The organism is Azospirillum sp. B510 (assembly GCF_000010725.1).
Classification (GTDB): Bacteria; Pseudomonadota; Alphaproteobacteria; order Azospirillales; family Azospirillaceae; genus Azospirillum; species Azospirillum lipoferum_B.
In genome coordinates, this window is record NC_013854.1 from 3,015,423 (window position 1) to 3,072,659 (window position 57,237).

46 protein-coding genes, 3 tRNA genes and 1 CRISPR repeat array (1 of these 50 cut by a window edge) are annotated in these 57,237 nt (G+C 69.3%); of the genes, 18 read left to right on the forward strand and 31 right to left on the reverse strand.

Annotation, left to right across the window (positions count from 1 at the left end; genetic code table 11):
• Positions 1–62: 62 nt before the first annotated feature.
• Genes AZL_RS14090 through AZL_RS14100 form a run of 3 tightly spaced genes read right to left on the reverse strand, consistent with a single transcriptional unit; the run spans position 63 to position 3,170 of the window.
• Positions 63–884, reverse strand: a complete 822-nt coding sequence (locus AZL_RS14090; RefSeq protein ID WP_042443863.1) for an ABC transporter ATP-binding protein — start codon at positions 882–884, stop codon at positions 63–65.
• Positions 885–889: 5 nt separating this feature from the next.
• Positions 890–2,005, reverse strand: a complete 1,116-nt coding sequence (locus AZL_RS14095; RefSeq protein ID WP_042443207.1) for a FecCD family ABC transporter permease — start codon at positions 2,003–2,005, stop codon at positions 890–892.
• A gap of 16 nt (positions 2,006–2,021) precedes the next feature.
• Positions 2,022–3,170 carry an ABC transporter substrate-binding protein gene (locus tag AZL_RS14100; RefSeq protein ID WP_042443209.1) on the reverse strand — a complete coding sequence of 383 codons (1,149 nt, stop codon included), beginning with the start codon at positions 3,168–3,170 and terminating at the stop codon, positions 2,022–2,024.
• 200 nt (positions 3,171–3,370) lie between these two features.
• Between AZL_RS14100 and AZL_RS14105 the strand changes: the two genes are divergently transcribed.
• The gene (locus AZL_RS14105) at positions 3,371–4,300 is read left to right on the forward strand and encodes a LysR family transcriptional regulator (RefSeq protein WP_012975201.1); all 930 of its coding nucleotides are present in this window, start codon (positions 3,371–3,373) and stop codon (positions 4,298–4,300) included.
• 88 nt (positions 4,301–4,388) lie between these two features.
• On the opposite strand, the gene AZL_RS14110 is transcribed toward AZL_RS14105, so the two are convergent.
• Positions 4,389–4,479: transfer RNA gene (locus AZL_RS14110), tRNA-Ser, on the reverse strand.
• Positions 4,480–4,560: 81 nt separating this feature from the next.
• A complete protein-coding gene (locus tag AZL_RS14115) occupies positions 4,561–5,358 on the reverse strand; it encodes an alpha/beta hydrolase (protein WP_012975202.1) in 798 nt (265 codons plus the stop codon).
• Between the two features lie 115 nt (positions 5,359–5,473).
• On the opposite strand from AZL_RS14115, the gene AZL_RS14120 reads away from it, so the two are divergent.
• Positions 5,474–6,736 (forward strand): glycosyltransferase family 4 protein, encoded by a 1,263-nt coding sequence (locus AZL_RS14120; RefSeq protein WP_012975203.1) that lies wholly within the window; start codon positions 5,474–5,476, stop codon positions 6,734–6,736.
• A gap of 55 nt (positions 6,737–6,791) precedes the next feature.
• The gene (locus AZL_RS14125) at positions 6,792–7,670 is read left to right on the forward strand and encodes a TIGR01459 family HAD-type hydrolase (RefSeq protein WP_012975204.1); all 879 of its coding nucleotides are present in this window, start codon (positions 6,792–6,794) and stop codon (positions 7,668–7,670) included.
• 40 nt (positions 7,671–7,710) lie between these two features.
• Here the strand turns inward: AZL_RS14125 and AZL_RS14130 are convergent, their stop codons facing one another.
• Positions 7,711–7,944 carry a ribbon-helix-helix domain-containing protein gene (locus tag AZL_RS14130; RefSeq protein ID WP_042443211.1) on the reverse strand — a complete coding sequence of 78 codons (234 nt, stop codon included), beginning with the start codon at positions 7,942–7,944 and terminating at the stop codon, positions 7,711–7,713.
• 393 nt (positions 7,945–8,337) lie between these two features.
• Here AZL_RS14130 and AZL_RS14135 point away from each other — a divergent pair, with 393 nt between their 5' ends.
• From AZL_RS14135 to AZL_RS14150, 4 genes are all read left to right on the forward strand, one after another.
• A complete protein-coding gene (locus AZL_RS14135) occupies positions 8,338–9,513 on the forward strand; it encodes a hypothetical protein (protein ID WP_148219328.1) in 1,176 nt (391 codons plus the stop codon).
• An 11-nt stretch (positions 9,514–9,524) separates the two neighbouring features.
• Entirely contained in the window at positions 9,525–10,463 is a 939-nt protein-coding gene (locus tag AZL_RS14140; protein ID WP_012975207.1) for an SH3 domain-containing protein, read from the forward strand.
• Between the two features lie 219 nt (positions 10,464–10,682).
• Positions 10,683–10,949 (forward strand): hypothetical protein, encoded by a 267-nt coding sequence (locus AZL_RS14145; RefSeq protein WP_042443213.1) that lies wholly within the window; start codon positions 10,683–10,685, stop codon positions 10,947–10,949.
• Between the two features lie 151 nt (positions 10,950–11,100).
• On the forward strand, positions 11,101–12,279 hold the full coding sequence (locus AZL_RS14150) for an NAD(P)/FAD-dependent oxidoreductase (protein ID WP_042443869.1): 1,179 nt from the start codon (positions 11,101–11,103) through the stop codon (positions 12,277–12,279).
• A 78-nt stretch (positions 12,280–12,357) separates the two neighbouring features.
• On the opposite strand, the gene ahcY is transcribed toward AZL_RS14150, so the two are convergent.
• On the reverse strand, positions 12,358–13,656 hold the full coding sequence (gene ahcY / locus AZL_RS14155) for an adenosylhomocysteinase (RefSeq protein ID WP_012975209.1): 1,299 nt from the start codon (positions 13,654–13,656) through the stop codon (positions 12,358–12,360).
• Positions 13,657–13,873: 217 nt separating this feature from the next.
• Here ahcY and AZL_RS14160 point away from each other — a divergent pair, with 217 nt between their 5' ends.
• Positions 13,874–14,965 (forward strand): PA0069 family radical SAM protein, encoded by a 1,092-nt coding sequence (locus tag AZL_RS14160; protein ID WP_012975210.1) that lies wholly within the window; start codon positions 13,874–13,876, stop codon positions 14,963–14,965.
• Between the two features lie 3 nt (positions 14,966–14,968).
• On the opposite strand, the gene AZL_RS14165 is transcribed toward AZL_RS14160, so the two are convergent.
• Together AZL_RS14165 and AZL_RS14170 are read right to left on the reverse strand one after the other, a co-directional pair.
• Positions 14,969–15,211 (reverse strand): hypothetical protein, encoded by a 243-nt coding sequence (locus AZL_RS14165; RefSeq protein ID WP_042443215.1) that lies wholly within the window; start codon positions 15,209–15,211, stop codon positions 14,969–14,971.
• A 234-nt stretch (positions 15,212–15,445) separates the two neighbouring features.
• Positions 15,446–17,098, reverse strand: a complete 1,653-nt coding sequence (locus AZL_RS14170; protein WP_042443217.1) for a tetratricopeptide repeat protein — start codon at positions 17,096–17,098, stop codon at positions 15,446–15,448.
• Positions 17,099–17,299: 201 nt separating this feature from the next.
• On the opposite strand from AZL_RS14170, the gene AZL_RS14175 reads away from it, so the two are divergent.
• Positions 17,300–18,871: an adenosine deaminase family protein gene (locus tag AZL_RS14175; protein WP_173380483.1), complete on the forward strand. Its 1,572-nt coding sequence runs from the start codon at positions 17,300–17,302 to the stop codon at positions 18,869–18,871.
• 349 nt (positions 18,872–19,220) lie between these two features.
• Here AZL_RS14175 and AZL_RS14180 read toward each other — a convergent pair whose 3' ends face one another.
• From AZL_RS14180 to AZL_RS14210, 7 genes are all read right to left on the reverse strand, one after another.
• Positions 19,221–20,351, reverse strand: coding sequence for an ISAs1-like element ISAzs11 family transposase (locus tag AZL_RS14180; RefSeq protein WP_012975213.1), 1,131 nt, complete (start codon positions 20,349–20,351; stop codon positions 19,221–19,223).
• Positions 20,352–20,423: 72 nt separating this feature from the next.
• A CRISPR array of direct repeats spans positions 20,424–22,991; the repeat unit is 37 nt; unit sequence GCTTCAATGAGGCCCAAGCATTTCTGCCTGGGAAGAC.
• Between the two features lie 262 nt (positions 22,992–23,253).
• Entirely contained in the window at positions 23,254–23,949 is a 696-nt protein-coding gene (tagF, locus tag AZL_RS14185; protein ID WP_247894226.1) for a type VI secretion system-associated protein TagF, read from the reverse strand.
• Positions 23,946–26,138 (reverse strand): type VI secretion system membrane subunit TssM, encoded by a 2,193-nt coding sequence (tssM, locus tag AZL_RS14190; protein WP_012975215.1) that lies wholly within the window; start codon positions 26,136–26,138, stop codon positions 23,946–23,948. The genes tagF and tssM overlap by 4 nt, the downstream gene beginning before the upstream one ends.
• An 8-nt stretch (positions 26,139–26,146) precedes the next feature.
• Positions 26,147–27,379 carry a type IVB secretion system protein IcmH/DotU gene (gene icmH, locus AZL_RS14195; protein ID WP_247894227.1) on the reverse strand — a complete coding sequence of 411 codons (1,233 nt, stop codon included), beginning with the start codon at positions 27,377–27,379 and terminating at the stop codon, positions 26,147–26,149.
• 96 nt (positions 27,380–27,475) lie between these two features.
• Positions 27,476–29,911, reverse strand: a complete 2,436-nt coding sequence (locus tag AZL_RS14200; RefSeq protein WP_012975217.1) for a transglycosylase domain-containing protein — start codon at positions 29,909–29,911, stop codon at positions 27,476–27,478.
• Positions 29,912–30,120: 209 nt separating this feature from the next.
• A complete protein-coding gene (locus AZL_RS14205; protein WP_086935368.1) occupies positions 30,121–31,587 on the reverse strand; it encodes an ATP-binding protein in 1,467 nt (488 codons plus the stop codon).
• Positions 31,584–32,345, reverse strand: a complete 762-nt coding sequence (locus AZL_RS14210; RefSeq protein WP_012975219.1) for a response regulator — start codon at positions 32,343–32,345, stop codon at positions 31,584–31,586. The genes AZL_RS14205 and AZL_RS14210 overlap by 4 nt, the downstream gene beginning before the upstream one ends.
• Before the next feature lie 241 nt (positions 32,346–32,586).
• On the opposite strand from AZL_RS14210, the gene AZL_RS14215 reads away from it, so the two are divergent.
• The 5 genes from AZL_RS14215 (at position 32,587) to AZL_RS14230 (ending at position 37,803) form a co-directional block, all read left to right on the forward strand.
• Positions 32,587–33,168 carry a Spy/CpxP family protein refolding chaperone gene (locus tag AZL_RS14215; RefSeq protein ID WP_012975220.1) on the forward strand — a complete coding sequence of 194 codons (582 nt, stop codon included), beginning with the start codon at positions 32,587–32,589 and terminating at the stop codon, positions 33,166–33,168.
• A 150-nt stretch (positions 33,169–33,318) separates the two neighbouring features.
• Positions 33,319–33,453, forward strand: coding sequence for a hypothetical protein (locus AZL_RS37415; RefSeq protein ID WP_256373224.1), 135 nt, complete (start codon positions 33,319–33,321; stop codon positions 33,451–33,453).
• Between the two features lie 136 nt (positions 33,454–33,589).
• Complete coding sequence (locus AZL_RS14220; RefSeq protein ID WP_012975221.1) at positions 33,590–36,130, forward strand: helicase-related protein; 2,541 nt, start codon at positions 33,590–33,592, stop codon at positions 36,128–36,130.
• A 56-nt stretch (positions 36,131–36,186) separates the two neighbouring features.
• Entirely contained in the window at positions 36,187–36,612 is a 426-nt protein-coding gene (locus tag AZL_RS14225; protein ID WP_012975222.1) for an RNA-binding S4 domain-containing protein, read from the forward strand.
• 114 nt (positions 36,613–36,726) lie between these two features.
• Positions 36,727–37,803, forward strand: a complete 1,077-nt coding sequence (locus tag AZL_RS14230) for a Tim44 domain-containing protein (protein WP_042443875.1) — start codon at positions 36,727–36,729, stop codon at positions 37,801–37,803.
• An 84-nt stretch (positions 37,804–37,887) separates the two neighbouring features.
• Here AZL_RS14230 and AZL_RS14235 read toward each other — a convergent pair whose 3' ends face one another.
• From AZL_RS14235 to AZL_RS14280, 10 genes are all read right to left on the reverse strand, one after another.
• On the reverse strand, positions 37,888–38,940 hold the full coding sequence (locus AZL_RS14235; RefSeq protein WP_012975224.1) for an ABC transporter ATP-binding protein: 1,053 nt from the start codon (positions 38,938–38,940) through the stop codon (positions 37,888–37,890).
• Positions 38,941–38,959: 19 nt separating this feature from the next.
• Entirely contained in the window at positions 38,960–40,159 is a 1,200-nt protein-coding gene (locus AZL_RS14240) for an extracellular solute-binding protein (protein ID WP_012975225.1), read from the reverse strand.
• A gap of 245 nt (positions 40,160–40,404) precedes the next feature.
• Entirely contained in the window at positions 40,405–41,922 is a 1,518-nt protein-coding gene (gene dnaA / locus AZL_RS14245; RefSeq protein WP_012975226.1) for a chromosomal replication initiator protein DnaA, read from the reverse strand.
• A gap of 529 nt (positions 41,923–42,451) precedes the next feature.
• Positions 42,452–42,712, reverse strand: a complete 261-nt coding sequence (gene rpsT / locus AZL_RS14250; protein WP_012975227.1) for a 30S ribosomal protein S20 — start codon at positions 42,710–42,712, stop codon at positions 42,452–42,454.
• Between the two features lie 195 nt (positions 42,713–42,907).
• A complete protein-coding gene (locus AZL_RS14255; protein ID WP_012975228.1) occupies positions 42,908–43,684 on the reverse strand; it encodes an enoyl-CoA hydratase in 777 nt (258 codons plus the stop codon).
• Between the two features lie 120 nt (positions 43,685–43,804).
• Entirely contained in the window at positions 43,805–44,248 is a 444-nt protein-coding gene (locus AZL_RS14260) for a hypothetical protein (protein WP_012975229.1), read from the reverse strand.
• A gap of 13 nt (positions 44,249–44,261) precedes the next feature.
• The gene (gene mutM / locus AZL_RS14265; protein ID WP_012975230.1) at positions 44,262–45,104 is read right to left on the reverse strand and encodes a bifunctional DNA-formamidopyrimidine glycosylase/DNA-(apurinic or apyrimidinic site) lyase; all 843 of its coding nucleotides are present in this window, start codon (positions 45,102–45,104) and stop codon (positions 44,262–44,264) included.
• Positions 45,105–45,134: 30 nt separating this feature from the next.
• Positions 45,135–46,085: a prolyl aminopeptidase gene (gene pip / locus AZL_RS14270; protein WP_042443882.1), complete on the reverse strand. Its 951-nt coding sequence runs from the start codon at positions 46,083–46,085 to the stop codon at positions 45,135–45,137.
• Positions 46,086–46,209: 124 nt separating this feature from the next.
• Positions 46,210–46,995 carry a siderophore-interacting protein gene (locus AZL_RS14275; protein ID WP_012975232.1) on the reverse strand — a complete coding sequence of 262 codons (786 nt, stop codon included), beginning with the start codon at positions 46,993–46,995 and terminating at the stop codon, positions 46,210–46,212.
• Positions 46,996–47,019: 24 nt separating this feature from the next.
• A complete protein-coding gene (locus AZL_RS14280; protein ID WP_158305980.1) occupies positions 47,020–48,399 on the reverse strand; it encodes an MFS transporter in 1,380 nt (459 codons plus the stop codon).
• A gap of 245 nt (positions 48,400–48,644) precedes the next feature.
• On the opposite strand from AZL_RS14280, the gene AZL_RS14285 reads away from it, so the two are divergent.
• Positions 48,645–49,604 (forward strand): LysR family transcriptional regulator, encoded by a 960-nt coding sequence (locus tag AZL_RS14285; RefSeq protein WP_012975234.1) that lies wholly within the window; start codon positions 48,645–48,647, stop codon positions 49,602–49,604.
• A 118-nt stretch (positions 49,605–49,722) separates the two neighbouring features.
• Here the strand turns inward: AZL_RS14285 and AZL_RS14290 are convergent.
• A tRNA-Arg gene (locus AZL_RS14290) sits at positions 49,723–49,799 on the reverse strand.
• Positions 49,800–50,262: 463 nt separating this feature from the next.
• Between AZL_RS14290 and AZL_RS14295 the strand changes: the two genes are divergently transcribed.
• Positions 50,263–52,362: a methyl-accepting chemotaxis protein gene (locus tag AZL_RS14295; RefSeq protein ID WP_042443222.1), complete on the forward strand. Its 2,100-nt coding sequence runs from the start codon at positions 50,263–50,265 to the stop codon at positions 52,360–52,362.
• A 193-nt stretch (positions 52,363–52,555) separates the two neighbouring features.
• Here the strand turns inward: AZL_RS14295 and AZL_RS14300 are convergent.
• Positions 52,556–52,632, reverse strand: a tRNA-Arg gene (locus AZL_RS14300).
• Positions 52,633–52,841: 209 nt separating this feature from the next.
• Here AZL_RS14300 and gpt point away from each other — a divergent pair.
• Positions 52,842–53,336, forward strand: coding sequence for a xanthine phosphoribosyltransferase (gene gpt / locus AZL_RS14305; RefSeq protein ID WP_012975236.1), 495 nt, complete (start codon positions 52,842–52,844; stop codon positions 53,334–53,336).
• 148 nt (positions 53,337–53,484) lie between these two features.
• Positions 53,485–55,167 (forward strand): hypothetical protein, encoded by a 1,683-nt coding sequence (locus AZL_RS14310; protein ID WP_042443224.1) that lies wholly within the window; start codon positions 53,485–53,487, stop codon positions 55,165–55,167.
• A gap of 19 nt (positions 55,168–55,186) precedes the next feature.
• Here the strand turns inward: AZL_RS14310 and AZL_RS14315 are convergent, their stop codons facing one another.
• The 3 genes in view from AZL_RS14315 to AZL_RS14325 are tightly spaced (at most 41 nt apart) and all read right to left on the reverse strand, a layout consistent with a single transcriptional unit that may run on beyond the window.
• Positions 55,187–56,011 (reverse strand): ABC transporter permease, encoded by an 825-nt coding sequence (locus AZL_RS14315; RefSeq protein WP_012975238.1) that lies wholly within the window; start codon positions 56,009–56,011, stop codon positions 55,187–55,189.
• Positions 56,008–56,970 (reverse strand): ABC transporter permease, encoded by a 963-nt coding sequence (locus tag AZL_RS14320; protein ID WP_012975239.1) that lies wholly within the window; start codon positions 56,968–56,970, stop codon positions 56,008–56,010. Before AZL_RS14320 ends, AZL_RS14315 begins: the two co-directional genes overlap by 4 nt.
• 41 nt (positions 56,971–57,011) lie before the next feature.
• Positions 57,012–57,237 carry the final stretch of an ABC transporter substrate-binding protein gene (locus tag AZL_RS14325; protein WP_012975240.1) on the reverse strand. 1,280 nt of this gene lie beyond the right edge of the window, so 226 of the gene's 1,506 nt are visible here — the last part of the coding sequence; its start codon lies off the right edge, out of view — the gene reads right to left on this strand; it ends in the stop codon at positions 57,012–57,014.

Here is a 57,237-nt window from a genome sequence, read left to right on the forward strand (position 1 = left end):
CGTCCCGGCACATGCCGGATGCGGGGCGGGCTTTTCTATTTGGACGGCGTCAGGAACCGCCGTCAGAGCGCTTGATCGACGATGATCTGGAGGCTGCCGCGCGAACAGGTCTCGACCCTCGCCTCGATGTCGTAGACCTCGGCCAGCAGCCGGGCGGTGATCGCCTCCCGCGGCGAACCGAAAGCCTGAAGGGCGCCGCCACGCAGCACGGCGACCCGGTCGGCGTGGCGGGCGGCCAGGGCGATGTCGTGCATGACCACGATGGTGACCATGCCATGCTCCCGCGTCAGGTGCGCGACCTCCCGCATCACCACGGTCTGATGCCGCAGGTCGAGCGCGCTGGTCGGCTCGTCCAGCATCAGCACGGCGGGGCGGCGGGCCACCGCCTGGGCGAGGCTGGCGAGCTGGCGCTGGCCGCCGGACAGGGCCGACAGTTCGCGGTTGGCGAGCTCGGCGATGCCGATGTCGGCGAGCGTGGCGTAGGCCCGCCGCACCGGGTCGCCCGCCACCGCGGAGGACGCTCCGCCACCCGGCCGCTGGGGAACGGCGCGCAGGGAGCCGACCACCGATTCGAGCACCGACAGACCGATGGGCGGCGGCAACGACTGCGGCATGAAGCCGAGCAGCCGCGCCCGCTCCGCCCGCGGCAGACGGAGCAGGTCCGCGCCGTCGAGCCGGACGCGTCCGCTCAGCTCTCCAAGCCCGGCCAGTCCGCGCAGAAGGGTCGATTTCCCCGCCCCGTTGGGACCGATCAGCGCGGTGAGCGTGCCCTGGCGCAGCGTCGGCAGGGTGAGGTGCTGGATGATCGGCGTACGGCCATAGCCGAGGGACACGCCCTCGACCGCCAGACCGCCGGAACGGTCATCGGAAACTTGCTGGTCCATGACGGTCACCGCCGCTGCCGGAGGATGAGGAGGACGAAGGCCGGCACGCCGACCAGCGCGGTGACGATGCCGACCGGCACGATGATGCCCGGCATGATCGCCTTGCTGGCGACCGAGGCGAGCGACAGCAGCAGCGCGCCGACCATGGCGCTGGTCGGCAGAAGGAAACGCTGGTCCTCGCCCACCAGCATGCGGGCGATGTGCGGCCCGACCAGCCCGATGAAGCCGATCGGCCCGACGAAGGCGACGGCGATGGAGGAGATCAGGCTGACCCGGATGAGCGACGCGTAGCGCAGCCGCCGCACATCGACGCCGAAACTGAGCGCCCGATCCTCGCCGAGCCGCAGCACCGTCATGCTCCAGGCGGCGGACATCGAGAAGGGCATCACCAGCGCCAGGATCGCCGCCAGGACGCCGATCTTCTCCCAGGTCGCGCGGGTCACGCTGCCCAGCGTCCAGAAGACGAGCTGCTGGAGCACATCCTCCGGCGCGATCAGTTGCAGCAGGGCGACGAGCGCATGGCAACTGAACACCAGCGCGATGCCCAGCAGCACCAGGGTCTCGCGCCCGGCCGGCGCCAGGCGCGCCATGGCCTGGAGCAGAAGCACCGACCCGAAGGCGAAGAGGAAGGCCAGCGCCGGCACCGTCCAGCTTTCCGGCAGGCCGAAGGGCGCCAGATGGAAGGTGATGGCCAGCGAGGCGCCGACGGCGGCGGCCGACGACAGGCCGAGCGTGAAGGGGCTGGCCAGCGGATTGTCGAGGATGGTCTGCATCTCCACCCCCGACAGGCCCAGCACCGCCCCGACCAGCAGCGCCATCACCGCATAGGGCAACCGCACCGTCCAGACGATCACCGCGGTGGTCCGCTCGACCTCAGCCGGGCTGAGGACGGCACGGAACAGGTCATGCAGGGTGAGACCGGACGGACCGGTCACGATGTCGGCCAACCCGGCCACCAGCATGGCCAGGGTGAAGGCGGCGAGCAGGACGGCGCGGCGGAGCATGCGGCGCCGATGCCCGGCGATGGCGGCTTCCAGCCCGGCGCCATCGCCGGCCGCGGAGACGCCGCCGGGTTGGTCCAAAGGGCGACCAGGGGCGGCACGGTGATCGAGAGCGGTCATGACGGGGCGCTTCGTCTCAGGATTTCGGCGCTTCGTCGACCAGATAGGTGCCGCTCCGCTTGAACGGCAGGAAACGGTCATAGAGCTCCTGCAAGGTCTGCTGCGGCTTCACCTCCGCGAATTTCTCCGGATGGATCCAGGTCGCCAGCGCCTCGATCGCCACGATGTTGTAGGGCGAGTTGTAGAATTCATGCCAGAGGGCATGGGCACGCCCGTCGCGGATCGCCCGCAGCCCGGCGAATTCCGGACGGGCGAGCACCTTGGCGAAGCTCTTCGCCGCCTCTTCCGGCGTGGCCTGGGCACCCAGCAGGACGCCGGGATTGCGGCTGCCGGTGGCGATATAGACGTCGGGATCGGCGGTCAGGGCATATTCGACGCTGATGTCGCCGATGGCGCCCGGCACCACGCCGGCGGCGATGTTGCGGCCGCCGACAGCGGCGATCACCTCGCCCATCCCGCCACCACCGGTGGTGTGGCCCGGCGACTGCCAGGCGCCGGCCAGCAGTTCCAGCATGACCTTCGGACGGGCGCTGTCCGGCAGCGACGACACCGCGTCGGTGATGCGCGCCAGATGGCGGTTGTAGAAGTCGAGATAGGCCGTGGCCTCGGCCTCCCGCCCCAGCGCCTTGCCGAGCGCGGTGAAGCTCTGCCGGGTGCCGTCGATCGGATGGACGCGGAAATCGACGAAGACGACCGGAACACCGGCCTGCGCCAGAACGTCGGCCACCGGGCTGTGCTCGGTCGGGCCATGGCCGGAAATGCTGAAGACGGCGAGGTCGGGCTTCAGCGCCAGGATCCGCTCGACGCTGACGCTCTGTTCGGAGGTTTCGCCGATCAGCGGGATCCTGGCCGCCTCCGGATATTGCGCGACATAGCCGTCGAAGGTCTTGGCGTCCAGCTTGCGCAGGTCGTTCTGCCAGCCGGCGATGCGCTTGAAGGGGGCGTCCCGGTCAAGAACCGCCATCGCGTAGAACAGCCGCCCTTCCCCCAACACCACCCGCTCGACATGGTCGGGCACCGTCACAGGACGGCCGAGCACATCGACCAGCTCGGCGGCGCGCACCGATGTCGGCGCCTGGACCGCCGTGAACAGGACAGCGGCCAGGACGACGCCGAGAGCCGCCCGCGATGCGGCGATGACGGAATGACGGAAGGGGGTGGGCATGATGATGAAGGCTCCGTTTTCCGGGGAGTTGCCAGATGGAGTTGCCAGATGGAGTCGCTGGCCGGTCGCCGCCGGCGCGGCAGACCTTTTTCCGAGGAGGGTTATGCCCCGCGCGGCCGGACGGGCGGAAATGAAAGCTCGACATTGCCACATGCGCCGGATGAATATGATTATCATTCCGAACGCTGCCGCCGCCCGTCATGGATCATCCGAACATCGCCACGATCGACCTGAACCTGCTGCGCGTGTTCGACAGCATCTTCCGGGAAGGCAACATCCTGCGCGCCGCCGAGCGCCTCGGCATGAGCCAGCCGGCGGCCAGCCACGCGCTCGCCCGGCTGCGCCATGCGCTGAAGGACGACCTGTTCGTGCGGTCGGCGCGGGGAATGCTGCCGACGGCCCGCGCGGAGCAGCTGGCGGGCCCGGTGCGGCAGGCGCTGAGCTATCTCGAACTGGGCCTGCAATCGGGACCGTTCGATCCGGCGACGGCGACGCAGCGTTTCACCATCGCCCTCGACAACGCCAGCGCGGTGTCGCTCTCGGCCCCGATCCTGGCCGCGGTGTCGGCCGCGGCACCACTGCTGCGGCTCGAGCTGCGTCCGAGCGGGACGCTCGACATCGACCGGATGATCGACGAGGCCGACCTCGACCTGTTCATCGGCAAGGCCCGCGCCCCGCTGGAGCGCTTCGCGTCGGAGGAGCTGTTCACCGACGATTTCGCCGTGCTGCACCGGGCCCGGAAGACCCCGGCGGAAGCGGCGGACACAAGGCCTCTGACGGTGGAGGAACTGACCGCCCGGCCGCATCTGCATCTGTCCTCCGCCGGCGACGACACCGACTTCCTGGACCGCTGGCTGGAGGAGCATGGCGCGCGGCGCGAGGTCCGCCATGCCGTGCCGCTGTTGGGCTGCGAGGCGGTTCTGGAGACGCAGGACTTCTTCATCGTGATGCGGCGGCGGATGGCGGCGGCACTGTGCCGGCGGACGGGGCTGGCGGTCAGCGACCTGCCCTTCCCGGCGCCGCGTCTCGCCACCTGCCTGCGCTGGCACCGCCGCCTGGACGCCCAGCCCGCCCATCAATGGCTGCGCCGGACGATCCACGCCGCCTGCGCGGAAATCCACCCCCGCTGACGGAACGGGACAGTCAGCTCTGAAGAAATTATCCAAATTAAAAAGGCTGAAGCGGATTTATTCAAATCAACGCTTCAGCCTGATTTCGTGGCGGAGGGAGAGGGATTCGAACCCTCGATACGCTTTTGACGTATACACACTTTCCAGGCGTGCGCCTTCAACCACTCGGCCACCCCTCCGCAGAGGCCCGCGTTATAGCCAGAGGTTCGCAGGGATGCAAGCCTCCGTTTCACACGGGCCGTGTTTTTTTGACGGCCCGGTCAGACCGCCCCGATCCCCTCCACCAGGGCGCCGACGGTGCGGCACAACAGCTCCAGATCCTGCGGACGGGACAGGCGGTGATCGCCGTCCTTGACCAGCGTGACGCGCACGTCGTCACCGGTCAGCGCCTCGGCGATGCGCAGGCTGACCTGCCAGGGGACGTCGGGATCGCGCTGGCCGTGCAGCAGGCGGACGGGACCGCCGAAGGCGATCGGACCACGCAGCAGCAGATGGTCGCGACCGTCCTCGATCAGGGCGCGGGTGATCGGCTGCGGTTCGGGACCGTACTCGGACGGGCGGTTCCATACCCCCTCCTCCAGGATCAGCCGGCGCACCCCGGCGTCGAAGATGTCCCACATCAGGTCTTCGGTGAAGTCGGGAGCCGGCGCGATGCCGACCAGCCCGGCGACCCGCTCCGGCCGGCGGAGTGCCGTCAACAACATCATCCAGCCGCCCATCGAGGAGCCGACCAGGATCTGCGGCCCCGCCGTCACCCGGTCCAGCACCGCCAGCGCGTCGTCGGCCCACAGGCCGATGGTGCCGTCGGCGAAGCGCCCGCTGGAGGCGCCATGGCCCTGATAGTCGAAGCGGGTGAAGGACAGGCCACGCGCCACCGCCCAGGCCTCCAACGCCGTCGCCTTGCCGCCGGTCATGTCGGACATGAAGCCGCCCAGGAACATCACGCCCGGCTTGCCCTGCCCGGAGGGACCGGCAGGGGTGTGGTGATAGGCTATGGTCGCGGCACCGCGCGTTAGGCTATGGTGCGCGCCGCCCGGTTGGGCTGCGGTCTCGGTCATACGCTCACCTTCGACAACGGACACCGGCACTCGGGTCGGGCACCGGGCTCGACGGGCATCGACATGCCGGAGGCCGCCGCCGTTCCCGGACCGCCTCTTGCGAGCAGCCGGCATCATGGATTTCGACCCCCACCTTACCACCGACCGTTCCCCGCGCAACGCGGACGCCAAACAGGACACCCCGGCCGGCCAGTCGCCGGAAGGTTGGCCGGGAGAGTGGCCGGGCGGCCGGGCGCCGACGGTGCTGCAGGTGGTGCCGACGCTGGTCACCGGCGGGGCGGAGCGCGGCTGCATCGACATGGCGCTCGCTCTGCAAACGGCGGGCGGCACGCCGCTGGTGGCGTCGGAGGGCGGGCCGATGGTGCGCGAACTGGACCGCGCCCGCATCGCCCATCTGACGCTGCCGCTGGCCTCCAAGAATCCGCTGACCATCCGCCGCAACGCCCGCCGGCTGGCCGCCATCATCCGCGAGCACAAGGTGGACATCGTCCACGCCCGATCGCGCGCGCCGGCCTGGAGCGCCTGGCTGGCCTGCCGCGAGACCGGCGCCCGCTACATGACCACCTTCCACGCCCCCTATAATTTCGGCAGCGGTCCGGTCACCGGCCGGCTGAAGCGCTGGTACAATTCGGTGATGGCGCGCGGCGAACGGGTGATCGCCATCTCCGGCTTCATCCGCGACCATGTGCTGGGCAACTACCCGGTTGATCCCAACCGCGTGCGCGTCATTCATCGTGGCATCGACCGCGGCGTCTTCGCCCCCGACCGGGTCAGCCCGGCGCGGCTGGTGACGCTCGCCAAGCAATGGAACCTGCCCGACGACCGGCCGGTGATCCTGCTGCCCGGCCGGCTGACCCGCTGGAAGGGGCAGACCGTGCTGATCGACGCGCTGGCCAGGCTGGGGCGCCGGGACGTGCTGGCGCTGCTGGTCGGCTCCGATCAGGGCCGCACCGGCTACCGGGAGGAGTTGGAGAACCGCATCGCCAACGCCGGCCTGCGCGGCATGGTGCGGATGACCGACCATTGCGGCGACATGGCCGCCGCCTATCTGTTGTCGACGGTGGTCGTCTCGGCCTCGCGCGAGCCGGAAGCCTTCGGACGGGTGATCGTGGAGGCCCAGGCGATGGGCAAGCCGGTGATCGTCTCGGCCATCGGCGCCTATCAGGAGACCGTCCTTCCCGGCGAGACCGCCTGGGTGGTGCCGCCGGACGATCCCGACGCGCTGGCCCGCGCGCTGGACGAGGCGCTGTCGCTGACCCCGGAGCAGCGCGAGGCGATCGGCGCCCGCGCCATGGCCTTCGTCGCCGACCGCTACACCAGGGACCGCATGTGCGCCGACACGCTGGCGGTCTATGCGGAGTTGCTGCAACCACGCTGACACCGCGCCGTTGACGCGATCCGCGCCCTCCCCACCATCCAACCGACCGGACACCATGGCCGACATCCGACAGATTTCCGGCATCGCCGCCGTGATCGACCGCTATGACGGGTTCATCCTCGACCTGTGGGGCGTTCTGCATGACGGCGAACAGCCCTATCCCGGTGTGCCCGACTGCCTGGACCGCATGCGCGCGGCCGGCAAGACCCTGTGCCTGCTGTCCAACGCGCCGCGCCGCACCCCCGGCGTGATCGGGAAGCTGGACGGCATGGGGCTGGGGCGCGAGCGCTACCACCATGTGATGACGTCGGGCGAAGCCACCTACGAGGCCCTGCGCGACCGCGACGATCCCTGGCACGCGGCGCTGGGCCGGCGCCTCTACCACATCGGCCCGGATCGCGACACCGACGTCTATGACGGACTCGGCTACGAGATCGCGGCGACCCCGGAGGAGGCCGATTTCGTCGTCAACACCGGCATCGTCACCTTCGGCGAGACGGTGGCGGACTATCAGCCGCAGTTGGACGCTTGTCTGGCCGCCGGCCTGCCGATGATCTGCGCCAACCCCGATCTGGTGGTGATGGTCGGACCGATGATGGTGATCTGCGCCGGCACGCTGGCCGCCCGCTACGAGGAGATGGGCGGGGACGTGCGCCAGCACGGCAAGCCCCATGCCCCCGTCTACGAGCGTTGCTTCAAGCTGCTGGGCATCGCCGACAAGAGCCGCATCCTGGCGGTGGGCGACAGCCTGCGCACCGATGTGGCCGGTGCCAACGCCGCCGGCATCGACGTCACCCTGGTCACCGCCGGCATCCACCAGGAGGAGCTGGGCGGGGCGGCCTGGGGCGAAGCCGTCGATCCGGTCAATCTGCGCGCGCTCGCCGATGCGTCGGGCCATATGCCCACCTATGCGGTGCCCAACCTGCGCTGGTAAGCTCCAGGGAATGGAGCGGACGGCTCTCCGCCCGCTCCCATCAGTCCAGCGGGACGGCGTCGTCCATCGCCCGGCGCAGCAGGGGCGACTGGCCTTCTTCGGCGAAACCGCGGCCACTGGTCGCCGTGCGGTAATAGCTGACGATGAAGACACGGATCGAGGCGGTCAGGTTCGAGTCTCCCCGACGCTCGTCGATCTGGGTGCAGATTTCATTCAGTGTCAGCCGCTCGCGCTCACAGATTTCCTTTAGCGAATCCCAGATATACGGCTCCATCCTCAAGCTGGTCCGGCGACCGCTCACTTTCACATTGCGGCAGAGCAGCCCCGGTCCTTCCTTGCCTCCGCCCGTGCCCCCCATCGGAAACCCCGTTCCCCATCCGTTGCGCGCCCCGATCGCTCGATGCGAGGCAATACATCCATTTGTGTGACCATATTGCAAGTGGCGTGTGCCATCCAAGTCCAATTCGACCCATGGCTGCGGCTTATCGCGACAATCGGGCACAGGCGGGTATTGCGTCCAACCGAAGATCGGCAAATGGCCGGGAAAAGCCGCTTCCCTTGACCGGCACCTTCGCTATACCAGTGCCGGGGCATTCCTGCGGGAACCGGACGGGAGCCGATGGAACGGAACAGGCCCGGACGACGGAAGAAGGGGCGAGGATCGGCGATGAAGCGACCGGGAAACGGACGATTCGCGGTCGGTATCGGGGCCGGCCTGATTGCCGCCCTTTCGGTCGGATGGATCGCCGTCACCGCACCAGCCGGCGGCGCCAGGGCGGCGGAAGCCGCCGATGCCACACCGGACGGGACGATCCCGGCCCCCGTCCTGCGCCCCCGGATCGAGGCGCTGCTGCCGGCGCCCTGGCGCATCGAAACGCTGACCGTGGAACCGCTGCCCGCTTCCCCATCCGCCGCCCCGCAACTGGCGGCCCGGGTGACGGCGAAGCTGGTTCTGGGCGGTCCGACCTATGTCGTGGACAGCCGCGAGGGGCCGGTGAGCTTCCTGCGCCCCGCGGCGGAGGCCGGACTGGTCAAGAGCTGGGTGGCGACGGCGCTCGCCACACGCGGCGCCAATGGCTGGACGGTGGCGCTGACGCCGCAAAATCCCGGCCTGTTCGACGGCATCGGCAAGCCGGCCGCCGAACTGCCCGGCCGCACGGTCGTGCTGGGCACAGCGGAGGCCAGGAGCCTGCGGGAGCAGCTCGACCGCGACGCCGCCCAGCGGCTGGCCGAGGACACCGAACGCCGCCGGCGCGACGAGGAGCGGCTGGCCCAGCAGACCGCCGCCGCCAAGGCCGAAGCGGCCCGCGCCGAGACGGAACGCCGGGCGGTCGAAGCGCGCATCGCCCAGATCGCCGATCTGCGCGGCAAGCTGACCGGCGGCGACCGCGCGGCGCGGCTCGCCGCCTTCGAGGCGGCGCTGGGCGGCAACGACCCGGCGCTGCGCCAGACGGCGATCGAGGCGGCGTTGCAGAGCCGCGATCCGGTGGTCGCCAATCTGGCGCTGAAGGATTGGATCGCCCGCCGCCGCGCCATCCCGATCCAGCTCTATGCCACCAAGGAGGATCCGAGTTCCGAGGTCGTGGTTCAGAATCTGGGGCCGATGACGCTGGAGATCGACGGCTTCAACCCGATCAACGGCGCCCTGGCCGGCAAGCTGGGCGCCCCCGGCTACAGCATCGCGCGGCCGTCCAGCATCGTCGGTACCCTGGCGCAGACCGAATTGTCGGTGAACTCCTTCGGCTGCGCGCTGACCCTGCGGCTGACCGAGCATCAGACGCTGGACGGGCTGCTGCGCTGCCAGACGCTGCCGACGCTGATCGCCCGCGCCACGCTCGGTTGAGGGGGAACGTGATGGCCGGAGCTTGGCGGAAGGGGGCCTTGCGCATCGCGGCGCCGATCCTGCTGCTGGGCATCCTTTCGCCCGCCCTTCCGCCGGCGGCGCATGCCGAGGCTCCCACCGAACGGCTTACACCCTCCCCCGCCCCCATCGTCGCCCTTCCCCGCCTGACACCGGGACAACGCCTCTCGCCGCCGCTGACGCCCGGCGTGGTGTGGGACCATCCGCCCGAAGTGGCAGCGCCGTTATCACCACCCGGCCCACAGCCCTCCCCGGCCCGGCCCGATCCCACCCGGCCCACGCTGAAAACCGTGGAGGCGGCTGCCGTCACGGCTCCGCCGCTTCCGCCACCGAAACCACTGAGCGTCCCGCCTCCCGAGACGGAGGCCAAGGAGCCGCCCCCCTCCCAGCCCCCTCCCGTCCAGCCCCCGGCCGTTCCGGCGCAACGGACGGTGACCGCCACCGCCGGCCTCTATCTGCGGGCAACGCCGGACGCCAAGGGCCGGGTGCTGGACACGGTGGAGAAGGGGGAACGGGTGACCGCCTTCGGGGCGCCGGCCAACGGCTGGCAACGGGTCGGCCGCGCCGGAAAGCCGCAGGGCTATGTCACCGGCGCCTATCTGGCGGAGGTCGCGGCCCCTCCCAAGCCCACGGCGACGCCCAAGCCCGACCGCTATGCCAAGGCCGATCCGGAGGATCGCGGCTGCGCCCTGCCCGACAGCCTGCCGGACCGGGCCCAGCGCCCGCGCCTGCCGGAAGGAACCGTCGCCCGGCTGCGCGCCGCCGGCAACCTGCGGGTCGCCCCGGTCTGCGACGCCAAGGTGCTGGACGTGCTGGAGGCGGGCGGGCGGGTCACCGTGATGGAGGCCGCCGGCGACTGGTACAAGGTCGGGCGCAGGGGCAAGGCGCTGGGCTATGTCGGCGCCGCCCTGCTCGCCCCCGTAACGCGCTGACGGAACGGACAGTCCGAAGGACGTCCCCCTACTCCCCGTGAAGGGGCTTGTTCGGCCGTGAAAAAGGATTCTACAACAAAGGGGAGGCCGAACTTTCGCGGACGAACGGAGCCCCCGACGCGCCCGCTTCCTCCGACGGTTCGGCCACCCCCGCCGGCCATGCGGCGCCGGTCCGGCCGGGCGGGGACGCGAAGCACGACCGGGACAAGGATCCTCACGATGTCGACCCAACACAAACAAGCCATGGACGCCGTCCTGCAGGCCGCCGCGCACGACATCGTCGCCACACTTCAGGAACGGGACGTCGCCGACCGCCACAGCGAGGAAGGCGATCTCGTCGTCCTCGACGTCGCCATCCTGCACGCCTACCGCATCTTCATGCGCATCTGCGAGGAGAATGGGCTGGACGTCGATGCCGGCTATTTCGCCGACCTCGCCGCCGATCTGGCCGAGGAAGTGGCGCAGGACCAGGATTACGAGGACTGAGTCAAGGAGCCGAGGCCGAGACCCGAATGCCCCCGCCCATCCCCGCGAGACGGAGGAACGGGCGGGGGCAAGTCCTTATTTGAGAGAGCGTTTTCCAGTGCCCCATCCCATCCCTGACGTGGCCATTGTCGGCGCCGGCCCCGCCGGGTTGATGGCGGCGGAGATCGCGGCATCCGCCGGCCTCGGGGTCGCCGTGTTCGACCACACGCCCACCCCGGCGCGCAAGCTGCTGCTGGCCGGGCGCGGCGGGCTGAACCTGACCCATTCGGAACAGCTCGACCGTTTCCTGCCGCGCTATGGCGCCGCCGAACCGCTGTTCCGCCATCTGCTCGCCGGCTTTTCGCCCGACGACCTGCGCGGCTGGGCGGCCGGGCTGGGCATCGAGACCTTCGTCGGCAGCAGCGGCCGCGTCTTCCCGGTGCGGATGAAGGCCTCCACCCTGGTCCGCGCCTGGTTGCGCCGGCTGGACGGGCTGGGCGTGACCCTGCACAGCCGCCACCGCTGGACCGGCTGGGACGAGACCGGCGCCCTGATCTTCCGCCATGGGGAGGAGAGCGTCACCGTCACCCCGCGCGCCACCCTGCTGGCGCTGGGCGGGGCGAGCTGGCCGCGCACCGGGTCCGACGGCGGCTGGCTCCCGCTGCTGGAAGGGCTGGGGGTGGAGGTGGCGCCGCTGGCGCCGTCCAACATGGGCTTCGAGGTGCCCTGGTCCGACCATCTGCGCGACCGTTTCGCCGGCCAGCCGGTGAAGAGCGTCGGCTTGTCCGCCGCCGGCCGCCGCCTGAAGGGTGAGTTCGTCATCACCGAAACCGGGATCGAAGGCGGCGCGGTCTACGCGCTGAGCGCCCCGCTGCGCGACGCCATCGCGACGGAGGGCTGGGCGACCCTGACGCTGGACCTGCTGCCGGACATGGCGGAGGCCGAACTGGTCAAGCGCCTGCGCCGCCGCGGCGCCGAGTCGCTGTCGACCTTCCTGAAGAAGTCGCTGTCCCTGACCGGCCCGCGCGCCGCCCTGCTGCGCGAGTTCGCTCCCGCCGCCGACCTGACCGATCCGGTGGCGCTGGCCCGGCAGATCAAGGGTCTGGCGGTGGTGTTGACCGGCGTCCGCCCGATCGAGCGGGCGATCTCCTCGGCCGGCGGCGTCCGCCTGGCGGAACTGGACGAACGGCTGATGCTGACCCGCCGCCCCGGCCTGTTCCTGGCCGGCGAGATGCTGGACTGGGAGGCGCCGACCGGCGGCTATCTGTTGCAGGGCTGCTTCGCCATGGGTGCCGCGGCCGGCAAGGGGATGGTGGAGTGGCTGAGCGCAGGGACCCAGAACAGAAACTGACTTTTCATTTGAAGAGCAGACAAAGAAAGAAGGGCCGCCCCACCGGGACGGCCCTTCTTCAGTCAACCCCACGTCCGCTCAGTAGCGGTAATGGTCCGGCTTGTACGGGCCGGCGGTCGGAACGCTGATGTAGGCGGCCTGCTTTTCGGTCAGGGTGGTCAGCTTGGCGCCGATCTTGTCCAGATGCAGGCGGGCGACCTTCTCGTCCAGATGCTTGGGCAGGACGTAGACCTTGTTCTCGTACTTGGCGGCGTTGGTCCACAGCTCGATCTGGGCCAGCACCTGGTTGGTGAAGCTGGCGCTCATCACGAAGCTGGGGTGGCCGGTGGCGCAGCCCAGATTGACCAGACGGCCCTGGGCCAGGACGATCAGGCGCTTGCCGTCGGGAAACACCACCTCGTCGACCTGCGGCTTGACCTCTTCCCAGACCAGATTGCGCAGGGCGTCGATCTGGATCTCGCTGTCGAAGTGGCCGATGTTGCAGACGATGGCGCGGTCCTTCATGGCCCGCATGTGGTCGATCGTGATGACGTCGACGTTGCCGGTCGCCGTGACGAAGATGTCGCCCAGCGGCGCCGCCTCGTCCATGGTGATGACCTGATAGCCTTCCATCGCGGCCTGGAGCGCGTTGATCGGGTCGATCTCCGTCACCATGACGCGCGCCCCCTGCGAGCGCAGCGAGGCGGCCGAGCCCTTGCCGACATCGCCATAGCCGGCGACCACGGCGACCTTGCCGGCGACCATCACGTCGGTGGCGCGCTTGATGCCGTCGACCAGCGACTCGCGGCAGCCATAGAGGTTGTCGAACTTCGACTTGGTGACGCTGTCGTTCACGTTGATGGCCGGAACCTTCAGCGTGCCCTTCTTCATCATCTCATAGAGACGGTGGACACCGGTGGTGGTCTCCTCCGACAGGCCGCGGACATCGTCCAGCATCGCCGGATACTTGTCGTGCATGATCTGGGTGACGTCGCCGCCATCGTCCAGGATCATGTTCGGGGTCCAGCCATCGGGGCCGCGCAGCGTCTGCTCGATGCACCACCAGAACTCCTCCTCCGTCTCGCCCTTCCAGGCGAAGACCGGGATGCCGGCGGCGGCGATGGCGGCGGCGGCCTGGTCCTGGGTCGAGAAGATGTTGCAGGACGACCAGCGCACGGTGGCGCCCAGCGCCGTCAGCGTCTCGATCAGGACGGCGGTCTGGATGGTCATGTGCAGGCAGCCGACGATGCGGGCGCCGGCCAGCGGCTTGGCGTCGCCGAATTCCGACCGCAGAGCCATCAGGCCCGGCATCTCGGTCTCGGCGATGGTGATCTCCTTGCGGCCCCAGCTCGCGAGGCTGATGTCCTTGACCTTGTAGTCCGTGAATTCGGCGGCCATGAGGGATGACTCCTGGTGGGCGGTGTGACTGGGCAGCGGTTTCAGGCGCGCCGGATCCCCGGCCCTGCCGCTGTACTTTGCCAAGGGTGTATCAGCGCGCCTAAAGCCGCGCAAGCATAAAGATATCTTTATGTTTGTTGGGTAGGGTGATCGATGGACCGGCCGCCGCCCCGTTTGTTCACTTTACGTTCTACCTCTCGGCGGCTAAGCTGCGGACATGGACGAGATAAGGCGACCACCGATCAAGGGCCGCGGGGCGGTCAGCAACGCCACCGGACGGTATGAGCGCGAGACCCGCGTCCTGACCGACGACGGCTGGACCGGCTATGACGGCGGCGCCAACGACGTGCTGTCCGATCCGGTGCGCACCACCGTCTCCGCCGCCTCGGCCCGATCGATCATCGCCCGCAACCAGTCGCCCGACGTCGCCTTCGACCAGTCGGTGAACCCCTACCAGGGCTGCGAGCACGCCTGCATCTACTGCTTCGCCCGACCGACCCACGCCTATCTCAACCTGTCGCCCGGACTGGATTTCGAAACGAAGCTGTTCGCCAAGCGCAACGCGGCGGAGCTGCTGGCCAAGGAGCTGCGGGCGAAATCCTATGTCTGCCAGCCGCTGGCGCTGGGCGCCAACACCGACGCCTACCAGCCCATCGAACGGACGGAGGGCATCACCCGGCGCGTGCTGGAGGTCTGCCGCGATTTCAACCAGCCGGTCACCATCATCACCAAATCGGCGCTGGTGCTGCGCGATCTCGACATCCTGGCGCCGATGGCCGCCAGCGGGCTGGCCTCGGTCGCGATCTCCGTCACCACCCTGGACCGCGACCTCGCCCGCGTGATGGAGCCGCGGGCCGGCACCCCGCCACGCCGGCTGGAGACCATCCGCGCCCTGGCGGAGGCCGGCGTGCCGGTGGCCGTTCTCGCCAGCCCGATGATCCCCGCCCTGAACGACCATGAGCTGGAGGCGATCCTGGCGGCGGCGGCGGACGCCGGGGCGACGGCGGCGAGCTATATCCTGCTGCGCCTGCCGCTGGAGATCGCCGGCCTGTTCGAGGAGTGGCTGCGCGTCCACGCCGCCAACCGCGCCGACCGCGTGCTGAGCCTGATGCGGCAGAGCCGGGACGGCGCGCTCTACCGCTCCGGATTCGGGACCCGGATGAAGGGCAGCGGTCCCTATGCCGAACTGCTGCGCCACCGTTTCAGGCTGGCTTGCCGGAAGCATGGGCTGGGCGAGCGGAACTGGCGACTCGATTGCAGCCGCTTCCGGGTACCGCCGGCGGCGGGCGACCAGCTCTCGCTGCTGTGACCGTCAGGAACGGCGGGACAGCCGGCCCCAGGGCGCCGGGACATCCGGCTGTGACGGGGCGGCTGCCGTCTTCGACAAGGCGGACAGGGTCAGGCGGCCGGTCGCCAGCATCGCCATCACCAGGGCGGGATGGGATGGGGGAGCGGTGGCGGCGTCGCCGGACTGGTCGGCCTGCGTCCCCGCCGTCTCCTCGTTCAGCGCCTCGTTGATGCGGGCGAAGGCTTCGATGTCTTTGATGTGCAGCATGGTCCGTGCCCCTCGGCTTCGACTTTTGTGCGTCGCAGCAAAAACGAAGGTAACAGCTCTGCCCTCGAATGGGTTCATGTGCGGCGCTTTGACGCGGCCTTTCCAGCGGGCCGCTTCGCGAACCGCCAGCATAAGCCCGAAGCCGATGGCGAAGAAAGCCGGAACCGTCGCCCTGGTCGCCATGCCGGCGCCCGGCCGGCGGAGGGAAGGCCGCTCACCCGCCCCCGGCTCCGGTCATTTGGCTCCCGTCGGGGCATCGACCCCGAAGGAGATCTGATTGTTGTCATAGCGGGCGACGATGCGCAGGCGGTCGCCGGCCGACAGCAGGATCGGCTTTTCCAGGAAGGTCATCGCCTGCTTCCAGTGGTTGGTGCGCGCCCGGCTTTCCGACCGGTAGACCACCTCGTCATCCATGAACAGGTCGAACCAGAAGGCGACGCCATGGCAGGTGCCGGCGGTGACGATGGTGATGTCGATCACCCGCTCGCCCTCCTCCGGCATGTTGCGCGTGAAGTCGAAGTCAAGCGCGGTGAAGGGCTTGGACAGCGGCGTGTGGGCGTCGGCGCCGAGATCGATCTGCTGGTAGCCGGGAGAGCGGAAGACGTCGAAGCTGCCCATGTCGAAGCCGTCGATGGTCTCCACCGGGTTGATGCGCGCCAGCTCCGGCGTCTCCACCAGCATGGCGTAGACGGTGGAGGCGCGGGGGATGATGGCGCCGCCCGGCTTCACCAGATGGGTGCGGGCATGCTGGAGAACCGACAGCATGCGCGGGGCCAGCATGCCGATGTTGATCAGTTCCGAGACAAAGACGTCGGCCTTCTCCGGCAGGTCGCCGCCCTCCCCCACCGTCAGCTGGGTGGACAGGCGCGGCACCACATCGATGCGGGCCGCATAGCCGTTGCGCGCCACCGTCTCCTTGGCGACGCGGGCGAGGATCGGGTTGACCTCGCAGGTCACCACCTTCCGCGCCCCGGCCCTGGCCGCCATCATGGCGACGATGCCGGAGCCGGTGCCGATCTCCAGCACCAGCGACTCCGGCTTCACCGCCCGTTCCAGCGACCGCTTGTAGGCCTCGTTCCGCTCGAAATCGTTGATCATCGGCAGGTGCCAGCCCGGCACCGCGCTGGAATGGATCAGCCGGCGGGTGAACTTCACCATCGGGTGGTCGGGCGCCTGCTCGCGCGCCGATTCGATCACCTCGATGGCCTCGCCGGCGCGGTCCAGGCTCTGCAACACATGGGCGAGCCCGACCTGGGCCGGGACGAAGCGCGGGGCGGCGGCCAGCACGACGCGGAACTCGGCCTCCGCCTCCTCCAGCCGGCCGCCGGTGGAGAGAAGCTCGGCCAGGCTGTAATGGACATCGAGATAGTCGGGAGCCTGGTCCAGCGCGATGCGGAAATGCCGTTCCGCCTCCTCCAGCTCACCCAGCTCGCGCAGGGTGGCGGCGAGGAAATGGTGCATCTCCGGCGCTTGCGCCCGCAGATCCAGCGCGGCGCGGAAACAGTCCGCCGCCTCGTCCAGCCGGCTCTGCGCCTTCAGCGCGTTGCCGAGATTGCCGTGCAGTTCCGGCAGCCGCGGGTTGATGGCGAGGCCGGCGCGGAACGCCTCCTCCGCCTCCGCCGCGCGGCCGCGCTGGAAAAGCAGGCTGCCGCGGCTGTTGTGGAAGGAAGGGTCGTCGCCATCCTCGGCGATGGCCTGGGCGAACAGGTCGAGCGCGTTGTCGGGATGGTCGGTGTGGGCGGCGACGAGCCCCAGCAGATGCAGGGCTCCGGCATTGTGCGGGTCGGCCGCCAGCAGGTCCCGGCAAATCCGCTCCGCCCCCGACAGGTCGTTGCTGCGGAAACGCTTGGCCGCGTCGAGCAGGGTCGGGGCGGGGGTCTCGGTCATCGCGGCGGCTCCAGGATGGGCGGGAACACGAAAGCAGTGCCGCACCATACCGGGAATCACCGCCCCGCTACAGCCTTTCGATGCGGCTGGAATTGCTCTCGCCGATAACCACACCCTCCCGTCCCGAAGGAGCGAGTCGTTGCGCCGGGGCGATTATCAAGGCATCCATACCCGCAAAAGATGAAGAGGGGAGTTGCGGGCATGACGGGCGGAAGAGGGAAGGGCGGGGTCGCCGGGGTTCTGGCGGCGACGCTGCTGCTGGCCGGCTGCGCCACGGCGGAGATGGGGAGCGGCGGCGGACAGGCCGGCGGCGATGCCGCCGGATCGGCGGCGGCGCGGCGGTTCGAGGCGGTGCGGAACAACCCGCCGGAACTGCGCGCCTTCCTCTACCGCATGCCCAAGGGCGCCGACCTGCACAGCCACCTGACCGGTGCGGTCTATGCCGAGACCTACATGCGGATGGCGGCCGACGCCGGGCTGTGCTTCGACGTCAAGACGAAGTCGCTGGTGGCGCCGACGAAGCGGGCGCCCTGCGGCGACGCCAAATCCGGCCGGCCGGGGGCGGCGGCGGTGATCGCCGACGGCGTGCTCTATCCGGTGGCGCTGAACGCCCTGTCGACGCGCGACGCGCTGCCGGTCTCCGGCTACAGCCTGCATGACCAGTTCTTCGCCACCTTCGGCCGCTTCCGCGCCGCGACCGGCGCCAGCCCGACCAGCGGCGGCGACCTGCTGGCCGAGGTGGTGGACCGCGCCGGCCGGCAGGGCGAACGCCATGTCGAGCTGATGGTGTCCTTCGGCACCGGCCCGGCCGCCGCCATCGGCAAGGCCTTCCCCTGGACGCCGCAGGCGGCGGCCGACCTGCCCGGCACCGCCGACCGGCTGATCGCCGCCGGCCTTCCCGCCCTGGTCGCCCCGGCCCGGCGGGAGATCGACGCGACGGAGGCGCGGATGCGCGACGTGCTCGGTTGCGGCACGCCGGCGGCACGGCCGGGCTGTGGAGTGTCGGTGCGCTATCTCCAGCAGGTGTCGCGCACGCAAGCGCCGGGACCGGTCTTCGCCACCACCCTGTTCAACGCCCTGCTGGAGGCCCAGGACCCGCGGGTCGTCGGCCTGAATTACGTGGCGCCGGAGGATAATCCGGTGGCGCTGGAGGATTACGACCTGCACATGCGCATGGTGGCGGAGACGGTGCGGCGCCAACCCGGCACCAATGTGGCGCTGCATGCCGGCGAGTTGACGCTGGGCCTCGTCCCGCCGGAGCGGCTGCGCGACCATATCCGCAAGGCGGTGGAGATCGCCGGGGCCAAGCGCATCGGCCATGGCGTCGACCTGATGTATGAGGATGATCCCCAGGGCCTGCTGCGGCTGATGGCCGCGCGCAAGGTGGCGGTGGAGGTCAACCTGACCAGCAACGACAAGATCCTGGGCGTCAGCGGCAAGGCCCACCCCCTGCCGGTCTATCGCGCCGCCGGGGTGCCGGTGGTGCTGTCCACCGACGACGAGGGCGTCAGCCGCATCGACCTGACCAACGAGTTGCGGCGCGCGGTCGAGGAGTTCGGGTTCGGCTATGCCGACCTCGTCGGGCTGGCGCGGGCCAGCCTGGAATACAGCTTCCTTCCCGGCGACAGCCTGTGGTCCGCCCCCGGCTGCACCCCGCCGGCCCGCGAGGAGGCCTGCCGCGCCGTCACCGCCCGCAGCGAGAAGGCGCGGGCGCAATGGGAGCTGGAGGAGGCGCTGGCCCGCTTCGACCGCGAGATGGCGGCGACGCGGTAGCCGACGGCGGGAGCGGCCCCCCGCCGCGATGGGGCGCGGCGGGGGGTAGCCGGGGTGGAGGCATCCAGTTCCCCTGTTGGCCGGAGCCTGCGGCCAATGTCCCTGGCATGGCGGGCGGTCGCCGGGGAAGAGAACCGCCCGACGGCGTCGCCGGCCATCACGACACGACACGCCAAAGAGGCCCGGGCATCGCTGCTCGGGAAGGCGGCTTGGCGAACGGCGCAACATCGCCCTTGCCATCGCAGCTTCAATGAGGCCCAAGCATTTCTGCCTGGGAAGACTGTGCCAGGTCTGCGCCGCAATCCCCGCCATGAACCCGCTTCAATGAGGCACAAGCATTTCTGCAGGGTCATCGCATTTGGCCGAGGATGGATCTTGCGAAGTCGTCGGACCATCCTGAGCGTTTTCGCTTTCGGCGGACGGAGATATCGCGCCGGGCCCGGTTCAGGATGTTGAGCGCGAGCTTGCGGAGGGTGGCGAGGTTTTCCGGCCCGTGCTCCTTGCGGTTGCGGGCGCGATCCTCGTCGAAGACGACGTCGAGCACCCAGTGCAATCCGTTTTCGATCGACCAATGGGCGCGGGCGGCCGCCAGATAGTCGGCCGCGCTGAGCGCGCGCGAGGCGATGTGGTAGTGCCGGGTCACGGTGGTCTTGCCGCGATGCTCGACTTTAGCCTCGATCAAGCCCAGACAGGCCATGTCGGGCAGCAGGACCGGTTCGCTGCTGGCCGCTTTGGGACCGCGCAGCCAATCCAATTCGTGACACACCCAGGCCCGCCGGGTCTCGATCCGGCCGTGATCGGCGTCGGTGGTCGTGGCACTCGCCAGCCCGGCGCACAGTTCCGGATCGGTGAAGTACTCCTCGACCATGGCGAGCAGGGCGGGATGGTTGCCCTTCAGCCGCAGCAGGTAGTCGCCGCCGCGCTTCCGGATGAGGCGGGCGGTCTCCTCCTGACAATGGATGGCGTCGGCGGTGACCAGATGGCCCTGGAGATCCAGGCACTCCAGCAGGGCACGGGCGGCCAGGATCTCGCTGTCGCCCTCGGCCACCCGGTAGCTGTGCTGGCCCACCACCAGCCGCGTCGCCGAGGCGAAGGCCGTCACCACCGCCAGCGGGTTGGACCGGGCCGCGTCATCGAAGGAGCGGCGTAACGTCTTGCCGTCGATGGCGATCACCCCAGCCCCGGCCGTTCCCAGCCCCTCCAGGAAACGGCCAAAGCAGGCGGCAAAGGCCACCGGGTCCAGCAGCCGGAAGATGCGTGAGAAGGTGTCGTGACTCGGCACCCCGTTCTCCAGACGCAAAAACGACCGAAACAGCCCCTCGCGATCCACCGCGAAGTCGGCAAAGTCGGCACAGCTCTCCGCCCCGCACACCGTTGCCGTCAGCGCGATCGTCAGGATCTCCAGCAGGTCGTGCCGCTTGGCGTTGCCCGTGCGTGGGTCCGGCAACGCATCGAACGCTTTCTCAAACCACGATTGCATCGGGGGCTCCAAAATCGGCGATAAAGCCCCTTACAGAATCCTTTTCTCTCACACACGCTACTCAATTTTTCCAAATGCGATTCCCCTGAGCATTTCTGCCTGGGAAGACGGCGGGGGTCGAGCTATCGGCGGCCGTAGGGTCCCAGCTTCAATGAGGCCCAAGCATTTCTGCCTGGGAAGACGCCTCAACGGAGTAGCGTACCCGTCCGTTGAGAGCAGGCTTCAATGAGGCCCAAGCATTTCTGCCTGGGAAGACCGTGCATACACAGCAGGATGAGGTTCCGTGGGCGTTGCTTCAATGAGGCCCAAGCATTTCTGCCTGGGAAGACCCGGGCCGATGACCAGACGATCACGACATCAAGACCGAAGCTTCAATGAGGCCCAAGCATTTCTGCCTGGGAAGACCCAGCCCTGCCGCCACAGCCGGCCAGATACGGGGCCAGCTTCAATGAGGCCCAAGCATTTCTGCCTGGGAAGACGTGGTCAGTTAGTGGCCAGCACCCAGCCTCGAATATTCCAGCTTCAATGAGGCCCAAGCATTTCTGCCTGGGAAGACGCGAAAATGTCGACGAAGGAGATCGCCGACTTCACCGCTTCAATGAGGCCCAAGCATTTCTGCCTGGGAAGACAGACCTCGTAGACGATGGCACGGCGGATGTCATTTTGCTTCAATGAGGCCCAAGCATTTCTGCCTGGGAAGACCCTATACCGTGTTTCGCAGCGACGACTGGTCGGAGACGCTTCAATGAGGCCCAAGCATTTCTGCCTGGGAAGACCAGACACCGTAATAGGTCCGCGCCTCAACCGCCTTGCGCTTCAATGAGGCCCAAGCATTTCTGCCTGGGAAGACGTGGGTGGAGGCAGGTGGGCTGTCCCTTGCCAACCTAGCTTCAATGAGGCCCAAGCATTTCTGCCTGGGAAGACTCAAGAAGCGCAAGAAATACTACATCTCCTACACCGAGCTTCAATGAGGCCCAAGCATTTCTGCCTGGGAAGACGCACACCGGAGTTACGCCAATGACCACCACCGACATCGCTTCAATGAGGCCCAAGCATTTCTGCCTGGGAAGACGACGGAACAGCATGAGGCAGCCACCGGCCGCTTACTGGCTTCAATGAGGCCCAAGCATTTCTGCCTGGGAAGACACAGCTTCGGGTCGGTGGGCAGGTCGTCACGCAGCAAGTTGCTTCAATGAGGCCCAAGCATTTCTGCCTGGGAAGACGCGCGCTGCGCGTCGTCATAGTCGCGTATGGCCACGCTGCTTCAATGAGGCCCAAGCATTTCTGCCTGGGAAGACCAGCACCTTGTCCAGAGGGTACGCCTCGCTTGTCGGAGCTTCAATGAGGCCCAAGCATTTCTGCCTGGGAAGACCCGATGGGCGGCATCTCTATTACAACCGCGAATTCATGCTTCAATGAGGCCCAAGCATTTCTGCCTGGGAAGACCAGCGGCTGTTCGACGTGATGTCGTGGGGTCATGTGTGCTTCAATGAGGCCCAAGCATTTCTGCCTGGGAAGACGGTCGAAGGTCAAGAGCGGGTACGCCGTGGCCAAGATGCTTCAATGAGGCCCAAGCATTTCTGCCTGGGAAGACTCGCGGATTTGAGAAAACAAGGGAGCCTGTTTTGAACGCGCTTCAATGAGGCCCAAGCATTTCTGCCTGGGAAGACGATACGCTCGTAGGCAATCAGTTCACAGGTTGGGCGGCTTCAATGAGGCCCAAGCATTTCTGCCTGGGAAGACGCGCGCGTGCTCGCCGCCTTGTGGATGCGGCAGACCCACGCTTCAATGAGGCCCAAGCATTTCTGCCTGGGAAGACGCAGCGGTGCCGCCGGCCTGATGCAGGTGATGCCGGCGCTTCAATGAGGCCCAAGCATTTCTGCCTGGGAAGACCCAGTGCCGGGAAGTCGTGGGTCTGTAGCAATGGAGCTTCAATGAGGCCCAAGCATTTCTGCCTGGGAAGACAAGCGGATGGAGGTCGGTTTGGAAACCAAGTGCAGCGGCTTCAATGAGGCCCAAGCATTTCTGCCTGGGAAGACTCTCGGGACGATCGCGTGATCCCAAGTTGGGAACAGTTCTGGCTTCAATGAGGCCCAAGCATTTCTGCCTGGGAAGACGCAGCCGGCGGAGAGCGCTGACCGACGGATTCGGGACGCTTCAATGAGGCCCAAGCATTTCTGCCTGGGAAGACGGGCACTCGCCGACGCATCATCTGCTCGGCATTCTTCACGCTTCAATGAGGCCCAAGCATTTCTGCCTGGGAAGACCCTGCTGTTCGCGTTGCAGGCCGGCAACCGTTTCGTGCTTCAATGAGGCCCAAGCATTTCTGCCTGGGAAGACGGAGAGACCGGCGTGGGTTTCCTTCCCGCCAGCAACGCTTCAATGAGGCCCAAGCATTTCTGCCTGGGAAGACTAAGAATAACAAAACCTGATGTCTTCGCGGCGGGACAATAGGCTTCAATGAGGCCCAAGCATTTCTGCCTGGGAAGACCAGCAGCTTGCTGTTTTCATCCGCAAGCATTTCGTAGCTTCAATGAGGCCCAAGCATTTCTGCCTGGGAAGACGTTTCCTCCCTCGGGGCGGCGGACGTTTTCCCCCTGGTGGCTTCAATGAGGCCCAAGCATTTCTGCCTGGGAAGACGGCTCCCCCCATAAGCGTCTCGTCCTCAACGGCGAATCGCCACGGAGTCGAGCGGTGGAGAAAGCTGTCGAAGTGGACAGGTTTTTTGGTCCGCTTTCGTTCTGAACGATGTCAAGGATCCCTGCGAAAACAATGGCTCCGCCTTTCGCGAGCGGTGACCGGGAATTCGCGTGTGCCGGACCGCTCGCGAGGCGGGCGGCAGCGGAAAGGATATCATGGGACCGGCGGGGACGTCACCTGCGCGAGTCCGGACGCCTTTGTCCTACCCGTCCGCCGCATCCTCCCAACCCCAGCGGTCCCAGGCGCCGTCAAGGAAGGCGGTCAGCCGGGGGCCGGCGGGGAGGCCGGGGCAGGACAGCAGCGACGGCGCCACCCGGCCAGCGCCGCGCGTCCACCACAGGCTGGCATCGGCGCACGGCGGACCGGACAACCGGCCGAGCAGGGCGCGGGCGGCGGCCCCGACGCGCTCCGGATCGGGGCGGCCGAGGATCGCCAGACGGGCCGGCAACCCCTCGACATCGGCGCCGGCACGGCAGGCGTCGACCGCCAGAGCCTCGGCGCGGGCGAGCCACGCGGCACAGGCGGCGGGCGCGTCGGCGATGTCGAAACCGGCGGGAAGGCCGGCGGCGATGGTGAAGGGATAGGGGCGGCCGACCCGGTCGGCGCTGGGCATCCAAAGCCCGACCAGCGGCGCGGCACCGCACAGGCCCGCCGACAGGGCGAAGCGCCAGACCGGGGCCTGGGCGAACAGCGGCTGCCACTCGCCGCCCAGCCGGCGGCCGGCCTCGCCCAGCGCCACCGACAGCCAGCGGTCCCAGGGGGCGAGAACCGCGCCCGGCAGGCCATGGCCGACGAAATCGCCGCGCGCCGGCACCTTGCCGTGGAACCCCATCACCGGATCGGCGCCCAGCCCACCCGCCGCCACGGCTCCGCGCCGCATGGTGAAGGCGCCCATCATGGCGGGGCCGCCCGGCCGGGCGGGGAAAAAGGCACGGATGACGCCGGGGTCGCGGAGGGCGGAGCGGAGGGCGTCCGGGCGGCGGCGGACTGGGCCAACACCTCCTCAACGCGGGCGACCAGCGCCTCGTCGGGCGGGACGGGGGCGAAGCCGGCGGCGAACAGGGCGGCCAGATGGTCGCCGAGGGCACGGCGATTGGCCTCGTTGGCCGGGCCGGGCAGCGTACGCTGCCAGTCGAGCGCCAGCCATTCCGCCACGGCGCCCGCCTCCATCGGCTCGGCCCCGCCGACCATGCGGTAGACGCGCAGGGTCTGGCGCAGTTGGTCGGGCAAGGCCCAGTCGGCGCGCAGCCTCTCCTCCATGCGGAGCGCGATGCGGGCCAGGAACTGGCTGCGCAGGGCGCGGCGATAGGCCTCCCGCGCCGGGCCGGCGATGCGCGCGCCCTGATAGAGGCCGCCGGCCAGCGCCGGGGCCGCCCAATGATGCCCGGCCCAATCCCGCCCAGCCCAATCCCGCCCAGCCCAATCCCCAGCCAAATCGGCCATGCCGGCGGCCGGCGGCAGGGCGCGCAGCGCGTCCAGCGCCGGCAGGATCGCCGCCGGATCGGCATCGTCCACCCGCGCCAGCGCCCGCGGCGCGGTGTCGAGCGGGCGCAGCGCCGCCTCCACCGCCGCCGCCCCGGCATCGGCACGCTCCAGCAGGGCGGCGTTGCCGCGGGCGCTGACCAGCCACCAGCCGCCGACCAGCAGGCCGAAGGCGAGCGCGGTGGCGGCCGACAAGGCGGCGCGGCGGCGGCGGGTCCGCTCGACCGCGCGGTCGCGCTGGGCGAGGTTAGCCTCGGGGAAGACGACGTCGGGCAGCAGCCGGTCGAGGAAATAGGTGGAGGGCGGAGCGTCGGCCTCCGGTTCCAGCAGGCCGAGCGAGCCGCCGGTCTGGAGGGCGCTGGTCAGGTAGAGGCCACGCAGCCGCGGCGTCTCCTCCCCCTGTTCGGAACCGAAGACGGTGTCGACGATGTCGGCCAGCGCCGGTTCCAGCGCCGCCACGCGCAGCGGCAGGGCGAAGGCGTCGCAGCGGCGGCGGATGTCGGGTTCCTGGTGCAGCCGGTCGAGCAGCCGCTCGTCCAGCCGCCGCACCAGACCGGCGTAGAGATCGCGGAAGACGGGCAACGGACCGCCGGCGGGCTCCGCCGCCGGCAGGGTCAGGCCCCAGATCTGGCTGCGCGCCTCGCGGTCGAGCGGGTCGAAGAAGGTGGCGAAGCCGTCCAGCAGGTCGGCCTTGGTCAGCAGCAGATAGACCGGCAGGCGCAGGCCGAGCTGAACCCGCAGCTCGTTCAGGCGCTGGCGGACCAGGATGGCGTGGTTGCGCCGCTCGGCCCCGGTCCAGCCCGTCAGTTCGGGGATGCTGAGGGTCAGCAGCACGCCGTTGGCGGGCTGGAGCGGCCGATGCTCCTTCAGCAGGTCGAGCAGGCCGGACCACACCCGGCCATCGACCGCGCGCCGGCTGTCCTGGGTGGTGTAGCGCCCGGCGGTGTCGATCAGCACGGCGCGGTCGGTGAACCACCAGTCGCAATTGCGGGTGCCGCCCAGTCCCGCCAAGGGGCCCGCCAAGGGACCGGCCAGGAGACCGGAAAGCGGCTTGGCGGCGGCATCGCCCTGCGCATGGGCGGCGAGGCCGGCATTGGCCAGCGCCGTGGTCTTGCCCGAACCGGGGGCGCCGATCACCAGATACCAGGGCAGTTGGTAGAGATAGCGTCCGCCCCGGCGCTTGCGCAGCTCGGCCAGGACGGCGTCCAGCCGCTTGCGCAGCGTGCCGATCTCCTCCAGCGAGGCCTTCAGCTCGGGATCGCGGCCGGCGGCCAGCGCCTCCAGCAGGCGGGCGTTGGCGGCGCGCTCGCGGGCGTCGGTGCGGCGGTTCAGCGCGACCCAGACCGCCAGCGCCAGGGCGAGCGGCAGCAGCCGGACGCTCCAATCGGCCTGGACGGTCGGCAGCAGCGACGGGGCGGCCGACGCGGCCAGACGCGGCAGCAGCAGCCAGCCGGCCAGCCCCAGCGCCAGCGCGCCGGCCAACGACAGCCCCCAGCGCGAGCGGGCGGAACGGTGCGGCGACGGGGCGGCGGCGGGCTTGCGCCGGCCCGGCTCGCGGCGCGTCGCCGCCTTGGCGCCGGCCTTCTGGGGACGGGGATCGGCCATGGCGCGCCCTAATGCGGATAGAGGCGGATGTCGATCCGCCGGTTGGCGTCGCGCCCGGCGGGCGTGTCGTTCAGCGCGACCGGCTCCTGGTCGCCATGGCCCTCGGCCGACAGGCGGGCCGGCGGGATGCTGCGCTCCAGCAGCCTGCGCACCGCCTCGGCGCGGGCATCGGTCAGGGCCTGCCCGGTTGGAAGGCGGCCGGTGGTCGGCGACTGGTCGTCGGTATGGGCGACCACCAGGACGCCCCCCGGCTCCGCCGCCAGGGTCTGGCCGACCCGTTCGACGATGGCGCGGTGACGGGCCTTCACCGCGTCGCCGCCGGTGGCGAACATGGCCGCCGCCGGGATGCGGATCACCAGCGCGCCATCCTCCCCCGCCAGCACCTCGACGGCGCCGGTGCGGATTTCCGGGGCGAGCTGGCCGGTGATGCGGGCGATCAGGGCCGGGCCGGCGGTGGGCGGCGGCGGCGGGACCAGGCGGGCGATCTCGATCGGGCGGTCGGGCAGCAAGGCGGCGATGCGGGCCAGCACCGGCTCCGCCTGCCGGTCGAGGCGGGCGGCGAGATCGACATAGAGGCCGGACAGGCCGAGCGCCACCGCCGCCCAGACGATCCAGCCCGGCAAGCCGCCGGCACCGCCCCCCTCCCCGCCCCCCAGGCCGGTGCGGAGCGGCCGGAACGGCTCCGCCACCCCGGCCCAGGCCGGCGACAGCTCCGCCGGCACGTCGCCGCGGGCCCGGCGCAGGACCCGATACAGCTCGTCGCGCAGGCGGGCGAGGTCGTGGGCGCCGCCGGGCTTGTCGCGGAACCGCCCCTCGAAGCCGAGCGAGAGGCAGGCATAGAACAGCTCCAGCCCGTGACGGTGGCGGCGGGGATCGGCCAGCATGCCGTCGAGCAGATCGAAGAAGCGCACGCCCGCCCCCGGTTCGGCCACCGCCGCCCCGCCATGGCCGGCGGCGCGGGCGACATCGTCCAGCGTGGCGGACAGGGCGACACGGGCGGCGCGGATGTCCTGCTCGTCGAGATCGGCCGCCGCCGCCTCGCGCTCGAACCGCTCCAGCGCGGCGGCGCGCGGCGGCTCGGTCAGACCGCGGTCACGCAGGGCCCCGGCGAGATCGAGCACCGGGGCGGCGGCGCTGAGCAGCGGGTTGAGGGCGGCGCGGTGGCGGGAGGACGGCGGCGGAACGGAGGTATCGGCGATGGCCGGGGAAATGGCCTCCGCCAGCGGATCCGGTCCGTCCAATCGCTCATCCGCCTGCATGTGTCGTCCGCTGTGGGGAAATCCGGGGGAGATATAACAGGGTCGGGGCGGCGGGGGGAACCTTGGGGCCGTGCCCCCTCACCGCGCGCCGGTATGGCTGTAGTCGTATTGCACCCGCGACGCGCCGCCGGACCCGCCGGCGATCTTTTCGATCAGCGAGCCGATGCCGCCGCCCGAGCTTCCGCCCGCGTTCCCTCCCGGCCGCGCGTCGGCCGACGCCATCGGCACGCCGCCCAGTGCCACGCCGCCCAATGGCGCGGCTCCCGGCGGCGCGGCTCCCGGCGGCGGGGTCCAGGCCGGGGCGCCGTCCAGGCCGGGGAGCGGGCGGGCCGGCTTTCCGGCATGGGCGTCCAGCATGAACTCGCGCCACAGCTTGGCCGGCAGGGTGCCGCCGGTAACCTTCCTCATCGCCTCGTTGTTGTCGTTGCCGAGCCAGACGCCGGCGACCAGATCGGCGGTGAAGCCGACGAACCAGGCGTCGTGATAGTCCTGGGTGGTGCCGGACTTGGCCGCCGCCGGGCGGTTCAGCCGGGCGCTGCGGCCGGTGCCGTAGTCGAGCACGCCGGTCATCATCTGGGCGAGCTGCACCACATGGGCGGGATCGACCACCGCCCGGCCGCCGCCGCCCTGGCGCCGGTAGATCACGGTGCCGTCGCGGCCGGTGATCTCGGTGATGGCATAGGCCCAGACGGGAACGCCGCGGTTGGCGATGCCGGCATAGGCGCGCACCAGCTCCAGCGGCGTCACCTCGCTGGTGCCGAGGCCCAGCGACAGGTCGCGGGTGAGCGGCGAGGAGATGCCGAGATTGGAGGCGATCCGCCGCACCCGGTCGGTGCCGACCCGGTCGATCAGCCGCGCCGTCGCCGTGTTGGAGGAATGGGCGAGTGCGGCGGCCAGCGTGATGGTGCCGCGATATTTGCCGTCGTAATTGCCGGGCGACCAGGTGCCGAGCTGGACCGGGGCGTCCTCGATCTGGCTGTCGGGGGACCAGCCGGCCTCCAGCGCCGCCAGATAGACGAAGGGCTTGAAGGCCGATCCCGGCTGGCGCAGCGCCTGGGTGGCGCGGTTGAACTCGCTGCTGTCGTAATCGCGGCCGCCGACGAGCGCCCGCACGGCGCCGTCCGGGCTCATGGCGACGAGCGCGCCCTGGCGGACGTTGGCGGCGGCGCCGGGACCGGCGAGCAGCGCCTCCAGCCGCTGTTCGGCGGCGCGCTGCATCTTCAGGTCCAGCGTGGTGCGGACGACGACGTCGCCATGGTCGGGACCGGCGAAGCCCGGCACCAGTTCGGTCACCCAGTCGGCGAAATAGCGGCCGTCGCCGCCGGGCTTGCGCTTGGGCGACGGCTTGGCGCTGCGGGCGGCATCGTATTGCGCCTGGGTGAGATAGCCGGCATCGAGCATCGCCGCCATCACCACCCGCGCCCGCTCCGCCGATTCATCGGGGTTGGAGCTGGGGGCGTAGCGCGACGGCGCCTTCAGCAAACCGGCCAGCACCGCCGATTCGCGGACATCGACCTCGGTCGCCGGCTTGCCGAAATAGGTGCGGGCGGCGGCATCCACCCCGAAGGTGCCGGCGCCGAGATAGACGCGGTTGAGATAGGCGGTGAGGATCTGGTCCTTGGTGAAGCGGCGCTCCAGCCACAGCGCCAGCATCGCCTCCTGGATCTTGCGCTTCAGCGACTTCTCGGGCGTCAGGAACAGGTTCTTGGCAAGCTGCTGGGTGATGGTCGAGCCGCCCTGCACCGCCCGGCCCGAACGCCAGTTGACATAGATCGCGCGCGCGAGCCCCAGCGGGTCGATGCCGAAATGGCTGTAGAAACGGCGGTCCTCGATCGCCAGCACCGCCCCCACCAGATGCGGCGGCAGGTCGCGCACGCTCACCGTCGTGCCGTGCAGGTCGCCGAAGCGGGCGAATTCGCTGCCGTCGGCGGCGAGCACGGTGATGGAGGCGCGGCGTTCGAACTGCGCCACCTTGGAAATGTCCGGCAGGTCGAGCGCGAACCAGGCCAGAACCGCCCCCAGAGCGAGGCCGCACCAGATGGCGGCGACGAGGCCCCACTGCACCAGCCGCTTCAGCCAGCCACCACCACCGGACTTCCTGGGCGGCTGCGGCGCCCGGCCGGGACGGCCGGCGGGTGGCGCGGGAGGCTGCGGCGGCTGGCCGCCGGAGCGGCGGGCGGGCTGCTTGGACAGGGTCGGCTTGGATAGGGTCGGCTTCGGCAAGGCGATCCGTGGCAGGGAAGGCAGCGAGAAGGACGGCAACCCAGGGCGGCGCGGCCGTCGGGATTGCCCATAGGGCGTCGGCGGAGGCGCTGCCGACGGTGCCGCCAATGACGGTGAACGACGCGGCGACCCGTCCGTCCCGAACAGCTTGGCGGCGAGCGCGCGCACAGCCCCGCCCGCCGTCAGCCGGTCGAGCGGCGACGGGTCGTTACGGGTGCGGACAGGGCGGGGGCCGGCATAGAGCTGGCCCGCTCGTTGGTCCCTCTGGCGGTCCGGTCGGTCGGCGGTCACGGCGCGCTCGCTGGCCCTGTCAGGTCGGTGTGGGAAGTGCGGGAAACGTTCCCGCTTCGATCCTCATACGCTCACGGCCGCCCGGCCGGAAGGCCGGCGGCGGGTCGGCGATTATTTGGCTTCCGACCGTGGCGAAAGGATGACTCTATCCGAAATCGCGGGGGTCTCCCTCCACCCGGGGAAAGGGGATCGGACGCGGGAGAAGGGGGCTAAAGAGGCAGCGTCACCGTGGCGCGCAGCCCGCCGCCGGCGCGGTTCGCCAGGGTCACGTCGCCGCCATGGCCGCGGATGATGCTGCGGGCGGTGGACAGCCCCAGCCCGACGCCGCCGGTGTCGCGGGAACGCGAGCGCTCCAGCCGGTAGAAGGGGGCGAAGACCTTCTCGAACTCCGCCTCGGGAATGCCGGGGCCGTCATCGTCGATGTGGATCAGGGCGTGACGGTTCTGGCCGATGGCGTCGGCCTCGCGATCCAGCCGGACGGTGAAGCCGCCGCCATATTTGATGGCGTTGTCCATCAGGTTGGCCAGCGCCCGGCGCAGCGCCACCGGCCGGCCTTCCGCCACCGCGTGGGGGGGACCGGCGTAGAGGGCGTGGTGCCCGGCATCGACGCGGTCGTCGCACAGGCTCTGCAACAGGTCGGCAAGGTCGAAGCGGCCGCGCGGCTCGCGCTGGGCGTCGTCGCGGGCGAAGGCCAGCGTGGCGGAGATCATCGCCTCCATCTCGTCCAGGTCGGCCAGCATCCGCCGCTGCATCTCCGGATCCTCGACCAGCTCGGCGCGCAGCCGCAGCCGGGTGATCGGCGTGCGCAGGTCGTGGCTGATCGCCGCCAGCATCTGGGTGCGGTCGGCGACGAAGCGGGCGAGCCGCGCCTGCATCCGGTTGAAGGCGTGGATGGCGGCGCGCAGCTCGCGCGGGCCCTCCTCCGCCAGCGGATCGGCCTGCCCGGCGACGCTGAGCCGTTCGGCGGCGGCGGCGAAGCTGGCCAGCGGACCGGCGGCGCGGCGGGCGGCCAGCAGCGACACCAGCAGGATCACCGCGACGATCGCCCCCATCCACAGCAGGAAGCGGACGATGCGGAACGGGCCGGGCAGCGGATCGCCGCCGGTGAAGCTGAGCCAGGAGCCGTCGCCAAGCCGCACCGACAGCCGGACATGCGGTCCCCAGCGCCGCGGCTCGTCGCCACCCAGGAAGGGCGGCGGCGGCCGGTCGTCGATCCCGCCATCGGGGGGAAGCTGCACCTCCACCAGGATGTTGCGGTCGGCGGTGTTCAACTGGTCGCGCAGCCGCCGCTTCAACCCCTCGAACCGGCCGGCGGAAAAGGCGGGGCCCAGCGGCGGCGGGCGGTCGGGATGCCATTCGACGCGCAGCACCGGATCGTCGATGGCGCGCACCACCCGCTCGCGGTCGGACGCCGGCGTGCTTTCCACCAGCTGGACGATGGCGGTGACGCGCTGGATCAGAACGTTGGGGCCATGGATCGGCGGCCCCTCGCTGCGGTCGGTCAGATAGACCAGCGCGCTGACCGCCTGGGTCAGCAGCAGCGCCAGCACCACCGTCAGGGCGATGCGCGAGGCGAGGCTGTCGGGCACGCGCAGGCGCGGCCGGCGGAACAGGCGGCGGCGGGCGCGCCTGGATCGGAGCGTTTCCGGTTGGGAGGCTTCAGGTTGGGAGGTCATGGCGCCAGCCCGCCGCCGGACAGGGAGGAGGGGCCGGCGACCGACGGGGTGAAGAGATAGCCGCCGCCGCGCACCGTCTTGATCAGCGTCGGGTCGGCCGGATCGGGTTCGATCTTGCGGCGCAGCCGGCTGACCTGCACGTCGATGGAGCGGTCGAAGGGCACCGCCGAACGGCCGCGCGCCAGATCGAGCAGCTGGTCGCGGGTCAGCACGCGCTGCGGATGCTCGGCGAAGGCGACCAGCAGGTCGTACTCCCCCGCCGACAGCTGGACCAGCACGCCGTCGGGCGAGCGCAGCTCCCGCTTGGTGAGGTCGAGCGACCAGCCTTCGAAGCGCAGCACCGTGCCGGCCGCCGTCGGGCCCCCCGCCACCAGCGGGGCGGCGACGCGTCGCAGCACCGCCTTGATGCGGGCCAGCAGCTCGCGCGGGCTGAAGGGCTTCGCCAGATAATCGTCGGCGCCCATCTCCAGCCCGACGATGCGGTCGGTCTCCTCCCCCATGGCGGTCAGCATGATGACCGGGGTCTGCGCGGTCTGCAGCGTGGCGCGCAGCCGGCGGCAGAGCGACAGCCCGTCCTCCCCCGGCAGCATCAGGTCGAGCACGATCAGGTCGACGCGGGCGCCGTCGAGCGTGCGCATCATCTCCGCCCCGTCCCGCACGCCGGTGACCCGGTAACCGTGCTTGGTCAGGAACTGGGCGACGAGGGAGCGGATTTCGCGGTCGTCGTCGACGACGAGGAGGTGGGGCGTGCGGTCCATGGCGCCATGATCGGGCGAGGCGCGCCGGGGGTGAAGGGGAAATGTGTAACGCCGGGTTACGGCGGGCCCGGCGGTTACACTCTGTTACCAAATGACCGGTTCGCGGACATCCGACCGCAACGTTCGGCGCCCATCGTCTGGTCATCGGGACGGCGGTGGCGATCCGGCCGGCACCGTCCCAACGGAATAAGCCCCCTCCATCCGGGGTTTAGAGAGCAGCAAACACCGAGGAGTCGACACCATGAAACGCGCCCTTCTGACGTCCGCCCTGCTGGTCGCCGGTCTCGGCGTGGCCGTTCCGGTCTTCGCCCAGGGTGGTCCGGCTGGTGGTCCGGCCGGTGGCCCGCCGCCCGGCGGACCCGACCGCCACTTCGCCCGCATGTGCGAGGACCAGGAGGCCCGTCTGGCCGGCAGGCTGGCCTATGCCGAGAAGAAGCTGAAGATCACCGACCAGCAGCGCGCCGCCTGGACCAAGTTCGCCGACGCCGCCCGCGCCAGCCTGAAGCCGACGCAGGACCTGTGCGTGACGTTCAAGGATGTTCCGCCGCCGCCGGCCCTGCCGCAGCGCCTGGAGCGCGCCGAGCAGATGATGCAGGCCCACCTGCAACAGCTCCAGACCGTCCGCCCGGCCCTGACCGAGCTGTACGCCCAGCTGACGCCCGAGCAGCAGAGGCAGGCCGACCATATGCTGAACCAGGGTCCGGGTGGAATGGGCGACCATAGGGGTCCGCACCATGACGGCCCCGGTCATCCCGGCATGGGGCCCGGCATGGGGCCCGGCATGGGCCCCGGAAAAGGTCCGCAGGAACCGCCCAAGGGCTGACGTATCAGAGTAACAGACAGGTTCCCGGCGGCACCTCCCAAGCCCCCCCAAGGCCGCCGAGGGACCAAGGGCCGCCGAATCCCCATTCGGCGGCCCTTGTCGTCTCCCTCGCCGTCACCCTCATCGTCTCGACAATCGGGATGTCTTCCCATGAGCGCGCTCGATCTCTCCCCGCTGATCTTCAGCCTGTCGATCATCCGGCGGGATTACATGATGATTTTCGGCATCGCCCGCAGCGGCCTCCGCTCGATCCGCCGACGCCGCGCACCGTCCCGCCAATCGTGACCCGCCAATCGTGACCCGATGGCCCTGACCCGAAGGCCCTGACCAGCCCTTCCCGACCGCGCAGCCGGGCACATTCGCCTCACAGGGCCAAGCCGCCGCTTGCATTGCGGGCTCCCGCACCCCAAAGCTTACCCCCATGACGTCCTCTCACGCTTCGGCGGGCGGCGGTCTCGGGCGGGGGGGCCGTGTGGTCGCCGTGCTCGGGCCGACCAACACCGGCAAGACCTATCTGGCGATCGAGCGCATGCTCGGCCACCGGTCCGGCATGATCGGCTTCCCCCTGCGCCTGCTGGCGCGGGAGAATTACGACCGCATCGTCAGGATCAAGGGCAGGAACGCGGTCGCCCTGGTGACGGGGGAGGAGAAGATCCTGCCCCCCAACCCCTCCTACTGGGTCTGCACCGTCGAATCGATGCCGCTGGACCGCCCGGTCGATTTCCTGGCGGTGGACGAGATCCAGCTCTGCGCCGATCCCGAGCGCGGCCATATCTTCACCGACCGGCTGCTGAACGCCCGCGGCATGGTCGAGACGATGGTGCTGGGGTCCGATTCGATGCAGCCGATGATCCGCCGGCTGGTGCCGAAGGCGGAATTCGTCAGCCGGCCGCGCTTCTCCCAACTGACCTACGCCGGCCACAGAAAGCTGACGCGGCTGCCGCCGCGCTCGGCCGTCGTCGCCTTTTCCGCCACCGACGTCTATGCCATCGCCGAGCTGATCCGCCGCCAGCGCGGCGGCACCGCCGTGGTGCTGGGGGCGCTCAGCCCGCGCACGCGCAACGCCCAGGTCGGGCTCTACCAGGCGGGCGAGGTCGATTATCTGGTGGCGACCGACGCCATCGGCATGGGGCTGAACATGGATGTCGACCATGTCGCCTTCGCCCGCATCGTCAAGTTCGACGGCTTCGCCCCGCGCCGGCTCAGGCCCGCAGAGGTGGCGCAGATCGCCGGCCGCGCCGGCCGCCACATGCGCGACGGCACCTTCGGCACCACTGACGAGGTCGGGGAACTGGACGCCGATCTGGTCAGCCGCGTCGAGAACCACGAGTTCGAGACGGTCAAGGCGCTGTCCTGGCGCAACAGCGACCTGCGGTTCGACACGCCGGGCTTCCTGCTGAAGTCGCTGGAGGAACGTGCGCCGATCCCGGAACTGTCCCGCGTGCGCGAGGCCGACGACCATCTGGCCCTTCAGTCCCTGGTGCGCGATCCGGAGATCATGGACCTCGCCCGCGGCCGCGACGCCGTCCGGCTGCTGTGGGAGGTCTGCCAGGTCCCCGACTTCCGCAAGGTGCTGTCGGACGCCCATACCAAGCTGCTCGGCCAGATCTTCCGCAGCCTGCGCGCACCGCTGCGCCGGCTGGACGACGACTGGGTCGCCAAGCAGATCGCCCGGCTCGACCGGACGGAGGGCGACATCGACGCGCTGGTCGCCCGCATCGCCCATATCCGCACCTGGACCTACATCTCCAACCGGCCGAGCTGGCTGAAGGACCCGCTGCATTGGCAGGAGCGCACCCGGACCATCGAGGACCGGCTGTCCGACGCCCTGCACGAGCGGCTGACCCAGCGCTTCATCGACCGCCGCTCCGCCACCCTGGCCCGCACGCTGAAGGACGGACGGTCGCTGCTGGGCGGCGTGCGCGCCGACGGCGAGGTCGTGGTGGAAGGGCATGTGGTCGGGCGGCTGGAGGGATTCCGCTTCATCCCCGACGCGCCCGACCGCTCCGACGAGGCGAAATCGCTGCTGACCGCCGCCCGCCGCGCCCTGCGCGATGAACTGGCCAAACGGCTGCGCGCCTTCGAGGCGGAGCCGGACGAGGTTTTCGCGCTGGGGGCGGACGGGGTGCTGAGCGCCGGCTCCTTGCCGGTGGCGCGGCTGGCGGCCGGGCCGTCGGTGCTGACGCCGCTGGTGGTGCCCTTCGACGAGGGCATGCTGGATCAGGCCCAGCGCGAGCGGGTGCGGGCACGGCTGGAGCGCTGGCTGAAGGACCACATCGCCGCCCGGCTGAAACCGCTGTTCGCGCTGTCGGCGGCCGACGGGCTGTCGGGGGCCGGACGCGGGCTGGTCTTCCAGCTGGTGGAAGGGCTGGGGGTGCTGCCGCGGGCTCCCGTGGCGGACATGGTGGAACGGCTGGAGCGCGAGGACCGCAAGGCGCTGACCGGGCTGGGCGTCCGGCTGGGGGTGTCGCACCTCTATCTGTCGGCGCTGGCCAAGCCGGCGGCGGTGAGCCTGCGCGGGCTGCTGTGGGCGGTGTCCAAGGGCCATCCCCTGCCGGTGCCGGTCCCGCCGCCCGGCCGCGTGTCGGTCGAAGCGCCGCGAGCAAAGGAGGGGCCGGTCAAGGAGGGTGGTATTCCGCCGGCCTTCTGGGAAGCCATCGGCTATCCGCTGGCCGGCGGGCGGGCTCTGCGCGTCGACATGCTCGACCGGCTGGAGACGGAGCTGCTGACCGCCTCCAAGGCGAACGCGCCGATCCGCGAGGTGGCGCTCGGCCAGCGCGTCGGCCTGTCGGCGGAGGAGCTGGGCGTGGTGCTGACCGGGCTCGGCTATCTGCGGATGGTGGCCGAGGATGGCGCGGTGACCTGGAAGCGCAAGCGTCCGCAGGGGAACCGGCAGCGGCGCGAGAAGCCGACGAACGCGGACCACCCGTTCGCCAAGCTGCGGCAGCTGTCGGGGATGTGAGGGGGGGCATGACGGCTCCCACAAATCATGAACGAGACCAAGCGACGGAAACGCCCATGACCAACACCGACACCGAAGACTCCCCCCCCGGCCGGCTGCGGATCGACAAGTGGCTGTGGTATGCCCGCTTCTTCAAGACCCGCAGCCTCGCCGCCAAGCTGTGCAACGACGGGGGCGTGCGGCTGTCGGGGGCGGTGTTGACCAAGGCGCATGCGGCGGTGAAGCCGGGCGACGTGCTGACCTTCGCCCAAGGGCGGCACATTCGCGTCATCAAGGTGGTGGCGCTCGGCAGCCGGCGCGGTCCGGCGCCGGAGGCCCAGGCGCTGTACGAGGATCTCGCCCCGCCGGTGCCCGAGGAGCGCTTGCAGGACCCCTACCGCTCACCGGTCCAGCCGCCCGGCGCCGGGCGTCCGACCAAGCGCGACCGCCGGGCGATCGACGCGCTGCGCGGAGACGGCCTGATGCAAAGTGAGACCGAATAGACGGCAGCGCTGATTGTTGCTCGAAAAAAGTGAGACCGCCCCTTAAACCGGGCGGCCACCACCCCCATCTGGCAAGGCTGGACAACCGACCAGATGCGACAAGCGAGCATGATCATGAGCGAGAAGACCCGACCTTCGAGCCTTTCCGCCCCCTCCTCCACCACGATGCGCGGCGCCCGCGCGGCCACCGCGGTCGCCGTGGCGCTGGTGATGGCGCTGGCCGCCGGCACCGCCGACGCCCGCGCCGGCAAGAGCAGCTCCTCCGGCAGCCGCGGCAGCCGCACGACCGAGGCGCCGGCCGCCACCAGCACCGCCCCCAACACCGTATCGCCGATGGAGCGCTCGACCGCCCCGGCGGCGTCGCCCGGCATGCAGCGCCCCGGCACCACGACCACCGCCCCGGCGGCGGCTCCCTCGCGCGGCTTCTTCGGCGGCGGCTTCATGTCGGGCCTGATGGGCGGCCTGATCGGCGCCGGCATCGGCGCGATGCTGTTCGGCGGCGGCTTCTTCGAGGGGCTGGGCAGCTTCGCCGGCATCCTGGGCTTCCTCCTTCAGATCATCCTGGTCGTCTTCCTGGTCCGGCTGGCCATGCGCTTCTTCCGCAACCGCTCGCAGACGGCGAACACCGCGGCGTCCGGCAGCGGTCCGCTGGGTGGGAACCAGCCGGCCTATGCCGGTGGCCCGCTGAACCGCGACGCGGCCGACGTCGGTTACAACCCGATGGGCAACCACGGCATGGGCGGCGGCAACGCCGGCCCGGCCCCGCGCCGTCAGGCCGCCGACGAGATCGGCATCCAGCCGGCCGACTTCGAGTCGTTCGAGCGCCTGCTCACCACCATCCAGACCGCCTATGGCCGTGAGGATGTGGAAGCGTTGCGCGGCGTGACGACGGCGGAGATGTTCTCCTACTTCTCCGACGATCTGGCCGGGAACCGCAACCGCGGCTTGGTCAACAAGGTCAGCGACGTCCGGCTGTTGCAGGGCGATCTGGCCGAGGGCTGGCGCGAGGGACCGCAGGAGTACGCCACCGTCGCCATGCGCTTCTCGCTGATCGACGTCACGGTCGAGCGCGCCAGCGGCCGGGTGGTCGAGGGCAACGCCTCGCAGCCGACCGAGGCCACCGAGCTGTGGACCTTCGTCCGCCAGCACGGCGGCCAGTGGCGGCTTTCGGCGATCCAGCAGACGCACTGAGGCTTCCGGCTTCTGAAATGCGAAACGCCCCGGCCGGTTGGCCGGGGCGTTTTCGTTTGCGCATCAGTGGGAAAGGAAGATGTCTCACCCCATCGGCAAAACCACCGCGTCCGCCGCCCGGAAGCCCAGCCGCACGGTTTCGCCGGCGACGAAGGCCGGCTCCTGGCCGAGATGCGGCATCTGCACCGTCAGCCCGCCATCGAGAAAGGCGTTGATGAAGGCGCCCTCGAAGTCGCTGTGGCTGACGCGGGCGGTCACGCAGTTGTCGCCCTCGCCCGGCGCCAGACGCTCGGGCCGGACATAGAGGGTGGCACGGTCCCCCGCCGCCAGCCCGCGCGGGTTGCGCCCGCGCAGAGGCCCGAAGCTGGTGTCGAGCAGCGCCCAACCGTCCGCCGCCTGGGTGACCGCGCCGGCGAAGCGGTTGGTCTCCCCGACGAAGGAGGCGACGAAGGCGGTTTCCGGCTGGTCATAGATGGTCTTGCCGTCGCCCACCTGCTCCAGCACGCCGCGCGACATCACGCCGATGCGGTCGGACATGGTCAGGGCCTCGCCCTGGTCATGGGTGATGTAGATGAAGGTAACGCCGGTGCGCTTCTGCAACTCGCGCAGTTCGGCCCGCATGTGCTGGCGCAGCTTCAGGTCCAGCGCCGACAGCGGTTCGTCCAGCAGCAGCACCGCCGGTTCCACCGCCAGGGCGCGGGCGATGGCGATGCGCTGGCGCTGGCCGCCGGACAGGTCGGTCACCCGCTTCTCCGCCGTGTCGGGCAGCGCCACCAGTTCCAGCAGCTCGCGCACGCGGCGTTTGCGGTCGGCCGCCGCCACGCCGCGCACCTCCAGCCCGAAGCCGATATTGTCCGCCACCGTCATCAGCGGAAACAGGGCGAGGTTCTGGAAGATCAGCGCGGTCGGCCGCTTGTTCGGTCCGATCCCGCGCATGTCGCGGCCGCCGATGCGGACGGCGCCCTCCGTCGGCTCCATGAAGCCGGAGATCATGCGCAGGATGGTGGTCTTGCCGCAGCCCGACGGGCCGAGAAAGCTGAAGAACTCCCCGGCCCTGATGGTCAGCGACACGTCGCGGACGGCGACGCTGTCGCCGAACCGCATTGTGACGTGGTCGAGTTGGACGTCTTGGCTCATGGATCCTGCTATAGGCCGGTCACGCCGCCAGGAAACGGTCCTGGTACTCGTTGCGGATGGAGACGTACCACGCCTCCTGGATCGGCCACCACCACAGCTTCTGCAACGCGTCGCCCGGATAGGCGTCGGCGAAGAACTGCTTGTTCAGGTCGCTCAGATGCGCCTCGGCGCCGACCGCCGTGCTGGAGATGCCGGAATGGTTGGTGTAGAGCGCGCCGGCCTGCGGCGTGTAGAACCAGTTGATCCAGGCATAGGCGTTTTCCAGATTCTCCGCCTTCTTCGGGATGGCGAAGCCTTCCATCCAAGCCAGAGCCCCCTCCTTCGGCGCGATGAAGCGGACCGGCAGCCCTTCCTTGCGCAGCGCCACCGCGGTGGAGTCCCAGGTCTGGCCGATGACGCAGCCGTTGGTGCGGAAGGCGCCCTGGGCCTCATTCTCGTTGGTCCAGAACTGGGCGACCGACTTCTTGTTGGCGACGGCCACCTTCAGGATGGCGTCGAAGTTGGCGCGCGCCTTCGCCTCGTCCTTGAACTGGTCGCGGACCGGGTGCGGCAGCTTGCCCTGGCTTTCCAGCCACAGCGCGATGCCGATCAGCGAGGAATGGCCGCGCAGCGTCACCTTGCCGGCGTTGGCCGGCGCCCACAGGTCGCCGTAGCTGGCGGTGCCGTAGGCCAGCGGGGCCTTCTTCATGTCATAGGCCAGCGCCTCCGTCCCCCAGTCGGCCGGGGCGAAATAGCGCTTGCCGCCGACGACGCCGCCCATCCCGGCCGAGCCCTCGACCGACGACTTCAGGCAGCCGTCCCACTTCACCTTCGATTCGTCGATCGGCTGCACCAGCTCGAACTCGACATAGTTCGGCACGCGGTCGACGGTGGGATGGATGATGTCGAAGCCGGCGCCGCCGGTGGCCTTCAACTGGTTCAGCAACTCGTCGTTGGTGCCGTATTCGGTCAGGGTCGCCTTGACGCCGGTCTTCTTCTCGAAGTCGGCCAGCATGTCCGGGCTGATGTAGCCGGCCCAGGAGAAGATCTTCACCGTGCCCGACGCGGCGCGGCCTTCGCGCAGGACGAAGGGACCGACCGAGGCGACACCGGCGGCGGCGGCGGCGCTCCGCAGCAGCAGGCGGCGGCTGAAGCTCTTGGCGGCGCGCTGGGTCTCGGCGCTGGAGCGCTGCGATTCGGTCTGGACGCGATCGGTCTGGGCGGTGTCGATCTTGGACATGACGTCCGGTCTCCCTGGCTCTTGGATGGCGTTTAGACGGGTGGCATTCCGCGCGGCCTCCGGATGGCCACGCTCAGGGCGCGAAGTGTGCCTGAGATGAAAGTGCTCCGTCCATGGCGATGGATGCCAGCCCGCCAAACTTCATAGAGCCGTCACATCGCGAAAAGAGTGCGGCACGAAAAAGGGCGCCAGCGCGGCGCCCCTCCGACCGATGCCGGGAATGCTGCGGAGGCGATGCCCGGCGGTCAGCTTTCCAGCATGCGCCGCAGCAGCTCGACATCCTCGGCGAAGGACGGATCGGTCGTCCGCAGCTCCTCCACCTTCTTCACCGCATGCATGACCGTGGTATGGTCGCGGCCGCCGAACTTGCGGCCGATCTCCGGCAGGGAGCGGGCGGTCAACTGCTTGGCCAGATACATGGCGATCTGGCGCGGACGGGCCACGGCGCGGGCGCGGCGGGCGGAATGCATGTCGGCGACGCGGATGTTGTAATGCTCGGCCACCCGCTTCTGGATCTCGTCGATGGTGACGCGGCGGTCGTTGGCACGCAGCAGGTCATGCAGGACCTCCTGCGTCGTCTCCAGCGAGATCGACCGGCCGACCAGCTCGGCATGGGCGACGATGCGGTTCAGCGCCCCTTCCAGCTCGCGCACGTTCGAGGTGATCTTGTGGGCGAGGAACTCCAGCACCTTCAGCGGGATGGTCGCCTGGAGCGCGTCGGCCTTGGCCTGGAGGATGCCGAGCCGCAGCTCGTAGGTGGTGGGGTGGATGTCGGCGACCAGCCCCCAGCCCAGGCGCGAGCGCAGCCGCTCCTCCATCCCCTCCAGGTCGGACGGACTCTTGTCGGCGGAGATGATGACCTGGCGGTTCTGGTCGACCAGCGCGTTGAAGGTGTGGAAGAACTCCTCCTGGGTGCTGTCCTTGCCGCTGATGAACTGCACATCGTCGATCATCAGCACGTCGACCGAGCGGAACTGCTGCTTGAAGGCCATCGTGTCCTTGAAGCGCAGCGCCCGGATGAACTGGTACATGAACTTCTCGGCCGACAGGTACAGCACCTTGCGGTTCGGGTCGTTCTTGCGGATCTGCCAGGCCAGGGCGTGCATCAGGTGGGTCTTGCCCAAGCCCACCCCGCCATAGAGGAACAGCGGGTTGAAGGTGACGGCGGTGGCGTCGGCGACGCGGCGGGCGGCGGCATGGGCCAGCTCGTTCGGCTTGCCGACGACGAAATTCTCGAAGGTGAAGCGCGGGTCGAGGGCGGCCGACAGGTCGGAGCGGTCCTCCAGGATCGCCGGAACCGCGGTCGGCGATTCGTCCGACGCCCCGCCATAGGAGGCCGAGGTGTAGACGGTCGACGGCGCCGGTTCGCCGGAGAGCCCGGCATCGGACGGGCGCGGAGGGAGGGACGCGGCCTGACGGGGGGCCGGACGCGACTCGGCGGCCCGCGGCGGCGGGCGGTCGTCGTCGCTGTCGTCATTGTCGGCAACCAGCGCCGCCGGCGGGTTGGTGGAGGCGACGATGACGTCGATCGACTGGACTTCCGGATTTTCGCCGGACCACAGCGCGCGGATGCGGTCGGCATAGTGGGTCAGCACCCAGTCGCGCATGAAGCGGGTGGGCACGACGATGCACACCTCGCCGCCGACCAGGCTGGCGACGGACAGCGGCTGAAGCCAGCTCCGGAAGGCGATCTCGCCCACCTCTTCCTTCAGGCGTCCGCGAATGCGCGCCCACTGCTGATCCAACGACACGCCGACCGACATGCTCCCCTACCCCCGCTCCTTCCGCCGGCCAGCCCCCGAGAACCGGAACAGCCACCCGTCTCCCCCGTCCGGAAGTCTCCGGGCAAGGATACTCCCGAACGGAACACTATACCCAAAAAGCACGCACGAGAGTCGACGGGACTGTAAATCCCGCCCCAAGCGCGACAGCTTGTAAGTAAAAGAAGATCGTGCGGTCGACCGGGACTCAACAAGCCCTGATCCGGCGTAAGACCTTCAGTATTTCACTGCTGTGCTCAGACGGACACAGAGTGTTGTATCAACCCAATTCGCCCGACCGAATGGAGGAAAAGTCTAACGAGACCGCGGAAATCTGGCAATGGGACAGATGGCGAACGGCCCAAAAAGATAAAAACATGCGCATTGACCGCAAGACTCATCCGGAATCTCATATGCGGACCTAAGAGCAATCTAAGACAATTGTCGGACATTCATACATTTACTTTAAACGCAAAAAGCCGCGCCCCGAGTCACGGGCGCGGCTTTTTGAAAGCAGCGTATGAAAGCTCTATCAGAGAGCCTTGATCGCAGCCGACAGACGCGACAGCTTGCGCGACACGGTGTTCTTGTGCAGCACGCCCTTGGTCACGCCGCGCATCAGTTCCGGCTGAGCGGACTTGAAGGCCTCGGCGGCGGCGGACTTGTCGCCGCTCTCGATGGCGCCCTCGACCTTCTTGACGAAGGAACGGATGCGGCTGATGCGGGCACGGTTGACTTCCGTGCGACGCTCGGTCTGACGAATGCGCTTTTCAGCGGACTTATGATTGGCCATGGAAACCCTACTCCGAACGACACGGCTGTCGTGATGCGAGCGCGCCTTATACGCGGCAGCGAACCCTGAGTCAAGGCGTGGTCGCCCGATGATTTCGACTAATCGTGCGGAGACGATATCTTGATGGGATCTGGTCCGTCCCCCGCAAGATGCGGGAGACGGACCAGAGGGCAGAGTCAATGCGCAGGCGGCGACTCAGCGATTCTTCCAGCCGGGCTGACGCTTCTCGGAGAAGGCGGCCATGCCTTCCTTCTGGTCTTCGGTGGCGAAGGTCGAATGGAACAGACGGCGCTCGAAGCGGATGCCCTCGGCCAGGGTCGATTCATAGGCGACGTTGACCGCCTCCTTGGCCATGGCGACGATCGGCTGGGACAGCGAGGCGATCTTGGTGGCGACCTTCACCGCCTCCTCCACCAGCTCGGCCGCCGGGACAACGCGGGAGACGAGGCCGCAGCGCTCGGCCTCGGCGGCGTCGATCATGCGGCCGGTCAGCACCATCTCCATCGCCTTGGACTTGCCGACGAGGCGGGTCAGGCGCTGGGTGCCGCCGGCGCCGGGAATGGTGCCGATGGTGACCTCGGGCTGGCCGAACTTGGCGGTGTCGGCGGCCAGGATGAAGTCGGCCATCATCGCCAGCTCGCAGCCGCCGCCCAGCGCGAAGCCGGCGACCGCGGCGATGGTCGGCTTGCGGCACTTGGCCAGCCGTTCCCACTTCGCGGAGATGAAGTTGGAATTGTAGACGTCCATATAAGAGAAGCCGGCCATCTCCTTGATGTCGGCGCCGGCGGCGAAGGCGCGCTCCGACCCGGTGACGACGATGGCGCCGATGGCGGCGTCGGCCTCGAAGGCGTCGAGCGCCTGGCCCAGCTCGGTCACCAGCTGGTCGCACAGCGCGTTCAGCGCCTTCGGACGGTTGAGCGTGATCAGCCCGACCGGGCCGCGCGTCTCGACGAGGATGGTTTCATAGGACATGGGTGCGGACATGGTTGCAGCACTCTCCCGATGGGGCGAGCCCGGTTGCTTCCGGGGCTCGTGGTTGTTGGGGGGATCCGGCCGTGGGAGCCCGCAAGAGTATGGCGGGAGTCCCCGCCGTCAGCGCGGCGTCAAAGTGAAGCGGACGGCAGTCGCCGTCTTCTGTTTGGCCGGTTGGGGGAATTCCAGCCGCAGCTCCTCGCCCTCGCGGACGAAGACGCGGTCGGCGGTGCGGCGCCAGCCCAACTGGGGCAGGGTCTGGTCGTAGAAGGCCAGCACCGCCTGGCGCGGCACGTCGCCCGACAGCACGGCCTGGACGATCCTCCCGCCCGGCTTGTCGAAGACCAGCGGTTCCGATTCGGCGGACGCCAGCCCCGGCATCACCGGCACGTCGGTGGTGCCGGGAACGAAGGGCCCGGAGTCGGCGACAACCAGTCGGCCCGCCGATTGGGCCGCCAGAGCCTGGGGAATGGGAAAAAGGAAGCTCCCCAGGCCCGCGACCGCGGGGCCGGCAAGGAGGAAAGCGGCGGACGCCGCCCGGAATATGGCCGGTAGAGCCGTCATGCCCCCAGCTATATCACCGTTGGCGCGCCGCACAAAAGAAAGTCGAGCGGCCCGACTGTACGATCCGCTGAACGCCCCCCGTCCGGGCACGGTCGCAGTCGCAATCGGGGCACCCCTCCCCCTCGCGGTCATAAACGGCGAACTGGTGCTGGAAATAGCCCAGCTCGCCCGACGCCTGCCGGTAGTCGCGGAGCGAGGAACCGCCGGCGGCGATCGCCCGCTCCAGCACCGCGCGCACGGCGGCGGCGAGCCGGTCGACCTCTTCGCCGGTCAGGCTGGCGGCGCCGCGGGTGGGCAGGATGCCGGATTGGAACAGCGCCTCCGACACATAGATGTTGCCGAGCCCGGCGACGATGCTCTGGTCGAGCAGGGCGGCCTTGATCGGGGTCATCTTGCCGGCCAGCCGGCGGGCCAGCTCGGGACCGGAGAACGCGTTGCCCAGCGGCTCCGGCCCCAGGTTGCGCAGCATCGGATGATCGGCCAGCGCGTCGGCCACCGTCAGGTCCATCAGGCCGAATCGGCGGGCGTCGTTGAAGGTGACGATGGTCCCGGCATCGGTCTCGAACACCACATGGTCGTGCTTGTCGAAGGCGGCGGGGCGTTCGGGCGCGATGATCATGCGGCCGGACATGCCGAGATGGACGATCAGCACGCCGCCGTCATCCAGATCCATCAGGATATATTTGGCCCGCCGCCGCAGCGCCTCGACGCGTCGGCCGGTCAGCCGCTCGCAGAAGCGCGGCGGGAAGGGGGTGCGCAGGTTCGGCCGCCGCTGCTCCACATGGACCAGCCGGCGGCCTTCGAGATGCGGGGCGAGGCCCCGGCACACCGTCTCGACTTCGGGAAGTTCAGGCATCTGCGGAGTGTGGGGCGGGAGTGAGGAGGATCACCGATACTCCTTGAACCGCTCCGTCGCCTGGATCAGCGCGGCGCGGATGCCCGGCTCCATGGCGGAATGGCCGGCGTCGGGGACGATGCGGTAGTCGGCCTCCGGCCAGGCGCGGTGCAGCGCGTCGGCGGAGATGACCGGACAGACGATGTCGTAGCGGCCCTGGACGATCACCGCCGGCAGATGGCGGATGCGGTGGACGTCGCGCAGGAGCCTGTCCTCCGGCGTGAAGCGGTTGGAGCGGAAATAATGCGCCTCGATCCGGGCCAGCCCCAGGGCGTGGCGGTCCTCGCCGCTGGCGGCGATCAGGTCGGGCGACGGCAGCAGGGAGGAGCAGCTGCCCTCATAGACGCTCCACACCCGCGCGGCGGCCATGCGCACCGCCGGATCGGGCGAGTCGAGCCGCCTCCAATAGGCTTCCAGCAGGTCGTGGCGCTCGTCCTCCGGGATATGGGCGGCGAAGGCGGCCCAGGCTTCCGGGAACAGGATGCGCATGGAATAGAGGAACCAGTCGATCTCGCTCTTCCGCATCAGGAAGATGCCGCGCAGGATCAGGCCCAGGCAGCGTTCCGGATGGGTCTGGGCATAGGCCAGCGCCAGCGTCGAGCCCCAGGAGCCGCCGAACAGGTGCCAGCGCTCGATGCCGAGGTGCCGGCGCAAGGCCTCGATGTCCTCGACCAGCCGTTCGGTGGTGTTCTCGCGCGTTTCGCCCAGCGGCGTGGAGCGCCCGGCCCCGCGCTGGTCCATCACGATGATGCGGTAATGGGCGGGATCGAAGAAGCGGCGGTGGGTCGGCGAGGCGCCGGCCCCCGGCCCGCCATGCAGGAACATCACCGGCACGCCGCGCGGGTTGCCCGCCTGCTCCCAATAGACCGTATGGATCCCGTCGACGGCGAGCGTGCCGGTCTGGAACGGGTCGATGGGCGGATAGAAGTCGCTGCGGGGCATGGCCATGCGTCCAGTGGTGCGGGCCATGAGTGTAGAGGACCCACCAGGGCTTGCGCCAGAGCCACGAGGTTTCTCATACGACAAAGGCCGCCCGGAGGCGGCCTTCGCATGCCGGTCGTCGGTATCACTGGTCTCCCTCGCCGTCGCGGAAGTCGGTCTCGCCCCTCTTCCAATAGCCGGACATGGTGAGGCGATGGCGTGGCATGGCGCGGTCTTGCTGAAAATGGCGCCGGACGGTTCGGACGATGGAGGCTTCCGCCGCGAACCAGACTCCGCAATTCCCCTCCGGCAGATCCGCCCCCGTCATCGCCCCGGCGAGATCGGCCGCGGCGCCGGTGTCCCGGCCGGCGCGGGGAAGCCTGCGGGGAAGCCAGGTGATCCCGACATCGGCCTTCGAGCGGATGGTCTGCGCATCGGCGTCTTCGGGAATTTCGACGAAGACAGTGGCGGAGAGGCCGGCCGGCAGGGATTCGAGGATCGCGCCGATGGCGGGAAGCGCGGTCTCGTCGCCGCCGATCAGCAGATGCGAGATCTCCGGATCGAGGCGGAAGCCGCTGCGCGGCCCGGCGATCTGCACCACGTCGCCGGGGACCGCCGTCCGTGCCCAGGACGAGCACGGGCCGTCGCCGTGGAGAACGAAATCGATGTCCATCTCGCACAGCTCCTCGCGGAACTGGCGGATGGTGTAGGCGCGCCCGCTCGGTTTGTCGCCTTGCGGCGTCGGCACGAAGAGCTTGACCCATTGCGCCGGGTGCCGGGCGGGAAAATCCATCAACGCCGTGGATGCGAAGGTGACGCGCCGCATGTGCGGAGTGACGGGAGCCGTCCTCAGCACCTCCGCCACCCGGAGTCTGCGGTCGGACGGGACCGGGCGCTCGGCGCCCGACGATGGTGGCTTGCGGTCCTGCATGTGCGTGCTCCCTGGACTGGAGGATCAGGCGTGGCGCCGGTGGCGGCGAAGGGTGGTGAGGGAGAGAAGCAAGGCCGCCGCCGCCATGGCCGCCGAGACGCGGAAGGCGAAGCGCATGCCGTCCGTCACCATGGCGGGAGTGGCGGTCGCGGTATCGCCGCCCACGGCATGGGCGAAGAGCGCGCCCATCAGCGAAGCGCCGGTGATGAGGCCGAGATTGCGGGCCAGCGCCAGCAGGCCGGAGACGAGACCACGCTGTTCGGGCCGCGCGTCGGCCATGACGGCGGTGTTGTTCGGCGTCTGGAAGAAGGCGAGACCGACGCTGATGAACAGGATCGCGACGATGTAGGCGGCAACCCCGCCGTCGGGCGACACCAAGGACATCACGAAGGCGCCGACGGTGAACAGGGCCAGCCCGACGACCATGGTGATCCTGGCGCCGATGCGGTCCGCGAGCGTGCCCGCCGGCACGCCCATGATCGCGGCGGCGAGCGGGCCGACGGTCATGACGAGGCCGACCATGCGGGTGTCGAGACCGAGCGCCTTCGACAGGAAGAACGGCCCGAGCACCAGGGTGGCCATCATCACCGCATAGACCAGCACGCTCATCACCATGCTCAGGGAAAGCAGGGCGTTGCGGAACATGGCGAGCTTCAGAAGCGGGGCCCGCGCCTTGACCTGCACGGCGAGGAACAGGACCAGGCCGGCCAAAGCGCCCAATCCGAGTTGCAGCACCAGCGGCGAGTCGAAGCCCCGCTTGCCGGAGAAGGTCATGGCGAGCGAATAGGCGCCGAGCGTGAGCGCCAGCAGGATCGTGCCGAGCCAATCGAAGCGCGCCGCCGGGACCGGATGTCTCGGCGCGTCGGCGGCGTTGGGCAGATAGCGGCTGACCAGCAGGAAGGCGAGCAGGCCGAAGGGCAGATTCACCCAGAATACCGCCTGCCAGCCGAAGGCGGCGAGCGCCAGCGAGCCGAGCGAGGGTCCGAGCGCGATGCCGAAGGAGACCATGGTCGAAAGCACGCCCATCGCGAAGCCGGTCCGCTCCTTTGGAAAGACCTCGCCGACGAAGGCGAAGGACAGCGCCATCACGATCGCGCCGCCCAGTCCCTGCCCGGCACGACCGGCGATGAGCAGCGGCAGGCTGCCGGACAGCGCGCAAAGCACCGAGGCCGCCATGAAGACGAGGAGCCCCCAGAGATAGAGCCGCTTCTTGCCAAGCTGGTCGCCGAAGCGGCCGACCCCGACGATGAGCGCGGTGACGACCAGCAGGTAGCTGACCACGACCCATTGGACGGAGCCGAAATCGGCGCCGAGATCCACGACCAGCGTCGGCAGGGCGACATTGATGATGTTGGTGCCAAGCTGCGAGAGCAGGATGGCGAGCGACAGGCCGGTCAGCACCATCCCGGAATGGACGGGACGATGACGGGAGTGTGACGCGGAGGCGGGCGCCGGGGATATCCCGTGCGCGCCCCCCTGCGGATGGGAGGGTGGGGATTGTGTCGTTTGAGGCATGTCGGGTCCGATCGAAGGCGTCCCTTGCGGGAGCGTTGAGGGTCCTCCTTCGATAGCTCCGGCCCTTTGCTGCATACAGTGCAATGCCTCTACTATATGATTGCACAACATGCACGGATGACAGGCTCCCTTCCATGCCCCGGACTCCCCCGGCCAGGCGTCATGCCCCGCCGCTCGACATGAATCTGCTGGTGACGCTCGACGCGCTGCTGTCGGAGGGCAGCGTGGTGGGCGCGGCGCAGCGGCTGAACCTGTCCGCGCCGGCCATGAGCCGCCAGCTCTCCCGCATCAGGCATCTCATCGGCGATCCCGTTCTCGTACGGGCGGGGCGGGGGCTGGTTCCAACGCCGCGCGCCGAAGCCTTGCGCGAACGGCTGCGGACCCTTGTCGCGGAAGCTGAAGCGCTGGTGCGCGGTGAGGATGCACTCGATCTCTCCCGTCTGGAGCGCACCTTCGTCATCCGCGCCAATGACGGCTTCGTCGCCACCTTCGGTGCGGCGCTCGCCTCCCATGCGGCGCGCGAGGCCCCGCGCATCCGGCTGCGCTTCGCCCATCAGGACAGGGAGGATGTCGAGGCGTTGCGCGAGGGTCGTGTCGATGTCGATGTCGGCGTCATCGGCATCATGGGGCCGGAGATTCGCTTACAGGCCTTGTTCCACGACCGGTTCGTCGGCGTGGTGCGCTCCGGCCATCCCTTGACGGACGCGGTGACGCCCGAGAGCTTCGCGTCCTTCCCGCATGTCTCGGTCTCGCGGCGCGGCCGCTTCGCGGGGCCGATCGACGAGGCGCTGTCGGCGCTGGGCCTCACCCGCTCCGTCACGATGGCTGTCGCCAATTTCGCCGATGCGCTGGCGATCGTCAGGATGTCCGACCATGTGGCGGCGGTGCCGGCCCATCTCACCAAGCCGGCGCGCCCCGATCTTCACAGTTTCGAGTTGCCGGTGAAGACCGATGCGGTCGCCATTTCTCTCGCCTGGCACCCCCGCTTCGACGCCGACCCGGCGCATCGCTGGCTGCGCGGCCTCATGCATGAGGCTTGCGCCGAAGAACGTCGCAAGCCGCAAACTCGTGATTTCAAGCAGCGGGATGGGTGATGGACGGCGCGCCCGCGCCCCGCAGCGGCAGCGAAGAGATGGCCGCGGGAAGCCCAAAACGACGAAAGGCGGCCAAAGGGCCGCCCACTCGTAAGTACCTGATCTTTTTTAGGAAAGATGGCGCGCCCGAAGAGATTCGAACTCCTGACCCTCAGATTCGTAGTCTGATGCTCTATCCAGCTGAGCTACGGGCGCCTTATCCATCTTCTGTCTCGGCGTCGGCGGCAGGCCGTCGGCGTCGAGGCGCGCAACATACTCAACGCCCCTCGGGTATGCAAGCGCTTTTATTGGAAAAATCGCGCCCATGATGCCTGCCGGTCTGATGGCCATTCACCCCCGTGCGTTGCCGGACCGGCAACGCCAACTTTCTGACATGTCAATTGCCGCACTGATTTCCGTGACATATCGTCGCAAGATTCAGGCTTTATAAGAGTTACCCCCGAGTATGATGCGGTCCCGACGGACCTTATCTTAATGAATGCGCGACGAACAATTGTAACCGGATTTTGTCACACAGAAAAACAATGAACAGCCATCCCGGTTGTTCGTTGCAAGGGATGGCCGGATTTGCAGAGGGAACGGCCGCCACAGCGGGGATGCGACGCCAACCGGCAACGAAGCAGTATCTTCCCAGACACGGATGAAGTGTGACACGCCCATGATTCAGCTTCGGAAGACATCGCTCAGAGCGGTTCTCAGCGTGGTGATCGGCACGATCGGCATTCTCGCGGTCTTCACAAGCCTGTCGGACCTCGTCGATGCCACGCGCAATGAACGCAACGCGAGCCGTGTCGCGACACTCGCCGCGACCAGCCAGCAGCTTTACGAGGCTTTGCGCTCGGTGCGGCTGGAACGTGCCACGACCCTGGTCCCGCTGCGGGCGGAGGCCGTGGCCGATCAGGCCACGGTCAAAGCGGTGGCCGACCTGCGGGCGAAGGCCGAGGCCGCCTTCGCCCCCGGCATGGCGGCGCTCGACCGGCTCGACCCCGCCGTCTTCGGCAAATACGCGGCGGCGATCCGGTCGAGCCATGACGCCCTGAACGAGCTGCGCACACGGGTGGACACGGCGCTGGCCATGCCCAAGGCCACGCGCGACCGCGCGGTGATCGAATCCTGGCCGAAGATCACCGACGCCTATCTGGCGGCGGCGCAGGCGGCGACCGATGCCGTCGATGCCGGCATGGCCCTGGTCGATCCGACCACCGACCAGCTCCTCGCCCTGAAGCGCGCCGCCTGGGTCGTCCGGCTGCGCACCTCCACCGAAATCCTGTCGGCCAGCACCGCGATCGGCGAGGGCCGGCCCTGGACCCAGGCGGAAATCCTGGCGGTGGCCGAGGAGCGCGGCCGGATCGACACCGCCTGGAGCCTGATCACCGACGCGGCCAAGCGCCCCGACACCTCCAAGCGCATCGTCGAGGCCGTCGAGGCCGCCAAAAGCAAATTCTTCGAGACCGGCGGCGCCCGGCGCAAGATCATCCTCGACGCGCTGTCCACCGGCGGCAAGCCGGACATCACCGCCGATGTCTGGGTGAAGCGCGAGGCGGCCGACCAGGCGCCGCTCAACGCCCTCGTCACCACCGCGCTGGAAGAGATGGTCGCCCGTGCCGATTGGCAGGCGAATGAGGCCCTGCGCGAGCTGTTCGTCCAATCCGCCATCCTGGCGCTGGCGATCGGGCTGTCGATCGCCGGGCTGCTGATCGTGTGGCGCCGGGTGACCCGGCCGATCCATCTCCTGACCGTGGCCATCGACCGGCTGGCCCGCCGCGACTATGAGGTCGAGTTGCCGAACGATGGCCGCGGCGACGAGATCGGCCGGATGCAGCAGGCCCTGCTGGTTCTGCGCGACAACGGGCGCCAGCATGCCGAGATGGTCCAGGCGCAGATCACGGCCCAGCAGGCCGCCGCCGCCCGCACCGAGAAAGTCGACCGTCTGTGCGGCGATTTCGGCGGCCGGGTCGGCACCAGCCTGGACTCGGTCGAGAGCGCCGCGGCCCATCTGATGGGCACCTCGGCGGCGGTGACGCGGATTTCCGAACAGTCGGCCGGCGACAGCGGCACCGTCGCCGCCGCCGCCCACGAGGCCACGGCCGGCGTCGAGACCGTGGCCGCCGCGGCACAGGAACTGTCCGCCTCGATCGGCGAGATCAGCCGGCGCATGGCCGAGTCCGCCACCATCTCGCAGGACGCCATCGAGCGGACGGAGCGGACGGACAAGATCATCGTCGAGCTGGCCGCTGCCAGCGAGGCCATCGGCGCCATCGTCACGCTGATCGGCGACATCGCCGGCCAGACCAACCTTCTGGCGCTGAACGCCACCATCGAGGCGGCGCGGGCCGGCGAGGCCGGCAAGGGCTTCGCCGTCGTCGCCAGCGAGGTCAAGGGGCTCGCCACCCAGACCGGGCGCGCGACCCAGGACATCACCGACCGGATCGCCCGCATCCAGAGCATGACCCAGGACGCGGTCGAGGGGGTGCGGTCGGTATCCACCGTCATCCGCCAGATGAACGGCGTCACCACCGGCATCGTCGCCGCGGTGGAGGAGCAGGGAGCGGCGACCAACGAGATCGCCCGCAACGTGCAGGAGGTGGCGACCGCCGCCGGCCGCATCTCCGCCAGCATCTCCGACCTCGCCCAGACGGTGGAGCAGTCGCGCACCGTCGCCGCCGACGTGCTTCAGGCGGCGGAACTGATGAACCGGCAGGCGGAGCTGCTGAAGAACGATGTCGGCGGCTTCCTGGCGGAAATCCGCCGCGCCTGACGCTTGGCAGTATGAGCCGAGCGGGGCGGGGCCGCGGTCCCGCCCCATTCCATGGATTGACATGATCCATGGATCCAACTGGTCCATGGATTGAAGAAGACGATGCGGCAGGGTGGCAAAAGCCGGGCCTGAAAACACCAAAGGCGGCCAGAGGCCGCCCAGTCTTCAGTACCTGACCTTGTTTTAGGAAGAATGGCGCGCCCGAAGAGATTCGAACTCCTGACCCTCAGATTCGTAGTCTGATGCTCTATCCAGCTGAGCTACGGGCGCGCTGTGTCTTCTTCACTTTCGGCGGCGGCGGCGGGCCGTCGGCGTCGAGGCGCGCAACATACTCAACAGCCCCCTGCCCTGCAAGCGGTTTTTTTACGAATTTTCGACTGCGTGATGGGAAGTGGTCCGGAGCGCCGAAAGGCCCCCGATTGCCGGGCGGCGGCGGCTGGGTTATACAATCCTCCTGTTGTTCTTGGAGAGTCAGTCCCGTGGCCGAAGCCCCCTTCAACAAGCATTTCCCGGTGTCCTGGGAAGAGCTGCACCGCAATGCCAAGGCGCTGGCTTGGCGCCTGATCGATCGTGGCCCGTGGAAGGGCATCATCGCCATCACGCGCGGCGGCATGGTTCCGGCGGCGATCATCGCGCGCGAGCTTGAGATCCGCATGATCGACACCGTCTGCGTCTCCAGCTACGACCACCAGCAGCAGCGCAACGCGACGATCCTGAAGGGCGTCGAGGGCGCCAAGGCCGGCGACGGCGAGGGCTGGCTGATCATCGACGATCTGGTCGACACCGGCAAAACGGCGGAGATCGTGCGCAAGATGCTGCCCAAGGCGCATTTCGCCACCGTCTACGCCAAGCCGGCCGGCCGGCCGCTGGTCGACACCTTCATCACCGAAGTCAGCCAGGACACCTGGATCCACTTCCCCTGGGACATCGAGCTGCAATTCTCGCAGCCGATCGCCAAGCAGCGGAACGGCTGATCCGTCGCCATGCCGCGGCCGCCCGCAGGCGGTGGAAGCCGCGGCATGACCGCTTCGTTACAAAAAAATTTACCGTTTGGGTCCTAAATGGCGCGCGGTGGAGCCTGTGCGGCCTCCCCCTCCCACAACATCGCGTGGCGGCCCGCGCATGACCGATGACCTGACCGGCACTGTGCGCCCGGAAGACCCGCGCCCCGAAGACCTGCACCCGGACGACCTGCGCCAGGACGAGTTGCGGCGGAAGATCGACGCCCTGGTGACGCGGCTTCCGGCCACCCTGGTCTACAGCCTGCTGAGCGAGATCGAGGGCATGGACAGCGAGCCGACCGACCGGGTCCAGCTTGTCCGCCAATATGTCATCGAACATCTGAACCGTCAGCGCACCAACCGCGCCCGGCGCCTGTTCACCAACCTGTTCGAAGCCTTCCTGATCGATGACGACGTGCTGTATCACGGCGGCGTGGCGATCCCCGGCATGCTGCAACGGGTCGATGTCGGCGCCCTGTGGGAGGCGCTGAGCCGCGACGCCTTCCCCCTGCTGGCGGTGGAGGCGCAGGAGACGCTGGACGAGATGGCGCGCGGCGATGTGATCGACCGCATCCTGCGTTCCCCCGTCGCCATGGTGATGAAGGAGCGGATGCGCGTCGCCTCGGTGAAGCATCTCGACGGCGTGCTGGGCACCAGGAAGGCGGTCGACGAGCTGCTGGCCGGCATGTCGCGCAACCGCTCGCGCCGCACCCGCCTGATGTCGGGCTTCCTGGAAAAGACGCCGGTGATCGACATCGGCACGCTGCGGCTGATGTATCTGGTGCTGACCAACGCCGAGGGGGCGGTGAAGCCGGTGGCCGACCGGCTTGAGGATTTCCCCGCCAGCTGCGGCGGCGAGGCGGAGGCGAACCGGCTGGCCGACCTGCTGCTGGAGGCGACGGACCAGCTGCGCGAGCGCTGCGGCGAGGATCTGGCGCAGATGCTGCCGTTGTCGGTGCTGACGGTGAAGCGCAACTACCTGGTGGGCGCCCTCTATATCCGGCAAAGCGGCGTCGATCCCGGTCGCGGCGACGCCATGACCGCGGCGCTCACCGGCCATTTCATCGGCGTCACCCGCGCACTGACCGCGGCGCTGACGGTGGTGCTGAAACTGAACGACCGGGTGCCAGGTTCCGCCATCCGCCCCAGCGCCAAGGAGAAGGCGCGGCTGGAGGCGCTGATGCAGCGGCTGGACCAGCTGGTCCATGCCGCCATCTCCGCCGGACTGATGGAGGACCGGCGCAGCGAGCCGGCCTTCCGCAACGCCTGGACCCAGGCGGCCAGGATCATCGGCGGCCGCGTCGCCGCGGTGGCGATGGAACGCTCCGGCCAGGCCGCCGCCGCCCGGCGCCAGCCGGTGATCGACCATGGCGACATCGTCTGGCTGAACCGGCTGCTATGGCGCTGGCAGGCGATGTCGCGCGACTTCGGCTTCGAGACCTATGATCTGGTGAAATGGCGCGAGACCCTGCTGGAGGAGCTGCGCGCCAATGTCGAGAAGGCGATGAAGTTCGAGGAGACCGATCCGCTCGACGAGCGGATGGAGCATCTTCTGCGCATCAACGCCATCGCCGGCGTGTTCGGCCAACGCGTCAGCGCCTGGATCCCGACCTTCAGCCACAACATGACCCGCCTGCTGTCGCACCGGCTGGAGCGTGGCGGCATCCTGGGCGGGGACGAGCAGACGATCATCGACGACCTCGTCGCCACCGCCCGCACCGAAGTCGGCAAGTCGCGCTATTGGAAGAGCAACGAGCTGATGGACCTGATCGAACTGTCGGAACGGACGCGGCAGGCGGGGTGAGCGGTCAGCGTCCTCCTCCTCACATCACCCCCGAGCGGTGGCGCGGGTCGAGCCAGTCGCGCAGGCCGTCGCCCAGCATGGTCAGCCCCATCACGCACAGCGCGATGGCGAGGCCGGGGAAGACCGCCTGCAACGGGGCGGTGAACAGGTAGGTCTGGGCGTCGCCCAGCATCCGGCCCCAGCTCGGGCTGGGCGGCTGGATGCCGAGGCCGAGATAGCTCAACGCCGCCTCGTTGACGATGGCGACGGCGAACAGCACGGTGGCCTGGACCACGACGATGCCGGCGATGTTGGGCAGCACATGCACCAGCGTCGCCGACAGCGGCCCCCGCCCCAGCGCCAGCGCCGCCCCGACGAAGGGCCGCCGCCACACCGCCAGCGCCGCACCACGGGTGACGCGGGCCAGCACGGCGGCGTTGAACAGGGCCAGGGCCACCACGACATTGACCGCCCCCGCCCCCAGCGCCGCCGTCAGCAGGATGGCGGTCAGCACCGCGGGAAAGGCGAAGACCAGATCGCCCAGCCGCGCCACCACCTCATCCCCCCAGCGCCCGAGGGCGGCGGCCAGCAACCCCAGAGGCACCCCGGCCAGCAGGCCGAGCCCGACCGCCGCCGCGCCGACGGCCAGCGAGTTGCGGGCGCCGACCATGATCATCGACAGCACGTCGCGCCCGAAATGGTCGGTGCCGAGCCAATGGGCGGCGCTCGGCGGCTTCAGCCGGGCGATCACCCGCAGCTGTTCCGCCGGATAGGGCGTCCACAGCAGCGACAGCAGCGCCATGGCGACCAGCAGCAGGGTCAGCCCGGCGCCGAGCGGAAGGGAGAGGGGAAGCTTCCGCCTCACGGCGACGCCCCCTTCGTCGCGGCGGAGGGGCGCGGATCGACCAGCGCGCAGGCGATGTCGACCAGGGCGTTCACCAGCACGACGAACAGCGCCAGCAGCACGACCACACCCTGCACGACGATCAGGTCGCGCTGGCCGATGGCCTGATAGAGCAGCCGGCCCAGCCCCGGCAGGGTGAAGACATTCTCCACCACCACCGCGCCGGCCACCAGGAAGGAGATCTGAAGCCCCAGCACCGTCGCCACCGGGATCAGGGCGTTGGGCAGGGCATGGCGCAGCAGGACGGCGGCGCGCCCCACCCCCTTGGCGCGGGCGGTGCGGACATGGTCCTCGCCCAGCGTGTCGAGCACGGCGGTGCGGGTGACGCGGGTGAGAATCGCCGCCTCCGGCAGCGCCAGCGCCAGGGCGGGCAGCACCAGCGCATGCAGCGCCGGGCCGACGCCACCACTCCAGCCCGGAAAGCCGCCGGCCGGGAACCAGTGCAGGGTCAGCGAGAAGACCAGGATCAGCAGGATGGCGATCCAGAAGCTGGGCATCGACACGCCGAGCTGGGCGAAGCCCAGCACCGCCCAATCGCCGCCCCGGCCGCGCCGCGCCGCCGCCAGCAGGCCGAGCGGCAGGGCCAGCGCCGTGCTGAGGGCCAGAGACAGCAGGGCGAGCGGCAGCGTCACCGCCAGCCGCTCGGCCACCAGCTCCGCCACCGGCCGGGCATAGGTCAGGCTGACTCCGAGATCGCCGCGAAGAAGCGCGCCGGCCCAGCGCAGGTAGCGGGTAAGGATGGGCTGGTCGAGACCCATCTGGCCGCGCAGCGCGGCCAGCGTGTCGGGCTGGGCGTTGACGCCCAGCATCAGCAGGGCCGGATCGCCGGGAACCAGTTGCAGCACCGTGAAGACCACGAGGCTGGCCAGCCAGACGGTGACAATCAGGCCGACCAGCCGTCGCAGCAGGAACGCAAGCACGCAGGCACCATCCTTACTTGGCTGACGCTCTTTCCAGGAAATTATTTCCAGGAAACGGCGGTGACGTCGTTGGCCTGGATCGGGCGGTTCACCCACATCCCCGCCAAGCCGGCCTTCTGCACCGTCACCGATGGCAGCATGAACAGGAAGCCGTTGACCGCATCCTCCGCCAGCACCCGCTGCTCCTCGCCATAGAGGGCGTTGCGCTTCGCCGCATCCTGGGTGCGGTTCAGTTCCTCGTTCAGGGCGTTGAAGCGCTCGCTCCTG

What these genes read in the sequence shown, in the direction of transcription:
- AZL_RS14145 (WP_042443213.1), top strand. Translation starts at nt 10,683, where the DNA reads ATGTCGACCCAACACAAACAAGCCATGGACGCCGTCCTGCAGGCCGCC.
- dnaA (WP_012975226.1), bottom strand. Translation starts at nt 41,922, where the DNA reads ATGTCGGTCGGCGTGTCGTTGGATCAGCAGTGGGCGCGCATTCGCGGA.
- AZL_RS14255 (WP_012975228.1), bottom strand. Translation starts at nt 43,684, where the DNA reads ATGTCCTATGAAACCATCCTCGTCGAGACGCGCGGCCCGGTCGGGCTG.
- pip (WP_042443882.1), bottom strand. Translation starts at nt 46,085, where the DNA reads ATGCCCCGCAGCGACTTCTATCCGCCCATCGACCCGTTCCAGACCGGC.
- tagF (WP_247894226.1), bottom strand. Translation starts at nt 23,949, where the DNA reads ATGATGGGCGCCTTCACCATGCGGCGCGGAGCCGTGGCGGCGGGTGGG.
- AZL_RS14240 (WP_012975225.1), bottom strand. Translation starts at nt 40,159, where the DNA reads ATGTCCAAGATCGACACCGCCCAGACCGATCGCGTCCAGACCGAATCG.
- AZL_RS14095 (WP_042443207.1), bottom strand. Translation starts at nt 2,005, where the DNA reads ATGACCGCTCTCGATCACCGTGCCGCCCCTGGTCGCCCTTTGGACCAA.
- ahcY (WP_012975209.1), bottom strand. Translation starts at nt 13,656, where the DNA reads ATGGCCGCCGAATTCACGGACTACAAGGTCAAGGACATCAGCCTCGCG.
- AZL_RS14260 (WP_012975229.1), bottom strand. Translation starts at nt 44,248, where the DNA reads ATGACGGCTCTACCGGCCATATTCCGGGCGGCGTCCGCCGCTTTCCTC.
- AZL_RS14180 (WP_012975213.1), bottom strand. Translation starts at nt 20,351, where the DNA reads ATGCAATCGTGGTTTGAGAAAGCGTTCGATGCGTTGCCGGACCCACGC.
- AZL_RS14100 (WP_042443209.1), bottom strand. Translation starts at nt 3,170, where the DNA reads ATGCCCACCCCCTTCCGTCATTCCGTCATCGCCGCATCGCGGGCGGCT.
- mutM (WP_012975230.1), bottom strand. Translation starts at nt 45,104, where the DNA reads ATGCCTGAACTTCCCGAAGTCGAGACGGTGTGCCGGGGCCTCGCCCCG.
- AZL_RS14230 (WP_042443875.1), top strand. Translation starts at nt 36,727, where the DNA reads ATGAGCGAGAAGACCCGACCTTCGAGCCTTTCCGCCCCCTCCTCCACC.
- AZL_RS14215 (WP_012975220.1), top strand. Translation starts at nt 32,587, where the DNA reads ATGAAACGCGCCCTTCTGACGTCCGCCCTGCTGGTCGCCGGTCTCGGC.
- AZL_RS14150 (WP_042443869.1), top strand. Translation starts at nt 11,101, where the DNA reads ATGGCGGCGGAGATCGCGGCATCCGCCGGCCTCGGGGTCGCCGTGTTC.
- AZL_RS14275 (WP_012975232.1), bottom strand. Translation starts at nt 46,995, where the DNA reads ATGCAGGACCGCAAGCCACCATCGTCGGGCGCCGAGCGCCCGGTCCCG.
- AZL_RS14175 (WP_173380483.1), top strand. Translation starts at nt 17,300, where the DNA reads ATGACGGGCGGAAGAGGGAAGGGCGGGGTCGCCGGGGTTCTGGCGGCG.
- AZL_RS14170 (WP_042443217.1), bottom strand. Translation starts at nt 17,098, where the DNA reads ATGACCGAGACCCCCGCCCCGACCCTGCTCGACGCGGCCAAGCGTTTC.
- AZL_RS14135 (WP_148219328.1), top strand. Translation starts at nt 8,338, where the DNA reads ATGAAGCGACCGGGAAACGGACGATTCGCGGTCGGTATCGGGGCCGGC.
- AZL_RS14130 (WP_042443211.1), bottom strand. Translation starts at nt 7,944, where the DNA reads ATGGAGCCGTATATCTGGGATTCGCTAAAGGAAATCTGTGAGCGCGAG.
- AZL_RS14295 (WP_042443222.1), top strand. Translation starts at nt 50,263, where the DNA reads ATGATTCAGCTTCGGAAGACATCGCTCAGAGCGGTTCTCAGCGTGGTG.
- AZL_RS14140 (WP_012975207.1), top strand. Translation starts at nt 9,525, where the DNA reads ATGGCCGGAGCTTGGCGGAAGGGGGCCTTGCGCATCGCGGCGCCGATC.
- AZL_RS14115 (WP_012975202.1), bottom strand. Translation starts at nt 5,358, where the DNA reads ATGACCGAGACCGCAGCCCAACCGGGCGGCGCGCACCATAGCCTAACG.
- AZL_RS14120 (WP_012975203.1), top strand. Translation starts at nt 5,474, where the DNA reads ATGGATTTCGACCCCCACCTTACCACCGACCGTTCCCCGCGCAACGCG.
- AZL_RS14285 (WP_012975234.1), top strand. Translation starts at nt 48,645, where the DNA reads ATGCCCCGGACTCCCCCGGCCAGGCGTCATGCCCCGCCGCTCGACATG.
- AZL_RS14225 (WP_012975222.1), top strand. Translation starts at nt 36,187, where the DNA reads ATGACCAACACCGACACCGAAGACTCCCCCCCCGGCCGGCTGCGGATC.
- AZL_RS14220 (WP_012975221.1), top strand. Translation starts at nt 33,590, where the DNA reads ATGACGTCCTCTCACGCTTCGGCGGGCGGCGGTCTCGGGCGGGGGGGC.
- AZL_RS14090 (WP_042443863.1), bottom strand. Translation starts at nt 884, where the DNA reads ATGGACCAGCAAGTTTCCGATGACCGTTCCGGCGGTCTGGCGGTCGAG.
- AZL_RS14310 (WP_042443224.1), top strand. Translation starts at nt 53,485, where the DNA reads ATGACCGATGACCTGACCGGCACTGTGCGCCCGGAAGACCCGCGCCCC.
- AZL_RS14210 (WP_012975219.1), bottom strand. Translation starts at nt 32,345, where the DNA reads ATGGACCGCACGCCCCACCTCCTCGTCGTCGACGACGACCGCGAAATC.
- AZL_RS14165 (WP_042443215.1), bottom strand. Translation starts at nt 15,211, where the DNA reads ATGCTGCACATCAAAGACATCGAAGCCTTCGCCCGCATCAACGAGGCG.
- AZL_RS14105 (WP_012975201.1), top strand. Translation starts at nt 3,371, where the DNA reads ATGGATCATCCGAACATCGCCACGATCGACCTGAACCTGCTGCGCGTG.
- AZL_RS14160 (WP_012975210.1), top strand. Translation starts at nt 13,874, where the DNA reads ATGGACGAGATAAGGCGACCACCGATCAAGGGCCGCGGGGCGGTCAGC.
- AZL_RS14280 (WP_158305980.1), bottom strand. Translation starts at nt 48,399, where the DNA reads ATGGTGCTGACCGGCCTGTCGCTCGCCATCCTGCTCTCGCAGCTTGGC.
- AZL_RS14235 (WP_012975224.1), bottom strand. Translation starts at nt 38,940, where the DNA reads ATGAGCCAAGACGTCCAACTCGACCACGTCACAATGCGGTTCGGCGAC.
- AZL_RS14205 (WP_086935368.1), bottom strand. Translation starts at nt 31,587, where the DNA reads ATGACCTCCCAACCTGAAGCCTCCCAACCGGAAACGCTCCGATCCAGG.
- AZL_RS37415 (WP_256373224.1), top strand. Translation starts at nt 33,319, where the DNA reads ATGAGCGCGCTCGATCTCTCCCCGCTGATCTTCAGCCTGTCGATCATC.
- tssM (WP_012975215.1), bottom strand. Translation starts at nt 26,138, where the DNA reads ATGGCCGATCCCCGTCCCCAGAAGGCCGGCGCCAAGGCGGCGACGCGC.
- AZL_RS14125 (WP_012975204.1), top strand. Translation starts at nt 6,792, where the DNA reads ATGGCCGACATCCGACAGATTTCCGGCATCGCCGCCGTGATCGACCGC.
- rpsT (WP_012975227.1), bottom strand. Translation starts at nt 42,712, where the DNA reads ATGGCCAATCATAAGTCCGCTGAAAAGCGCATTCGTCAGACCGAGCGT.